This is a genomic window from Dyadobacter pollutisoli, assembly GCF_026625565.1.
Taxonomy (GTDB): Bacteria; Bacteroidota; Bacteroidia; order Cytophagales; family Spirosomataceae; genus Dyadobacter; species Dyadobacter pollutisoli.
In genome coordinates this window covers 3405117-3462787 of the sequence record NZ_CP112998.1, presented here as the reverse complement: position 1 = coordinate 3462787, position 57671 = coordinate 3405117, and the positions used below count along the sequence as shown (strand labels likewise).

At 44.9% G+C, this 57671-nt stretch carries 43 protein-coding genes and 1 tRNA gene (2 of these 44 cut by a window edge); 26 read left to right on the top strand and 18 right to left on the bottom strand.

Annotation, left to right across the window (positions count from 1 at the left end):
• A protein-coding gene (locus tag ON006_RS14080; protein WP_244820429.1) for a PQQ-dependent sugar dehydrogenase crosses the window boundary here: on the top strand, window positions 1–264 show its end. It extends 1020 nt beyond the left edge of the window; the window shows 264 of its 1284 coding nt (coding positions 1021–1284); the start codon falls outside the window, past its left edge; it ends in the stop codon at window positions 262–264.
• A 1-nt stretch (window position 265) separates the two neighbouring features.
• Here ON006_RS14080 and ON006_RS14075 read toward each other — a convergent pair whose 3' ends face one another.
• The 4 genes from ON006_RS14075 to ON006_RS14060 all read right to left on the bottom strand — a co-directional run bounded on the left by ON006_RS14075 (window position 266) and on the right by ON006_RS14060 (window position 5489).
• Window positions 266–1033, bottom strand: coding sequence for an SDR family NAD(P)-dependent oxidoreductase (locus tag ON006_RS14075; RefSeq protein ID WP_244820428.1), 768 nt, complete (start codon window positions 1031–1033; stop codon window positions 266–268).
• A gap of 97 nt (window positions 1034–1130) precedes the next feature.
• On the bottom strand, window positions 1131–2009 hold the full coding sequence (locus ON006_RS14070) for a cyclase family protein (RefSeq protein WP_244820427.1): 879 nt from the start codon (window positions 2007–2009) through the stop codon (window positions 1131–1133).
• A 129-nt stretch (window positions 2010–2138) separates the two neighbouring features.
• Complete coding sequence (locus ON006_RS14065; RefSeq protein WP_244820426.1) at window positions 2139–2924, bottom strand: 3-keto-disaccharide hydrolase; 786 nt, start codon at window positions 2922–2924, stop codon at window positions 2139–2141.
• 177 nt (window positions 2925–3101) lie between these two features.
• On the bottom strand, window positions 3102–5489 hold the full coding sequence (locus ON006_RS14060; RefSeq protein WP_374760210.1) for a S9 family peptidase: 2388 nt from the start codon (window positions 5487–5489) through the stop codon (window positions 3102–3104).
• Window positions 5490–5538: 49 nt separating this feature from the next.
• On the opposite strand from ON006_RS14060, the gene ON006_RS14055 reads away from it, so the two are divergent.
• The 3 genes from ON006_RS14055 (at window position 5539) to ON006_RS14045 (ending at window position 9730) form a co-directional block, all read left to right on the top strand.
• Window positions 5539–8064 carry a M1 family metallopeptidase gene (locus ON006_RS14055; protein WP_244820425.1) on the top strand — a complete coding sequence of 842 codons (2526 nt, stop codon included), beginning with the start codon at window positions 5539–5541 and terminating at the stop codon, window positions 8062–8064.
• A gap of 10 nt (window positions 8065–8074) precedes the next feature.
• Window positions 8075–8929: a helix-turn-helix domain-containing protein gene (locus ON006_RS14050; protein WP_244820424.1), complete on the top strand. Its 855-nt coding sequence runs from the start codon at window positions 8075–8077 to the stop codon at window positions 8927–8929.
• A gap of 111 nt (window positions 8930–9040) precedes the next feature.
• Window positions 9041–9730, top strand: a complete 690-nt coding sequence (locus ON006_RS14045) for a ferredoxin reductase domain-containing protein (RefSeq protein WP_244820423.1) — start codon at window positions 9041–9043, stop codon at window positions 9728–9730.
• On the opposite strand, the gene map is transcribed toward ON006_RS14045, so the two are convergent.
• The 3 genes from map to ON006_RS14030 form a co-directional block, all read right to left on the bottom strand.
• Window positions 9731–10495 carry a type I methionyl aminopeptidase gene (gene map / locus ON006_RS14040; protein WP_244820422.1) on the bottom strand — a complete coding sequence of 255 codons (765 nt, stop codon included), beginning with the start codon at window positions 10493–10495 and terminating at the stop codon, window positions 9731–9733.
• A gap of 141 nt (window positions 10496–10636) precedes the next feature.
• A complete protein-coding gene (locus ON006_RS14035; protein ID WP_244820421.1) occupies window positions 10637–11983 on the bottom strand; it encodes a DUF418 domain-containing protein in 1347 nt (448 codons plus the stop codon).
• A gap of 91 nt (window positions 11984–12074) precedes the next feature.
• The gene (locus ON006_RS14030) at window positions 12075–13055 is read right to left on the bottom strand and encodes a hypothetical protein (protein ID WP_244820420.1); all 981 of its coding nucleotides are present in this window, start codon (window positions 13053–13055) and stop codon (window positions 12075–12077) included.
• Between the two features lie 143 nt (window positions 13056–13198).
• Here ON006_RS14030 and ON006_RS14025 point away from each other — a divergent pair, with 143 nt between their 5' ends.
• Window positions 13199–13330: a hypothetical protein gene (locus ON006_RS14025; RefSeq protein ID WP_255772872.1), complete on the top strand. Its 132-nt coding sequence runs from the start codon at window positions 13199–13201 to the stop codon at window positions 13328–13330.
• On the opposite strand, the gene ON006_RS14020 is transcribed toward ON006_RS14025, so the two are convergent.
• From ON006_RS14020 to ON006_RS13995, 6 genes are all read right to left on the bottom strand, one after another.
• Window positions 13331–13972, bottom strand: coding sequence for an HAD family hydrolase (locus tag ON006_RS14020; protein WP_244820419.1), 642 nt, complete (start codon window positions 13970–13972; stop codon window positions 13331–13333).
• Between the two features lie 163 nt (window positions 13973–14135).
• The gene (locus ON006_RS14015) at window positions 14136–14366 is read right to left on the bottom strand and encodes a SymE family type I addiction module toxin (RefSeq protein ID WP_244820418.1); all 231 of its coding nucleotides are present in this window, start codon (window positions 14364–14366) and stop codon (window positions 14136–14138) included.
• Between the two features lie 410 nt (window positions 14367–14776).
• A complete protein-coding gene (locus tag ON006_RS14010; RefSeq protein ID WP_244820417.1) occupies window positions 14777–15301 on the bottom strand; it encodes an REP-associated tyrosine transposase in 525 nt (174 codons plus the stop codon).
• 253 nt (window positions 15302–15554) lie between these two features.
• Window positions 15555–16589, bottom strand: a complete 1035-nt coding sequence (locus ON006_RS14005) for an alpha/beta hydrolase (RefSeq protein WP_244820416.1) — start codon at window positions 16587–16589, stop codon at window positions 15555–15557.
• A 36-nt stretch (window positions 16590–16625) separates the two neighbouring features.
• A complete protein-coding gene (gene budA / locus ON006_RS14000; RefSeq protein ID WP_244820415.1) occupies window positions 16626–17465 on the bottom strand; it encodes an acetolactate decarboxylase in 840 nt (279 codons plus the stop codon).
• A gap of 23 nt (window positions 17466–17488) precedes the next feature.
• On the bottom strand, window positions 17489–18058 hold the full coding sequence (locus ON006_RS13995; protein ID WP_244820414.1) for a YdeI/OmpD-associated family protein: 570 nt from the start codon (window positions 18056–18058) through the stop codon (window positions 17489–17491).
• Between the two features lie 227 nt (window positions 18059–18285).
• Between ON006_RS13995 and ON006_RS13990 the strand changes: the two genes are divergently transcribed.
• The 8 genes from ON006_RS13990 (at window position 18286) to ON006_RS13955 (ending at window position 29948) form a co-directional block, all read left to right on the top strand.
• Entirely contained in the window at window positions 18286–19494 is a 1209-nt protein-coding gene (locus ON006_RS13990; protein ID WP_244820413.1) for a dipeptidase, read from the top strand.
• A 123-nt stretch (window positions 19495–19617) separates the two neighbouring features.
• Window positions 19618–21639, top strand: a complete 2022-nt coding sequence (gene glgB, locus ON006_RS13985; protein ID WP_244820412.1) for a 1,4-alpha-glucan branching protein GlgB — start codon at window positions 19618–19620, stop codon at window positions 21637–21639.
• 120 nt (window positions 21640–21759) lie between these two features.
• Window positions 21760–22443 (top strand): hypothetical protein, encoded by a 684-nt coding sequence (locus tag ON006_RS13980; protein ID WP_244820411.1) that lies wholly within the window; start codon window positions 21760–21762, stop codon window positions 22441–22443.
• Window positions 22444–22466: 23 nt separating this feature from the next.
• Window positions 22467–23138 (top strand): NUDIX hydrolase, encoded by a 672-nt coding sequence (locus tag ON006_RS13975; protein ID WP_244820410.1) that lies wholly within the window; start codon window positions 22467–22469, stop codon window positions 23136–23138.
• A gap of 91 nt (window positions 23139–23229) precedes the next feature.
• Window positions 23230–23301 (top strand) — tRNA-Arg (locus ON006_RS13970).
• Between the two features lie 685 nt (window positions 23302–23986).
• The gene (locus ON006_RS13965) at window positions 23987–26410 is read left to right on the top strand and encodes a M43 family zinc metalloprotease (protein ID WP_244820409.1); all 2424 of its coding nucleotides are present in this window, start codon (window positions 23987–23989) and stop codon (window positions 26408–26410) included.
• Window positions 26411–27882: 1472 nt separating this feature from the next.
• A complete protein-coding gene (locus ON006_RS13960; protein ID WP_244820408.1) occupies window positions 27883–28494 on the top strand; it encodes an RNA polymerase sigma factor in 612 nt (203 codons plus the stop codon).
• A gap of 17 nt (window positions 28495–28511) precedes the next feature.
• The gene (locus ON006_RS13955; protein WP_244820407.1) at window positions 28512–29948 is read left to right on the top strand and encodes a RagB/SusD family nutrient uptake outer membrane protein; all 1437 of its coding nucleotides are present in this window, start codon (window positions 28512–28514) and stop codon (window positions 29946–29948) included.
• A 403-nt stretch (window positions 29949–30351) separates the two neighbouring features.
• Here the strand turns inward: ON006_RS13955 and ON006_RS13950 are convergent, their stop codons facing one another.
• Window positions 30352–31953, bottom strand: coding sequence for a sulfatase-like hydrolase/transferase (locus tag ON006_RS13950; protein WP_244820406.1), 1602 nt, complete (start codon window positions 31951–31953; stop codon window positions 30352–30354).
• A gap of 597 nt (window positions 31954–32550) precedes the next feature.
• Between ON006_RS13950 and ON006_RS13945 the strand changes: the two genes are divergently transcribed.
• Window positions 32551–32961 carry a response regulator gene (locus ON006_RS13945; protein ID WP_244820405.1) on the top strand — a complete coding sequence of 137 codons (411 nt, stop codon included), beginning with the start codon at window positions 32551–32553 and terminating at the stop codon, window positions 32959–32961.
• 82 nt (window positions 32962–33043) lie between these two features.
• Here ON006_RS13945 and ON006_RS13940 read toward each other — a convergent pair whose 3' ends face one another.
• On the bottom strand, window positions 33044–33199 hold the full coding sequence (locus ON006_RS13940) for a hypothetical protein (protein ID WP_267609989.1): 156 nt from the start codon (window positions 33197–33199) through the stop codon (window positions 33044–33046).
• Between the two features lie 34 nt (window positions 33200–33233).
• On the opposite strand from ON006_RS13940, the gene ON006_RS13935 reads away from it, so the two are divergent.
• The 4 genes from ON006_RS13935 (at window position 33234) to ON006_RS13920 (ending at window position 39819) form a co-directional block, all read left to right on the top strand.
• Complete coding sequence (locus tag ON006_RS13935; protein ID WP_244820404.1) at window positions 33234–34223, top strand: phytanoyl-CoA dioxygenase family protein; 990 nt, start codon at window positions 33234–33236, stop codon at window positions 34221–34223.
• Window positions 34224–34629: 406 nt separating this feature from the next.
• Window positions 34630–35202, top strand: coding sequence for an RNA polymerase sigma-70 factor (locus tag ON006_RS13930; protein WP_244820403.1), 573 nt, complete (start codon window positions 34630–34632; stop codon window positions 35200–35202).
• 410 nt (window positions 35203–35612) lie between these two features.
• Window positions 35613–38807 carry a TonB-dependent receptor gene (locus tag ON006_RS13925; protein WP_244820402.1) on the top strand — a complete coding sequence of 1065 codons (3195 nt, stop codon included), beginning with the start codon at window positions 35613–35615 and terminating at the stop codon, window positions 38805–38807.
• Window positions 38808–38964: 157 nt separating this feature from the next.
• Window positions 38965–39819: a glycerophosphodiester phosphodiesterase gene (locus ON006_RS13920; RefSeq protein WP_244820401.1), complete on the top strand. Its 855-nt coding sequence runs from the start codon at window positions 38965–38967 to the stop codon at window positions 39817–39819.
• 166 nt (window positions 39820–39985) lie between these two features.
• On the opposite strand, the gene ON006_RS13915 is transcribed toward ON006_RS13920, so the two are convergent.
• Complete coding sequence (locus ON006_RS13915) at window positions 39986–40891, bottom strand: DUF6454 family protein (protein ID WP_267609988.1); 906 nt, start codon at window positions 40889–40891, stop codon at window positions 39986–39988.
• Between the two features lie 578 nt (window positions 40892–41469).
• Between ON006_RS13915 and ON006_RS13910 the strand changes: the two genes are divergently transcribed.
• The 3 genes from ON006_RS13910 to ON006_RS13900 all read left to right on the top strand — a co-directional run bounded on the left by ON006_RS13910 (window position 41470) and on the right by ON006_RS13900 (window position 50086).
• Window positions 41470–43422, top strand: a complete 1953-nt coding sequence (locus tag ON006_RS13910) for a glycoside hydrolase family 97 protein (protein WP_244820399.1) — start codon at window positions 41470–41472, stop codon at window positions 43420–43422.
• A 190-nt stretch (window positions 43423–43612) separates the two neighbouring features.
• On the top strand, window positions 43613–47821 hold the full coding sequence (locus tag ON006_RS13905) for a VPS10 domain-containing protein (RefSeq protein WP_244820398.1): 4209 nt from the start codon (window positions 43613–43615) through the stop codon (window positions 47819–47821).
• A gap of 72 nt (window positions 47822–47893) precedes the next feature.
• Window positions 47894–50086, top strand: coding sequence for a TonB-dependent receptor plug domain-containing protein (locus tag ON006_RS13900; RefSeq protein WP_244820397.1), 2193 nt, complete (start codon window positions 47894–47896; stop codon window positions 50084–50086).
• A 9-nt stretch (window positions 50087–50095) separates the two neighbouring features.
• Here ON006_RS13900 and ON006_RS13895 read toward each other — a convergent pair whose 3' ends face one another.
• Window positions 50096–50959, bottom strand: coding sequence for an AraC family transcriptional regulator (locus ON006_RS13895; RefSeq protein ID WP_244820396.1), 864 nt, complete (start codon window positions 50957–50959; stop codon window positions 50096–50098).
• A 169-nt stretch (window positions 50960–51128) separates the two neighbouring features.
• Here ON006_RS13895 and ON006_RS13890 point away from each other — a divergent pair, with 169 nt between their 5' ends.
• From ON006_RS13890 to ON006_RS13870, 5 genes are read left to right on the top strand one after another with little or no spacing between them, the layout of a single operon-like run.
• Window positions 51129–51962: a phytanoyl-CoA dioxygenase family protein gene (locus ON006_RS13890; RefSeq protein ID WP_244820395.1), complete on the top strand. Its 834-nt coding sequence runs from the start codon at window positions 51129–51131 to the stop codon at window positions 51960–51962.
• A 10-nt stretch (window positions 51963–51972) separates the two neighbouring features.
• The gene (locus ON006_RS13885) at window positions 51973–53067 is read left to right on the top strand and encodes a Gfo/Idh/MocA family protein (protein ID WP_244820394.1); all 1095 of its coding nucleotides are present in this window, start codon (window positions 51973–51975) and stop codon (window positions 53065–53067) included.
• A 19-nt stretch (window positions 53068–53086) separates the two neighbouring features.
• The gene (locus ON006_RS13880) at window positions 53087–53992 is read left to right on the top strand and encodes a sugar phosphate isomerase/epimerase family protein (protein WP_244820393.1); all 906 of its coding nucleotides are present in this window, start codon (window positions 53087–53089) and stop codon (window positions 53990–53992) included.
• Between the two features lie 37 nt (window positions 53993–54029).
• Complete coding sequence (locus ON006_RS13875; RefSeq protein ID WP_374760209.1) at window positions 54030–54929, top strand: sugar phosphate isomerase/epimerase family protein; 900 nt, start codon at window positions 54030–54032, stop codon at window positions 54927–54929.
• A gap of 46 nt (window positions 54930–54975) precedes the next feature.
• On the top strand, window positions 54976–57075 hold the full coding sequence (locus ON006_RS13870) for an outer membrane protein assembly factor BamB family protein (protein WP_267609987.1): 2100 nt from the start codon (window positions 54976–54978) through the stop codon (window positions 57073–57075).
• Between the two features lie 49 nt (window positions 57076–57124).
• On the opposite strand, the gene ON006_RS13865 is transcribed toward ON006_RS13870, so the two are convergent.
• A protein-coding gene (locus ON006_RS13865; RefSeq protein ID WP_244820391.1) for an AraC family transcriptional regulator crosses the window boundary here: on the bottom strand, window positions 57125–57671 show its 3' portion. It continues 335 nt past the right edge of the window; 547 of the gene's 882 nt are visible here — the last part of the coding sequence; its start codon lies off the right edge, out of view; the stop codon is at window positions 57125–57127.

Below are 57671 nucleotides of genomic sequence, written 5' to 3'. Positions count from 1 at the left end.
TATAAAAACGGCGCCTTCATTGCTTTTCACAATCAATCTACGTCTTTGAAAAAGGGGTACCTGGTCGCTTTTGTGCCTTTTGTGAATGGTAAGCCTGGTAAATGGGAGATTTTTGCGGATAATTTCGCAGGAGTTGACCTCGCAAATCCAAGCGGCCCGATCCAGCATCGCCCTTGCGGCCTGGCACAGGGACCCGACGGCGCGCTGTACGTTACAGACGATCTGAATGGTACTATTTTTAAAATTGACTACAAGAAAAAGTAGCTTACAGGCTCATTCCGCCATCTACAAATATATTTTGCCCGGTAATAAACCGTCCTGCTTCTGAACAGAGCAGGACGGCCATCGCGGCGCAATCCTGCGGATCGCCAAGTTGTCCTGATGGTGTTTCCAGCCGTTTTGAAATCCTTTCTTCCATTTCGGGGACATCCTGATCGATGCGGGGCGTATCAATTACACCAGGTGCCAGATTATTGACTGTAATTCCTTTATCTGCCAGTTGCATGGCCACATTTTGCACTATATTCAATACCGCCGATTTGGTCGCCGCGTAAACGATCATCGACGGATGTGGCTTCACTTGTTGCACGCTTCCGATCGTCAGTATTCTTCCCCAGCCGTTCGAAATCATTTCAGGGGCGAAATATTGCATAAGCAGTAACGTCGATTTGAAATTGGCATTCACCTGCACCTCAAAATCTTTTTCGTTTGTTTCCTGCCAGAGTTTTGGTATTTGCACCGATGCGTTCAGGACGACAATGTCAGGCATTTTCGCCTTTTTTTGAATTTGATCAAAAATGGATTTTGCGCTGCCGGCTTTAGAAAGATCAGCATTGACGATATAGGTTTTGACGCCTGACTTTTTGATCTCCTTCGCGACGGCTTCTGCTTCCGCGCGGTCTTTCCGATAGTGCAGGATAATGTCCGCTCCGTATTCCGCGAATGCAATGGCAATTCCTTTACCAATACCCTGGCTTGAACCGGTTACCAAAGCAGTTTTTCCTGCCAAACTGAATTTTTCTGAAAGTTTCATACAAGTTGAGCTTTGCCGCCAGAAAATATCAATCCCGTGCCAGCGAACCGACTGGCCGACACTGGATGATGAAATCCTCAGAAAATTTGAATGAAAACTAAGGTAATGTAGCAAACGCCCTGACCGGGAATGTTCCTACTCCCTTGAATTTGGGGGGCACGGCGCTGAAAAGGTAGTTGCTTTCCGGAAGCTGGTAGAGATTGCACAAGTGCTCAACGATAAGGATCTCGGCACCGAGCAGGATAGTGTGGACCGGCCTGCTATTTCCACGGGTATCGTCAATGTTATGGCTGTCGATACCCACCAGTTTCACGCCGCATTCCACCAGATATTCCGCTGCCTCCTTTGTCAAAAATGGATGATTTTCGAAGTAAGCATCTGTATTCCAGTTTTTAGACCAATCCGTCCGCACCAGGACCGCTTTGTTCCTTATTTCCAGGCCTTTAAAATAATCAGCGCCGATTTCCATTGCATTGGCAGCATCGATCGTAACGGCTTCCAGGTTTGCGAAAGCTTCCAGATTAACCTCCGAAAGGTCTTTTCCGTGCTCATACCGGTGAAAAGGGCAGTCAATGTAGGTTCCGGTATTACTTACCATTTCAATTTTCCCGATCTGAAATTCGGTACCTTCTTCATACTTTCCTCTCGAATTTTCCCTGCTCAGGAAATCGCAGATGATGGGTGCAGGAAGGCCTTTATAGGTAACGAGCCCATCGAAAATCGTATGGCTCAGGTCAATGAGTTTTTCAGGTGACGGAGCATCTGCAGGTGTGCGCTTGTGCTTTTCCTGAATGTAAAACTTGTTGAGAATATTGACTTTTCCCACCATCAACAGCCTCAGGTCCTGGACAATGTGATCCGCCAGTTCTTTGTCGGAAATGCTTTCCCCACTGATATCAAGCCGGAAATCCTGCCCCTGGATACCGCCGCCGTTGGTAAATTCAATTTCAAAATCAAATACAACTCTTTGTTCCATGTAACTGAATGATCTTTTTCCGGCAATTAAATCATATATATGGTTAATGTGCTAACCGGACGTCACATTTAAGCAAAAAAATACCCGCTCCAATTGCTCAGAACGGGTAATGCGTATGCTTTTTGTTTGCTAAAAGTCAGTATCAGGCTTTTCCAGTTCCATTTCCTTGATCCAGATGTTGCGGTAAAGTACATCGTGACCTTCGGATTGTAATTTCAAACCACCCGGCGTATCGGTAATGCCTTTTCCTCCATCATTACCGCCGTCGATACCGGAGTTCGGCCCGCCCCAAACCTGGCTGATCTTCTGGTTGGAATGCACTTTCTTTCCGTTAAAATAAAGGGTAACCATTGGTTGTTCCACTAGTTTTCCATCTTTAAATCGTGCTGCTCTGAACAGGATGTCGTACGAATTCCACTTACCGATGCCATTGTAAGCATAGTAAGGCGACTTGGACTCGTTGATCACCGCCGCCATTCCATGCGAAGTTGTGTCGCCGTCCAAAACCTGAATTTCATATCTGTTTTGCAGGTAAACACCACTGTTTCCACCTTCTTTGGTAATGAAGAACTCCACGTGCGCACGGAAATCCTTGAACTGTTTTTTCGTGACAATGTCCGCAGCACCATACAACCCGCCCGCGGAGGCCGGATCATTGCAATTGATCACGGTTCCCTTGTCAACAGGATCATTGACAACGGTCCATTTGATCGGTGGTTTGGCTTTAAAACGGGGGCCTTCCCAGTAGATCCATTTTTCATCCAGCATTTTGCGGCTGCCGTCCAGATAAACCTCGGCGCCTTTTGGGGCTTTGGTACCCACGCCAACCTGCGCTTGCGAAACGGAAACAAAAGCTACCGCAAACGCGGCCTGCATTAATACAAGTGGTTTTATTTTCCTGAAAAGTCTATTCATTTTAAGATAAGTAAAGGTCGTTTGGATCATGTCCGGTCACGCCGGTCAGGGATATAAGCAGCTGCTATTTTGTAATTACTCTTTTATGACCTTCTTTTTTGTTGAATTCTAATTCTTATTCATCATTTAATAAGGTCAATACTTTTTAAACTTTTCGAATCAAGCGCGAATATTTTGTCACAATTTCTCTTCAAAAAGCTTCAATATCCGCTTGTATTCATCTGTCCAGGAGGACGCTTCCACAAATGCGTGATCCTCCATGGGGTAGGATGCCAGCTCCCAATTGTTCTTGCCAAGCTCAATTAGCCGCTGCGAAAGACGCACCACATCCTGATAGTGCACATTCACGTCAACCATTCCGTGGCAAATGAGCAGATTGTTTTTCAACCCGGCGGTGTGGTAAATGGGGGAGCTTTTACGATAAGCGAGGCTGTCGGCTTGTGGCTCATTGAGAATATTAGCCGTGTAGCCCTGATTGTATGAAGCCCAATCGGTCACTGGCCGTAATGCTGCACCGGCCGTGAAAACGTCTGGCGTCGTGAATAGCCCCATTAATGTTATGAAGCCGCCATACGAGCCACCGTAAATACCTATTTTCTTCGGATTAATGCCATAGGTTTTGACCAGCCATTTCGCGCCGTCGGTATTGTCAGTCAGGTCTTTACCGCCCATGAACCGGTAAATTCCTGTCCGCCAGTCGCGGCCGTACCCCGAACTGGCGCGGTAATCCAGGTCCAAAACCGTGTAGCCTTTGTCGGTGAGGAGGTTATGGAACATGTATTCGCGAAAATACTGGCTCCACCATTTGTGTGCATTTTGAAGGTAACCAGCTCCATGCACAAAAATCACAGCTTTACCATTGGATTTTTTGGGTACGTAAACCCTTGCATAAATGTTTTGGCCGTCCGTCGCTTTAATGGTTACGACCTTTGCTTCGCGCCATTTGTAGGATAAAAATTCTTTGGTGACCGACTCGGTAATTCTTTGTGGTTCAGCTTTTTTGCCGGGCGCAGGGTTGTCCATGATGTATAACTCCCAGGGCGCGGTACTTTGTGAATAGCGAAGTGCAAACCGCGTTTCATCGGGGGATAAAGTAGCCTCGTACGCGCCCGCATGATGTGTGAGGCGTTCGCGCCCGCCGCCGCTCGCGGGCATACGATACAAATGCTGCTCGCCGGGGTGTACCTCATTGGTGATGATGTAGAATGTCTTTTTGTCCTTTGACAATACCACGTTCTGAACCTCAAATTTACCAGACGTCAGCGCAGTTTTCTTGCCAGTCGATACATTCAGGCTGTACAAATGCGAGTAACCCGATTCTTCGCTTTGGAAATAGACCGTCTGCTCGTCAAGCCAGCCGATTTCTCCTGCACTTTGGGGATAGCCGCCAATTCCAGGCCCGCCGATCCACGCCTCGTCGCGCTGCCTGTCCAGTAATTTTAGCGCTGCCGATTCCGGGTCAAATGTCATGATCCAGCGATCTTTACTATCCAGCGATCGAACTACTACCACTGCATTTTGGCCATTTTCAGACCAGAATGGGCCGTGCACGATGACTTCCCGCTCTTTGTTTTTCCAGGCTGTGTCCAGTTTGGGATAATCTTTCAAGTAATCTGGCTTGTCATGAATGCCGGGAATATCCTTCATACTTATTTGCCTGGTAGTGTCTTTTTTAATGTCGTACACCCAGAATTCATAGCTGGAAGCCGGTGCACCTACTTTTGTCCGGCCAGAAATGTCCTCGGTAAAGCCCGATTCTGTCACATAATTAGGTACAATGGTGGGTTTGGCTGTTTTATCAATTTGAGTGAGACGGTAGGTAATGAACTTCCCGTCCGGACTTACGTTCTGGTTGGAAACGTTTTTTTCGCCCAGGTAAATTTCTTTCGGATGTGCGGGTTTTTCAGATTCCGTGATCTTTTTGCCGGCATCTTTTTTGTCTTTTCTTTCCTTTAAAATATCAAACATCGAAAGCTGATCTTCTTTCAGGAATTTTTCCTGATCTCCCGGCTTTGTCTCCGATTTTTTGGTAGCTGTTTTGAAATCGGTCAGTTGGCTTAGGAGCCCGGTACCGAGCGAAAGACTGAACAGATTGTTGCCGCGTTCGAAAATGATGCTTATTTCGTTGCCGCTGAACGAGGGATTGCTTTCACGTTCGGCTGTATTGGTAAGCTGCCGCGTGGTAAAATTCTGGTACCCGATCAGCGCAATGTCACCATTCTTCTCGTACAACCTGAGGGTATGCAGCCGGTTGTAAATTCCGTTTCTGCCGGGCAATGTCTTACGGTCTGCGGGTGCTATTTTGCTGATTTTTTTGTCGGCAATGTTGTAGCCATAAAGTGAATCCGCCGCATTTTTATCAGGATTCCAATTGAAATAGATAGTTTTAGAATCATCAGACCAGGTAATGTCCGACGGTGATGTCCCGATCCACATTTTAGGGTCCCTCATTATTTTTTCAACACTCAGCGGAGCCAGCGTCTGGGCTTGGGAATAAGTAATGAGTAGGAGAAGTGTAAAAAATAAAGATCCCGAAATTTTTGTGAGCAAGCCTTTTATTGTCATTATTTCTTGGGTTATTTGGTTAGTTTGCCCATGTTTTTGAAATTCAAATATGCGGAAAATTTATTTATTGTTTGTAATTGTCTTAACAACATTAGGTTGTCAAAATTATCAAGCTCCACTTCCTGAAAAAGGTGTTTCGTTTGCATTGAATGAATACCGGAAGAAAACCATCGATAGCATTCACTACGAGATAGCACTCGACATTCCGGCGAAGAAAAGTGAGCAGGTCAATGGTAAGGAAACTATCACTTTTAATCTCCATTCGCTCGATTCTGCATTAGTATTGGACTTCAATTCGGAGAAATCTCACCTTTTGAAAGTGGAGAAAAAGAGCGAAAATATTCCTTACACATTTGAAAATGAACATATTATCATTTCGCCTGAGCATTTGGGAAAAGGTAAGAATGAGATCACGATTACATTCATTGCCGGTGATTTGTCCTTGAACCGAAGTGAGGAGTATTTATATACGCTCTTTGTCCCGGACCGGGCTTCCACTTGCTTTCCGTTGTTTGATCAGCCCAACCTGAAATCGACTTACAGTCTCACATTGAAAACCCCGGCAACCTGGGAAGCGGTGTCGAATGGAGCTTTGGAAGCTAAAACTTCGGAAAATGGCAAGAGTGTGTACCGCTTTGCAAAAACCAAACCGATCAGCTCGTATCTCTTCGCATTTGCAGCCGGGAAATTTTTTAAAGCAACAAAATCTTTGAATGGTCGCGAAATGACCATGTATTATCGCGAAACTGATACTTCGAAAGTGAACCGTAACCGGGATGAAGTGTTTGAGTTGCATTCTAAAGCGGTGACTTGGCTGGAAAATTATACCGGCATTGATTATCCGTTCGGGAAATTTGATTTTGTGCTGCTGCCTTCGTTTCAATATGGCGGAATGGAGCACCCTGGGTCAATATTTTACAACGAACCATCGCTGTTTTTGGACGAAAATGCATCGGTAAACAGGCGTATGGCGCGTGCCAGTGTGATTGCGCACGAGTCGGCGCATATGTGGTTTGGCGACCTGGTGACGATGGATTGGTTCAATGACGTGTGGCTGAAAGAGGTTTTCGCCAATTTTATGGCTGCCAAAATCGTTCATCCAAGTTTTCCTGAGATCAATCATGAGCTCCGTTTCCTACTCGCACATTACCCGAATGCGTATGAGGTAGACAGGACCGCAGGTACCAATCCGATATTACAGAAACTGGGGAACCTTAAAAATGCCGGCACATTATATGGCGCGATCATTTACATGAAAGCACCGATCGTGATGCGTCAGCTGGAAAGAAAAATAGGCGAAAAGCTGATGCAGCAAAGTTTGCAGGAGTACCTTAAAACGTACTCGTTCGGCAATGCCCGGTGGGACGACCTCATTGGAATCATTGATAAAAACACGCCGCAGAACATTACTGAATGGAGCAATGTGTGGGTGAAAACGCCTGATATGCCGGAATACGAAGTCAGTAAAGGGGTTGATAGCATTCAGATCTTGCAAAAAAAGGATTCGATATCGGGTAGGAACTGGGAGCAGCCACTCGTTTTCAAAACGGTCAAGAATGCGTCGGCCGAGTTAGTTTTCCCCAATTATGATGGTACCGGTTATGGGTATTTTAAAATGGATACGGCGGGTAAGGCTTACTTTATGAAGCATTACAATCTTAAAGATCCGCTGTTTTCGAATCCGGTTTTCAGAGGTGCCATGCTGGTCAATATTTGGGAAGGGCTGCTTCGTGGAGATGGTGCTGAGCCGGAACGATTTGTGAATGACCTGCTTATCACTTTACCCAAAGAGAACAACCCGCTGCTGATTGACTATTTGCTGGGTAACCTACAAACAACCTGGTGGACGTTTCTGAATGACAGACAACGTCAGCTATATCAGGACCGGGTGGAGAAAACCATGTGGGGCCTTCTGCTTGAAACCAAAGATAAAGGTGTGAAAACTTCCTATTTCCGTGCATTCAAAAGCCTGGCAGTGAGTGATGACGGGTGGAAAAAAATGGAGTCGCTTTGGAATGATAAGCTGGTGGTAAAAGACCTTGTTTTGTCGGAAGAAGATAAAATCTCATTGGCCTATGAACTGGCATTGAAAGGAAAAGGAAATGCTGACGCGATTCTTGCCGAACAATTGAAAAACACCAAAAACCCGGATCGTAAAGCCAGAATGCAGTTTGTAATCCCTGCATTGAGTCCCGAGGAAGGCAAACGCGACGCGTTTTTTGAATCATTAAAAAAGGAAGAGAAGAGGGAAAAAGAAGCCTGGGTACTCGATGCTCTGTCGTACCTGCACCATCCATTGAGAGCGAAAAGCGCGATTAAGTATCTGCGTCCTTCGCTGGACCTTTTGCAGGAAATTCAGCTCACCGGCGATATATTTTTCCCGACGCGCTGGCTGCACAACACATTTGCAGGGCATTCTTCTCCCGAGGCGGCCACCATTGCACATTCATTCTTGAAGGAAAATCCGGGGTACCCGTATTTTCTAAAAAACAAAGTGCTGCAAGCCACCGACTTGCTTGACCGCTCATTGAAACTGAAAAAAGACGGGGCAGATGTAATTTTGAGTAAACATTAATGCGTTTCAAATGCCTAAAAAGACTGACATTCCGCTGCATTATCTGAGCGACGACTCTGTAATGGGAATAGCTGTTCATAAGATCGAAAGGACGGATGATGCGATTGCGATGGATTTGGGCGTACACCGGGACAATCATGGCAATTTCTTTTTTCAGGAAAAGGGGTACAGTTGTTTAATGGTTGATTTTCGCGAAGTCAGGCTGCATGGATGCGGTGTTTTTTGCATTCTGCCGGGCCAGGTACATTATCTCACGGATACATTCGACGCCACAGGCTGGTTTTTGGCTACTGATATGACGGCGCTGGATGAGTGGCAACGTGCAGTCGTAGAGGAATACGCCCAGAATGGCATGCCCGTATGCATTACCGAGCAGCAATCTGAAACGCTTTCAAAGAGCTTGTCGTTGCTGAGCGACATTTCAAAATCATCTGAGGATCACAAGCAGATTATCCTGCAAAACATGCTCAAAGTTTGCCTGAGCGTATTCGCCTGTCTTTTCGAAAGCGAAATAAGAAAGAATCCATCGGGAAATTTAAGGCCTGCAATCATTACTTCGGAGTTTAGAAAATTACTTGCCGGGCAATATAAAACCGTAAAAAGTCCTGCCGCCTATGCCGCAGCGATGAACATTAGTCCTTCGTATCTCAATGAAGCGGTAAAGGAAACGACGGGCCAATCTGTCAGCCACTGGATACAAAATGAAGTGATAATGGAGTCGAAAAGGCTGCTTTACTATACCAATCTCAGTGTCAAGGAAATTTCATTTTCGCTGGGTTATGAAGATCATACCTATTTTTCAAGACTTTTCCGCAAGGTTACCGGCAAGTCACCGGGCCAGTTTCGTGATGAATACCGCGAATAGTCCAATCATTACCATTGATTCTCTATTTATCAGCTTCAAAAGCAATCGTTTTTTTGTAAAGTAAAAAATCGGCTGGAACGTCAGCCTTCAAAAACATCAACTTTACAAGAAATGAACATCATTAAACAAAAAGCAATCAGACTGTTTGAAACCGCAATGGCTAAAACCGGGACGGTACTGGCGATCCGGGCATGGGAACCTGCCACTTTTTTTGAAGTAGACGTCCATTTTCCTGATATGGATATGAGCGGCTGGAAACGTGTTCAACATATAAAAATCAGAGTCGCGCCAGGCGTGTACCGCGACTACACCCCCGCAGGCTGGGATGAGGATATCCGCACCTGTACATTATATATCAATGCAGAACAAAATGGCCCGGGGAGCCGCTGGATCAAGTCGCTCAGAGAAGGCGACAGCATTACTTATGTGGGAGTAGGGGCTACTTTTCACCGGCCTGCCGACTATGGCGAGATGGTGGTTTTTGGCGATATGAGCTGCATTGGGCACTATCTTGCATTGCAACAGCTGGCAGGAGGGAGAGGAATTACCGGCGCCATTACGATAGCCCAGGAAAGCCACCGGGAAGAATTTGCGGAATATTTCAGCTGGAAAATCCAGCCGGTGAGACAAAGAGATGTCGGCGGGCTACATTCGATCCTGAAATGGACGAAGGACAAGCCTCTGGCCAACTCCAATGTCTACATTTCAGGACATATTCCTACCTGCGTTCAGCTGCGGAAGGAATTGAAAAGGCGGGAAGATTCTCCGCTGGGGATTCTGGTTCAGGGATTTTGGTCCTGATCAGTTAAAAATTCCATTCATTTCGGTCAGGATCACCGGTTTTCCGTCGGTAACAATGATCGTATGTTCGTGTTGCGCGACGTAGCCTCCCCGGGTACCTACCAGTGTCCAGCCGTCTTCCGCTGTTCCGGCAATGGTAGAATGCGTAGAAATGAAGGTTTCGATAGCTACAACACTGTTTTTTCTGAAACGGGTCAGATTGGAGCGTTCGTAGTAGTTGGCGATTTCGTGTGGTTCCTCGTGCAGGCTTCTGCCGATTCCGTGGCCTGTCAGGTTTTTAATCACTTTATAACCGGATTTCTTGGCTTCCGTTTCGATCAGGCGACCGATGTCCGCAATCCTTACACCGCCTTTGATGCTGTTCAAAGCCTTTTGAAGAATTTTTTTTGAAGTATTTACCAGGTGCTGATGGTTGTGAATGTCCTCACCCAATACAAATGAGCCGCCATTGTCAGACCAGAATCCATTCAATTCGGCAGAGACGTCAATGTTAACCAGGTCGCCTTCTGCCAGTATTTTCTTGTCGGAAGGAACACCGTGTGCTACTTCATTATTGATGCTGATGCATGTCCAGCCGGGGAAACCGTATGTAAGTTTTGGGGCTGATTTGGCGCCGAGCTCATTCAATATTTTGCCTCCGAAGTCGTCCAATTCCTTGGCAGTCATACAGGGTTTGGCGTAATCTCTCATTTTTTGAAGCGTAGTAGCAACCGCTTTGCTCGCTTCCTGCATTCCGGTGAGCTCGGATTCTTTCGTAATTGACATATCGTTCTGTTTAAAAAAAGCGAATCCACGGGACAATCCGCAGATTCACTTCATAGTTCTGGTAACCACAGACACGAGTAGTTTGTTCATTAATTGCCTGCTCAGCCCTTCCGGACTACTTACTTGAACGGTCGGATAGGGTTAAATGCTCGGTTGCAGTACCGGTTTCTCCGCTTTTTTTGCAATTGGCTGAATGTTCCAGTAAGTCAGCGAACGCCAAATCCATTCAAACGGGCCCATCCGGAAATAATTGAGCCAGATATAGCTGAAAAGAACATTGACGAGCCAAATGCACGGAACGACGAGGTACAACTGGTAACGGTCCAGCTCATTGAAATAATTGAAACCGAAACCATAGAATATCAGTCCGCCTATCATGTTCTGGACCAGATAGTTACTAAATGCCATTTGGCCTACTTTCGCCCAAATATTGAAAATAAAGCGAAATGCACCTGATTTATAGCATATCATCAACGTCCCGAGGTGGCCGATCGTCAGAGACAGCCTGCGTATTTCGTAGGTAAACAATGCTGATTTTTCCGTGATTTTGATTATATCGAACTTTGCTTGGAGAGCAATATTTAATTTATAGTAGACTAATGGAAAGGCAATTGCATATCCAATGAGCGACATGAGGAAGTAAAATTTCATCGTTCTTTCACCGGTCAGGATTTGCAATTTGTAGAATGCAATTCCAATGATCATAAAGATCAGGCAGTCTAAAAAGGTCGATTGGTAAAACTCATTGGTTTCCAGAAAGGTGTTGACTTCGGCGTAATGTGAGAAGAGGGTGGCATAAGAGCCTTTTGTTTTTCTGACATCTGAGGTAACTGCTTTCTTCTTATTTTCAAGCTTTTGATTTTCCTGAAATCCTTTCCATTTGTCGACGATTTCTTTTTGGTCCAGGGTCATTTTTCCAGGGGGAAGTTGCTTTTTCAGAATTGCTTCGGCGGCGATTTTGTTCCTTAGCGGTCCGCCGCGCTGGTAACTCACCTTAATGGTGAACAATACCATTAAAATACCGGCGACAATGAGCAAGTACTTGGGTTTCATGCTACGGAAAGGGAAGAGGAATAGCCCGCAAATGGCATACGAATAGAGGATATCGCCAGGCCAGAGTATGATGTAGGCATCTATCAAACCAAAAACTAAAAGCCAGATTATTCGCCGGTAGTAGATTTCCGCCGCGCTGTCGATCATTACATTATTGGAGAGCCGGGTAGTCAGCAAAATCATTCCAGCCCCAAACATCATGGAAAATAATCCACGCATTGATCCTTCGAAAAACAAATTGACGATCCACCAGGCGTAATAATTGAGACCGCTGTATTCATTTCGAATGTTCAGATTGGAGACGGTTTCTTCCGGAAAAGCGAAATAGGGAATGTTCATGAGCAGAATCCCAAGCAGGGCAAAACCGCGGATTGCATCAAGAACATGGATACGTTCGGTTGACTGAACGGGCTGTATGAGCGAAGCTGATTCCATAAGATGAGGAGGTTGACAGTCAGTGTGTTGAATTTATAAAATTACACTGTCATACCAGGCGTCTTTTAGAAAAAGTAATTTAACGGTAAGATTAATTCACAAGGGGCGCACCTTTTTCCGCCCGTCTTTTTACAATTTGCAGGATATTGTTCTGAATGTCCTGCATAATCCATCTTGCCCACCAGCTTGCGTAGAAATTGAAATTAGTATTCAATTTGAAATGACTGTATAAATGCAGCCGATAGCGATTTTGGCCAAGTTTTTCCAGTTCATAAGTCCCCGTTAGCACATCAAAATACGCTCCCCCGATGACAATATGCTTGTCCATCGTTGTCGATGGGATTTCATAAGGATTGGCTTTGATGGAAAATACCATTTTTTGCAAATGAGCGTATTTCAAAACCGTTTCATGAAAGATCAGGCCATTGGTGAAAATTGCTTCCCGGGAAGCTCCCGGCCCTTCAAAGTTCAGCTCAGCTCTCACAGGTCTTGGGAACCCCAATGATCTTGTAAGCCAGCCCTTATCCTCGTTTTCCGGGATTTCGGAAACTCTTGTCACGTGTCGCCAAATCACAGAATCGGGTGCGGCAATGTCAATTGTTGTATTTGCGCGATAAGTACCGGGAATGGTACCGATCATATTTTCAATCGGCGAAAGTAAAAAGGGAAGCAAGGCAAAAACAAAAACATGGATATGATTCCGACGATTATGCCTTGCTTTCAGGTACCCTCCCAGTAAGCCGCCAAGAGACGCGGAGGCCATAAAAAAAGGCAAAATCATAACCCAGCATGCCCAGCCTTCTATCTGAAAAAATAATGTAATTACTACAAACGAAAAAAGTGGTATCCAGGGAATAAAAATCCGGTAGGGCAGCGAGGCGACATTTTGTTCATTGGAAAGATATACAGTGAATGCCCCAATGACCGCTGGCAAGCAAAATAGGAAGGAAATAGACATGACAGATAAAATGTCCGTCCAGGAATGCAGCCCGAAAATTGTTGTCAATGTCAATGCATAAATGACCGGGACACCTAGGGCGATAAGCGTTTTAGAAGGGCGTTTGAAATTCATAAAAATAGTGTGTTAAATTTTTAAATGCGGAAGGTTAGAAGGTGAAATAAATATTTATTGTGTCGAAAATAAACGATTTGATTTCATAATGGCAACGGAATGTCAGGCACTGTTTTTAGGAAAAAATACAAAAAACTAAACTCATGGAAAACACAGTTTTGGCCGCAGCCTATCTCAAAGAACTGGAAGTAGAATTGCTTCTACTAAATAGCGTCTCGAAAGGGTTCCTGAGACCTCCCATTTATGGGCCTTCCGCTGATGATAGCACCTTCTGACTAGCCGACAGGGCCGACCCGGTCGAATTGCTCTTTTTTCAAATCTTCCAGAATTTCCCTGGTTGATTCGAAACTGGTGTGCTGAAAAGCTCTTAGACCAAGCGTTTTGGCCATATTAGCGAACATGATCCTATCGTCGAAATATACACACTGGCTGGGTGTTGCCTGCGCGATGCCCATTGCCAGCTTGAAAATACTAGGGTCAGGCTTACGCATCCCTACTTCACAAGAGGAAATGAATGCGTCAAAACAAGTGTGCAGTTTGAACTTCTGAACACGGTAATCGTTCAGCTCCTTACCTTCATTATTGATTGAAATGATGCGGAAACCGCAATCTTTTTTCCACTCTTTCAGCCAAGCCAGCATTCCCGGCAACTCTACCGATTGCGAATACATAAATTCCTTGAAATCTTCCCGGACAAAATCTCTTGGGTGGTTAAATATCACGGTGTCAAGATATTGATCCAGGTTAACGCTCCCTATTTCGTACACATTGAAGATGAAATTGTGGAGCTGGTCCATTTCCTTATAATTGAGACCAAACTTCTCGGCCGCCAGAATCCGGGATTCATGGCCCCAGCCATTACTCAAAAGAACACCGCCGATGTCGAAGAAAAGGATTTTAAGGTCGCTGATTTGCATGATATATCGATTGAATTTTTGTGTTAACAGAAAGCCAATATAATGTATTATCAGTTTGGAAAAACTATTTTCCGAAGCCAATTTGAGAGTTAATGTCGTTGGAAGTGATTTCTAAAAAACGATATAAAGAGACCGTTTCGTTCATCTGAAACGGTCTCTTTATTTATTCCAGTGGTGTAATGATCAAAAGCTGCTGCATGGTGGTAATCTTTACCTGGCTTCCAGACTCAAAACCCAGGTTTCGCAGCCATTCTCCGGCAAGTTTGATCTCGGGGACGAATGTTTCTTTGTAGAAGCTACGTCTGACTTTGGGTTGGATTTTAAGGCTCCGTACATCCGGGCGTTTTGGTTTGGCGGGTTTCGGAATGGTTTTTAGTGTTTTAGTTGATCGCATAAATTTTAATGTTTAAAATGAAAACCCGACAGTGCTGCGACCAACCAAGACGACCTTGAAATGTTCAGGACTTGCACCTGCTCTCTGCCGGGTATATTGTGAAACAAGAATTTGTTGACATGCATGATGTCGAAATGGTAATCGCACTTGAAAATTAGGAAGGATATTGTCTTTTGTGCAGTCGTTTGAGTTGCGGATTCATCATCGGCAGGGATGGGTTAACTAACGGTTATGATTCCGTTTTTTTGCCGCAATTGCCACCCCAAACCGTAACCAAGCTGGTTCGAACGTCATGTTCGGACCAACTATTCTAAGGCCTCTGGCCGGATATGCGAGATAAACTGGACAGTATTGACCGGCCGGAGGCCTGCGAATAATCGGTACGAAGGTTTACCTTCGCACCAGCCTCGTCAGGAAAGTTTCAGTTCAGTATCAGGGTTGGCACTACTATAAATATAATGCTGCGGCTCACTGACAATCCCAGCTTTTACCGGATTGTTCCAAATATATCTTGTCCTTTGCAATATAAATCTCCTGGATTCGAGCCATATCGGGTGATTATGATGCTGCCAAAACTGAAATTCGCATTTCGGACTGGATCCTTTTGCAAAGTACCTGAACATATAAAGCAACCATTCTTTGCGGCTTTCTTGTGGATTTTCGTCAATTAATCTGATGATTTCCTTGGCGGTAAAACTTTTAAAATCTCTGATCACTTTCCCAACTTCACCATCCTTTGCTGAACAAATCAAATGCAAGTGATTGGACATAATACAGAATTCGTAAACTTCCAGACCTTTGTGTTCGATGCAGTAATTTAGGTTTTTGATAATTTCGTCGGCGTATTTTTTACGGGTGAATACGTCGATCCAGCCGACTACGGTCATGGTGACGAAGAAAAGGCCGTCTTTGTGAAATCTATATTTTTCGGACATAAGGTAGAGTTTCCTCTTTTGACGCTTGGTGTTTTGAGAAGTAACAGCTTTTGCGGGAATTTTTTTCGGCCGGAGGCCTTGGAATAGGAGGCACGAAGCGGGAGCTTCGCGCCAACTTCGCGCCAACTTTCGACGGGAGCTTCGCGCCAACTTTCGGAAACTTCAATCTCTCGTGATTACCTTATAGAATCAGTACACCGCATAAATCGCCTGGTGAAGATATTTTTCTGGAAGTTTTGCAGGATATGAGGCATTACTTAACAACCCGCTTCGCCCAGTTGAAAATAGTAGAATAAACCTCCTCCCTCACAGGTTTCTTCGAAAGGATCAGATCGTGCATGCCGCCCTGGACGGCTTGAATGCTGTATTGGCCGACGATATTTTGGGCTTGCAATGCTATTTCGGTGACATTCAACACGGCGTCGCCGGTGAACATGATGTCGCTCCATTTCTTTTCATCAATGGATTTGGCGGAATGCAGTACCAGCACGGGTTTGCTGATCTGTAATCCTTGTGAAACTTTTACTTGTCCCAAATGTACCGCCCTCATCCAACCAAAATTAACGGGTGGTGCAATGTGTGGCTTGTAGCCAAGGCTGTAAGACCATTCTCCGTGCGCGTCTTTGTGCAGACTTTCGCCATAAAGAGGGCTTAATCCTGCGTCGATCGAAGTTTCGGGATGCTTTTCGGCTCTTTTTACAATCAGAGGTAAGGCTGTTTTTTTTAAGCCGGATTTGACGGGCATATCAAAAAAAGGACTGTTGAGCAGCACCGCATCGAACAATTCCTTGCCGTTTCTGGCATCGGCATACAACGAAACAATCAGCCCGCCCAGTGAATGCCCGCTCAATAGCACTTTATCTGATCCTTCGCTTTTGATGATGGACAATGTGGTATCAATGTCCGCGAAATATTCAGACAAGTCCCTGACATTGTTGAATTTCTGGCTTGGCAGCCACGATCTGCCGTATTTCCGGAGATCTACCGCGTAAAAATTGTAACCTTCTTTGATGAACCGTTCCGCCATTTCCTCCTGAAAGAAATAGTCATTGAAGCCATGCACATATAATACAGCTTTGTTGCTTTTTTCGGGAGTGCTTTTCTTGATGATCGTACAGGTTACACTTCCTTCATAATCAGAAGGTTGAATGATGGTGGCCTGCTTGAAGCCTTTACCGAGCATGTCAGCGAAATAAGTGACCTGCGCCTGCGCTGCCAGGCCTGTCAGACAGGTCAGTATCAGACAAATAAAACGTCTTTTCATTGAATAAGCGCTGAGATTTTCCATAAAGATAGGATTTGCAGCGGCGTCATAACACGTCGTCTACTCAATTTTCCTGAGTTCAGCGCCGCGATCGGGTTTCAGGTTGACGTTACGGAACTCGTTATTGGTATTGTTCTCAATGGTAAAGCCTTTCGCAATGTCTACTTCAACGGTTACCGAACTTGTCGTAAAGCTGAATATATGTCCTCCGGCTTTCCTGTCATCGGCCAGATAATGCAAATGAAAGCCCGGTACATTGGTCCTGGCAAGATAGGGTGGCAGCAGAAACCCATCACAGATTCCTTTGGTGTTTGTCAGGTTAAATACGGCTTGATTGACTTTCAGATGGTCGGGCAGCGAAGTGTAGGGCGGCTTGGCTGGCCTCGCGGCGCGTGTGGTCATTGTTGTGAAATTTCCGGCTATCCGAAGCGCGTAAATGCCATTTGGGTTGAGAATCTTGGCGAGCTGTTCTTGTACCGCTTCGTAAGTCAGGTTTCCCTTCAAATGAATGATGGTATCCGCTTTGAAAAATTTGACGAAAGCTGCGGATGTACTGTCGGAGTCAGGTACTTCCTTTACAGAACCGTCATAACTGATCTTATAGACACGGCCCTGGTCCATCAGGAGCTCCCCGTCAACTTTGTTGAATGTGCCAATACCAAAATTACCTTTCTTTTTCAGCTGGGACATATTAAGGTCACCGTCAAACACACCAGCCATCAGCGCATCAATGATCGAATATTGGTACATAAAGTCTTCCTGGACGCTTATATGTTTTGCTGAACTGCCACCTGGCTGCTTTTGCGTCGATTTGCAGCCGCTAAAAATGACTGGTACCAATAAGAATATTAATGCGGAATTTTGGAATGGAAAGATTCGGGAGGTGAAAAATTTCATCATGTTTATTAAGGAGGATTGGTATGCTAGTAACTCAGTTGTTTTATTTTGGTACCGTTCTCGCTATCTCTGATTAATGTTTCGAGCCTGCTGATACGCGTTTCTTCTCTTTTTGCTGTCATGACAAGGTGAATAGCTGCTTTCTGATAGGATGGGGCTTGTTTTTGGAAAAATTCCCAGGCCTTTTCATTAGCTCTGAACTGCTTTTCAAATTCCTCGGAAAGTATTTCGGGTTCTTTTTCGTAAGAATAAATTTTCGATTTATGCTCTTTTCGTTTTGCATAGCTGGCCATCCCGGCCGGTTGCATCAAACCTTTTTCCGAAAGATCTTCTATTTTCTTGATATTGATAGCACTCCAGATGCTTCCCGGTTTACGCGGAGTAAAGCGAATGGTATAACTCTGATCGTCAATCGATTTACGAACGCCATCAATCCAGCCAAAACACAGCGCCTGATCTACTGACTCTGACCAACTCATGCTTGCTTTACCACTGCCCACTTTGTAGAACCCCACCAGCAATTCAGTTTCTTTTTGGTGATTTTCTGCCAGCCATTTGCGGAAATCGGCCTGATCTGCGAAGAAAGTAGGTGCCATTTTGGAATAGATAAAATTCGGGAATGATGGTTATTAAAGGTTGAAAGCGTAGAAATCTTGGTAAGAATAGTCAAAAAATAATGAAACCTTGTTTTCAATTGAACCATATAATGTATAATTAGGAGTAAAATAAGGAAAGAGGCGGTGCAGTTGATTTTTTAGAAAAAAAGGCTCAACTTAAAAACAGGTATTATTCCTTCAATCAATCACCAGTTATTCACTCTTCGATGAAAAAGCTTCTATTATTGTTATCGTTACCGCTCATGACGCTGGCGCAGACCGCGCCGGTGAAAATGTCTCCCAAGGCTGCCAAAATCCACGCCAAAGCACTCACCATCGACACCCATGCCGATGTACCTATTAATATGATGAAGCCGGGCTTCGACATTGCGGTGGAGCACGACTATGAAAACGACCGTTCACAGATTGATTTTCCACGGATGATCAAAGGCGGAATGGATGGAATGTTTTTTGCTGTGTATCTCGGCCAGGGGAAGCGTACCGACGAGGCCAATGCAGAAGCTAAGACAAAAGCACTGGCAATTTTCGAAAAAATCCATGAAGCAGTAAGGTTGAATCCGGGGACAGCTGGCATTGCCACAACTTCCAAGGATGCATACCGTTTGCAAAAAGAAGGCAAGAGAGTCGTATTTATAGGTATGGAAAACGGCTGGCCTGTCGGCAAGGACATTACCAACCTAAAACAATACTACGACTTGGGACTCAGGTATATTACATTGTCCCATTCGTCGAATAACGATATCTGCGATTCCTCTACCGATGGCGACGGGCCTGAATTCAATGGATTAAGTGCTTTTGGAGAAGAGGTAGTCAAGGAAATGAACCGGCTGGGCATTATGGTTGATATTTCGCATGTCTCAGATTCTACTTTTTATGACGTCATCAAACTAACGAAAGTACCTGTAATCGCTTCGCATTCGTCTTGCCGGGCTTTGTGCGACGTGCCAAGAAATATGACGGACGATATGATCAAGACCTTGGCCAAAAATGGTGGCGTGATCCAGATCAACTTTGTTCCGGGTTTTGTGAAAAAACCTTCACAGCCTCACGAAATGTCATTGAAGGCATTAAGGCTTAAAATCCGTCAGACTGACCTTTCCGACGCAGATAAAAAGGCTTTGCGTGATGAAATGAAGGCGATTAGTGAAAAATACAAGTCCGATATGCCGACGTTAAAAGAGGCTGTAGACCACATTGAACACGTCATAAAGCTGACCAGCGTGGATCATGTAGGTATTGGGATGGACTTGGATGGCGGAGGAGAAGTGATCGGTCTGCACGACGTGAGCCAGATAGGCGCTATCACCGAGGAACTGGTCCAAAGAGGTTATTCGGCCAAGGATATTGAGAAAATATGGGGGGGCAACATCATGCGCGTGCTGGACGCCGTAGAGAAGGGCGCAGGCTCCATTTGATTGATGCTATAAATCAGGCGATAAAGAAAATCGCCAAAAAAATATATACATTTTAAGAAATAGTTTAAAAAAATTGTAAATCTTACATGCTCTTACTGATTATCATTAATTGTGGATTAACAAATGGCTAAGTCAACTGGTAAAAAAAAAACAGACTCATCAACCGCTCCCGCTGACACGACTAAGGAACATGTTGGGAATGAGTCGTTGAATGCGGTAGAAACAATTAGCCGTTTTACAGATTTTGATATTCATCTTTTTCGTCAGGGGAAGCATTTCAAACTCTATGAAAAGCTGGGCTCCCATGTGATGGAAGTGAATGGTGTTGTAGGTACGTATTTCGCCGTGTGGGCTCCCAATGCGTCTTATATTTCGGTTATCGGAAATTTTAACGGCTGGAACCATGCCGGTCATTCACTGGCTCCTCGCTGGGACAGTTCCGGGATCTGGGAAGGCTGGATACCGAATATCGGCGTTGGGGAGGTTTATAAGTACTACATTGTTTCGCTGAACGGCCAGCACCTCGAAAAATCAGATCCATTTGCATTATGGTGCGAAGTTGCCCCGCGAACCGCGTCCATTGTTTGGGATACATGGTTTGAATGGCAGGATTCTGACTGGATGAAGACCAGAAAAGAGAAAAACAAGCTGAACGCTCCGATCTCCGTGTACGAAGTGCACCTCGGGTCATGGCAGCGCGACCCCAATGATCCTGAAAGATTTCTTACCTATAAAGAAATAGCGGTCACACTTGTTCCTTATGTGAAGGAGATGGGTTTTACACACGTAGAACTTATGCCGGTGATGGAGCATCCTTATCCGCCTTCATGGGGTTATCAGATCACGGGGTACTTCTCCTGCGCATCCCGTATGGGTACGCCACAGGAACTGATGTACCTGATCGATCAGCTCCACCAGGCCGGAATCGGCGTTTATATTGACTGGGTACCTTCCCATTTTCCGGGCGATACGCACGGTTTGTTCCGATTCGACGGTACTGCTTTATATGAGCACGAAGATCCAAGAAAAGGATATCACCCGGACTGGAAAAGCTATATCTTCAATTATGGCAGGAACGAGGTCCGCTCATTTTTGATCAGCAATGCTATTTTTTGGATGGACCGGTACCATACCGACGGGCTGAGAGTGGATGCAGTGGCTTCGATGTTATATCTTGATTATTCAAGAAAGCACGGAGAATGGATACCGAATGAATTTGGAGGAAGGGAAAACCTTGAAGCGATTTCCTTGCTTAAAGAAATGAACATTGCGGCCTACACCGAGTTTCCTGACATTCAAACCATTGCGGAAGAATCGACTGCATTCCCGGGAGTTTCCAGGCCCGTTTTTGTGGGAGGGCTGGGTTTTGGCATGAAATGGATGATGGGCTGGATGAACGATACGCTGAAATATTTTGAAAAGGATTCAGCATTCCGGAAATGGCACCAGGATCAGCTGACATTCAGTCTGGTGTATGCTTTTTCAGAAAACTTTATGCTCCCGCTTTCTCATGATGAGGTAGTATATGGCAAAAAGTCGCTGATCAATAAAATGCCTGGCGATGAGTGGCAAAAGTTTGCTAACCTGAGGCTGATGTTTACCTACATGTTTACGCATCCGGGAACGAAGCTGATATTCATGGGGGGAGAGTTCGGTCAGACGTCAGAATGGAATTTTCAGCAGAGCCTGGACTGGCATCTTCTCGAAACTCCTGGGCACAAAGGCATGAAAGAATGTGTGAAAGCATTAAATCATTTGTACAGAACTGAACCTGCCATGTACGAGTTTTCATTCGCACATGAAGGCTTCGAATGGATTGACACGCAGGACCGTGAAAACTCGGTGCTCGTTTTTGCAAGAAAAGGAACAATGCAGGATCAGAACCTGGTTATTGTGCTGAATCTTACACCTGTTCCAAGAAAAAGTTATCGTGTTGGTGTACTTTCGGAAGGCAACTGGCAGGAGATCTTTAATTCCGACGCAGAGCAGTTTTACGGAAGCGGCATCATTAACTACGAGCCAGTGATCTCAGAAGGCCAGCAGTGGCATGGCAAAAGTCATTCAGTACTGCTCGATCTGCCTCCGATGGGCGCGGTTGTATTGAAGAAGATAGCTGAGAAAAGTAGTAAGCGCTTAAAAAGCTAAAAAACGGATGTAGATAGCCGTTTACTTAAATTGTAACCATTCTTAGGGCAGAGAATCTGATCTCTGCCTTATTTTTTTGCACATTTTTTTACCTTTGCCCATCACATCATTTAGAATCAAATGAAAAGCATCCGATTAATAGTACTTTTTATTTTTTTAAGTTCGGCCACAGCATTCTCCCAGAGTCTTTCACGCGTTAATTCCGGTATTGATCTTGGTCTGGGTTACCAGGACAAGGAGTGGGTGCCATCTGTGATGTACCATCAGGAATTAAATCTTAACAATTTCTCATGGTTCCGTATCGGCTGGGGTGTGCGCACGTGGGGATATTATGCAGGCAAGACCAATTTATTGCCTCAAAACAATGCGCTTTCAAATGATACTTTAAAATTCGGGCGCATCACAGCTAACGGACTGAGTTTTCTGGTGGGGGCCAACATCAGACTTTGGAAAATCGACATTGGTGCCAATACAGACCTTCTGGGTTTTGCTTTCGGTGTCAAAAGACGGGGACTATATTCCAAACCCACATTTTATGAAGGCCAGGGCGCCCCATTTTACAATGCCTATGTGGAGAGCAAGCCGACGATGTTTAATGTACTTCCTTTGGTGATGGAGAAGCAGAGCGGCCAGTCGGAATTGTTTCTTCGTTTCTGGATAACAGACCGCGTAGGGGTGAAATTAGGCTATGTACATGGCCGGATGACCTACATGACGGAATCGAAACTGGATAATGGGCAGAAACATTTTTCCAAGACTTACGGCGTTCCTTATGCCGGTCTCAGCTTTCCATTATATAACTAGAAATCTGTACGCATCGAATTATTATGAGTGAAAAGCTGGTTGATTCCCATAAATACAACCTTTGGAAAGGTAATCTGGAAAAGAACGGGCTGGAAATCCACGGCATCGAAGAACTGTATAGCCGCCGTAATGGTCATGGGGAGATACTATTTTCCCTGCTTTACACCGACGCGACTACGCCGGAAGGCAACAAGATACCGCCGATTTGTTTTTTAAAAGGGGAGGTAGTGAGCGTGCTGATATGTTTCATCGATTCCGTAACCCGCGAAAAATATCTGTTGCTTGTTCAGCAGAGGAGAATTTGTGACGGTTCCATGACTTACGAACATCCCGCCGGGATGCTGGACAGCGAAAGTGACGCAGCGGCAGTAGCAGCTCGTGAAGTCTTCGAAGAGACCGGAATTGCAGTAGAAGTGTCGCAACTGATCAAAATCAATAAAGATCCTTTTTTCCCATCGACCGGGACGAGCGACGAGGCCATGTATATGTTCTACTGCGAGCTGGAACTGACGTCAGACGAGATAAACGGATATCATAATAATGTGCAGGGCCTTATTTCGGATCACGAATATATCAATACTTATGTCGTCCCTTTTGCGGAAGGACATCGCCTGATAACCAACGTCAACGGAGTTCTGCTGGATTATTTATATCTGAAAGATGTGGGAGACTGGGAATTATTGAAGAAACTGTAAGTGAAAAACGGCGAAAAAAATCCAAAATTTTTCACCTCGGCTGCTCTAAATTCAAAATAGCGGCTATATTTGCACCCCGTTACCGAAACAAGCGCCCGTAGTTCAATGGATAGAATTGTGGTTTCCGGTACCACCGATAGGGGTTCGAATCCCTTCGGGCGCACCCTAAGGGACAAGTCCAAATTAAATGGATTTGTCCCATTTTTTTTACCTTGTAACGATTGGAAATCTGATAGATAAGATTGATCCCTTCATTGATACAAGGAGTTCGAACTGTGTTTCCGTCAAACACCAAATTTTCGGGAAAGATCGAACCTGCTAGCTGCTTTTTTTCTTCCAAATCTCCTGATTTATAGAAGCTTACTAAGTGTTCAAGTCTCGTAAGGGTTTTATGAAGCAAGTTGGTTGTTTCGCCGTGATCGGACGAAAAATTGTTGAACCTTCAATACTACATGGAAACAATGCGGTAAGCCGGTTGATGTCGAAAGTATTTTGTCAAGAATTGTCGTATGAGTACGTAGTGTAAGATAGCACTTTTATAAGAATTTGCGTTTTCCGTTGCGGTTGGCAAGCCTCTCAGCCGATTTATGTATGGGCTGAAAATATGCTATAATTGAAAGAGAGATATCCAGAACAATCGGAGGAATTTCCAGAGATAGGTCCAACGAGCTTACATTTAGGAAGAAGCAGCCAAGTATAAGCAGGCTTTGCGCCATGATCAGAAGGTTTATTGGAATCTAGTGCCTTTTTTTACTTTTGAATTTAAGAATTGAATGAAACTAATTCTGCTGATTTGTGCTGTTTTTGCATGTACAACAAGTTTTTGCCAAGTAGCCAACGAGCCTGTTGTGAATTCGCAAAACCATTTGGGCTTTTGCGGCTACAAACCAGATTCGGTACTAGAGAATCAGATCCGGCAGCTGATAAGACAACGTTTGGCGCAGAAGCAAAACGAGATTAACCTTCGCACAGAAGCTGAATTATACAAAATTCCAGTGGTTGTCCATGTGATTGAACCCAGCACTGCGTCTTCGTTAATCACTGACGCAGGGATTAATAGCATTCTCGCCAACCTCAATGATGCCTATCGTGGTCGCGGATATTATTTTGGAAGCCCAGACGTACAAATTGAATTTGAACTGGCCAAGTATGGCCCGGATTGTTCCTCCTATCCAGCGGGTGCAATTACCCGCTTTGATGCTTCCGGAAATGCTACTTATGTTTCCAAAGGTGTTTTTAACCAGGGTGTTTCCTGGGGACAGGTACAAAGCTGGGTTACCTGGGACAAGGACCTTTACCTTAACATCTGGATTGTCAATCGTCTGGACAACGGAGCTTCGGGTGTCGGAGGACCGGGTGAGGGACTAATCGGTGATGCACAGGACATGCAGGAAGTCCACGATCAAGTAGCACCACACGAAGTGGGTCATTATCTTGGAATTGGGCACCCTTTCCCGTCCTTGAGTGACTGCGGTTGTGGCGATGGAGATGGTCTTGCCGATACACCTCCGTTAACCTCGTATGGGATCGGAAGTGCTTGTGACCACAACTGGTGGTGTTCGGATGCCTCCATGGCGTTGACAAACCCTTGCACCAATGCCCCCTATGGAACGATTCAGAAGAATATTATGAACTACCTCGGTGTGGGGTGCGCTCAATTATTTACAAACGACCAGCTAAATGCCATGCGTGCTACGCTGGAAACATATCATGAGACCTTGCTTACTTCACCAGTGCTAGGGCCGGTTGCTCCGATGGCTACTGCGATTATTTCTGGACCCGACCAGTACTGCACATTAGATGGTTTCCCTACCACAAGGGTCACTTGTATTTGTAGCGAAGTCGCTTCGATAACCCGCAACGGCTCGACAATCAATGAGTCTGGCCTGGGCACGAAGCCATTGCCGAGTGCGGGTAATTCTACTGTCTGGGATTATACGCTCAAGTGCGCAAATGGTTTGACAGCGTCGAAATCAATTACTTTCTATAATCCTGGCATCAAAAATGTAGTGACTACTTGCTCATCAGAAAGCACCTGGCAGGTTCAGTTTGAAAATCCCGGAAAGTATATCGTAACCTCATCAGCCGGCTCTGTTGTGGGCAATACAATCACCGGTATTCCAAATACCGAGGCGCCCACGGTTACGGTGACGGATGCGGAGGGTTGTGGCAATTCGATTACGCTGGCCATTCCTTGTTGCGCTCAGAAGGTGGCCGCCACAGCGCAATGCTCACCAACTGCTCCGAACGGTTTGAGTGCGTATTTTGGCCTTACAAACTTTACGTTTGGGTCTATCAATAAGAATTCGGGCAACTCCCAGGAAGATGGGGCCAACTATGTGGATCGCAGTTGTACCGACATTGCGGTGATGAACTCAGGCAACCTGTATCCCGTTTCAGTTCGCGGAAATTATGTTAACGTCCATCGTGTGAAGGTTTATATCGACTACAACAATGACGGAATTTTCACTACGGACCTAGCCAACAACGAGCTTGCCTTCCAAGGCACGACAGCCGGGGGAGATGCCAATTTCGCATCGGGTAATATCATGTTACCTTCGACGGCGGTGCGCAATATCCCGTTGCGCGTCCGGGTGCTGGCCGACCCTGCTTCAACATCGGACGCATGTACGATTATCGGGTACAATACAGGGCGGGCGTTGGTCAATTTTGGTGCGGGACAAATAGAGGATTTTTCTATCACCATACAAAACCCTTTGCCGGTTACCCTGATTAGTTTCGAAGGTACGGCCGATGCTGAGGGCAATAAATTGACATGGGAAACCGCCCAGGAAGAGCAAAATAAGGGGTTTGAAATCGAGCGGAGCCCAGATGGGCACTACTTTGAAACCAAAGGGTTTGTCGCTGGCAACAACACGACCTCAATAAAATCGCAGTACTCGTTCCGCGATGCGGATGTGCAAACGCACTTGCGCTATTTCTACCGGTTGAAACAGCTGGATTTTGACGGGGGATTTGTGTTTTCCAGAATCATAGATGTGGCAAATAGTAATGATCTGGCGCCTGTCTACGTGTTTCCCAACCCAATTGTCGGTCAGGAGTTCCACGTTGCTATCTCCCGCCCAGCCGATCATGACCTTTTCCTTATATCACTGAACGGAACGCAAATTCCTATTGATAAAGAACTATCTGACAGCCCTGCGGGGTGGACTGTCGCAGGTAAAGGTGGGATATTACCCGGACTGTACACCATAAAAATCCAAAATAAGTTCAATAGGAAAATTCAGTATTTGAAAGTAGTGGCCCGTTGATTGCACTTTTCAGTAGATTCTTCTTGCTTGAAGTTAACGTTGTCCAAGCAAATCAAGAGATTACGTAATCGGATCCCAACATAGCGCAGCGGGAAATGTGAATGAATGAAAAGCGAGCTTGGCAGGCTAAGGTGATATTTCTTAATAGCCAAGTTCAACGATGAAGTGTCCGGCTTTCTGTCGTTGATTATTGAAGACGGACGACGGTTAGGACTAATAGTTCCTGCTGATATGCACAGCATACCATTCGGACCAGTACATTGAAAATGATCTGTATTTGTATCACGGATTTCATAATTTATAAAATGTAATTGAAAGATATGTCTGGATGATATGATTTTTCGGAGAATCTAGATTTTCTATTGCGGTGGGCTGGCGCCTAAACCGATTATAATGTAGCTCGCTGGTTATTATTGCGAGGCAATGGAAAGCAGGCAAGCTCTAAAACTGAAAGAACATTTTTTGAAGATAGAATAACGTTGAGTATTTGCATATGCCCCTCGGGAATCCTGAGGGGTATTGTTTTTACAAAGAGAAATTACCGATCTTAGAATAAGCCAGGTATGCGACCATTTGTCGCAGGCATTAAATCGACGCTTACTTTTCTAAGGGATTTTGTTGTCCAGCGGCCTTGTGGCAATTGCCGTTACTATTAATTGATATATGAATTTATTAAGAATTAATGGGTTATAATAGTTAAACAGTATAATTTTTGGAAGAATTTGAATTTTCTGTTGCGGTTTACAGGCATCTCAATCGATTTATTTATGAATGTGCAAAACGAACCCATGTAGATGAGCAAGATTAATTCAGGTCTTTCAAAGCTATTTCGATGTTACAAGCTGCGGAAGTGTAGAGGGTGACCTACGTGGCGGGGAATTTCGGCCGTGTGAAAAGTGACGTATATAGAAAAGGGTCAGGTTTTCTCTCGGGAAGGACAAAAACCATAAATCCAGTGATCACTATTTCATAATCAGGGGCGGGCGATGTAGCTGACACTCAATTTTACCGCGTTATTGATATAAATTTCTAAAACAGACCGAACTGCCGGCGATGAGCCGGCAGCTCATTCACTAACGACTGCTTCACTGGCACACGCCCCATGATCGCCCAACAAACACGGGATTTGTTGTTCATTTTTTAAGCGTTTAAACGGTATCGCCAACAGAGACTTACAGGATCCTCAGAAAACTGTGGTCTGTTAACAATTCAATAATCGTAGAAAGTACAAAAAGGGGTAGGTGTTTCACTTACCTTTTTTTATTATTTTGGCGGTATTCGAGTATGATCTTCAATCCGAAATATTTTATTTGCCCGGCAACGCACTTCGTCCGGAATTAAGGTTGACGCGTCCGTATGTGGCGAGAGAAGGCAGACGGATATAAATAGTAAAAAATCACATTTATTCTAAAAATAGTTTTGCTTTAAAGAATTACCCTTTACCTTGTAAATTAAATCTGGAAACATGTTTTTTGAAGAAGTATAGCGACATCTCCAACTCGGAACATCTTTACGATGAACTTTGGACCCGGTTTCTGGCCGGTGATGAGGCAGCCTTTGAGGAAATTTATCAAGTCCATGTTGACAATTTGTATAGTTATGGCGTGCATATCGTTGCCAACACCTGGTTGGTCCAGGAAGCCATACAGGATCTTTTCGCAGATTTATGGCGAAGTCGGAATACCCTTTCGGATACTACATCCATCAAATATTATCTTTTCAGGGCATTGCGCAGGAGGCTGCATCGGATGATAAGGTCCGAACAAACTTTTACAGAAATTTCTGTGGATGACAAATCCCACAAAACGCCTCAAACCAATTCCTTTGAGACTGATCTTATTGCACAGGAAAATCAGTTTGAGCAAATCCGTAGGCTCCGGGATTCAATGGCTAAGCTCCCGCCCAGACGGGATGCCAATACGAACCTTGTACAGTATGGGGCCGGTACCGGAACTGACGAAGCCGCTCCTACGGACATGGAAACTTCCAGATATTTGTTAGGTACGGCGACTTATGGCTGGCTGGAAAATTATGATCGATCTGATGTTTCGGAGGGATGGGCTGTAAAACTTACGGCAGCATAAGGAGCATTAATCAGATCTTGTCAAAAATTGACCAGGCAACCTTCGACGAAACCAGTAAGAAATGGATAAAAGGGCAAGCCTTATTTTTCAGGGCCTGGGCTTATCAGTCCTTAGTCAAGGATGTGGGTGGTATGCCTCTGATTCTGGAACCTCAACCAGTTGGTGATTTGTCCTCTATTCAAAAGCCCCGTAATAAAACTTCGGAATGCGTGGCGCAAATACTGAAAGACTTGGATGATGCTATCGCAATATTGCCTGATGGTTGGAGTGGCAGAGACGCGGGGCGTATAGACAAAGGTGCTGCGTTGGCTTTTAAAGGACGGGTATTGCTGTTTTATGCGAGCCCCTTGTTTAACGGCTTAAACGGCATTGCTACCTGGCAAAAAGCTTACGAGGCAAATCTGGCAGCAAAGACTTATTTAGATTCAAAGGGGAAAGGTTTGTATCCTGTTTTTGGCAAAATATGGGAAGATGAAATGAACAAAGAGATAATCATGGTAAGACGATTTAACTATCCGGAATCTGCTTATCCGGCCCCGGGTTTTATTCCATTGTTTGCATCTGCGGATGATTGGGAGTCCGATTGTCCTTCATGGGAGCTACTCAAAGCATTTCCTATGAAAGATGGTTCCAAATTTGCTCCCGCCTCGGCGTCCGATTATGAAAAGTACTTTCTGAATCGCGATGATAGATTTTACGCTACTGTTTTATACAACGGGGCTCCGGTAATGTGGGGCGACAAATGGAAAAAACAGAATGTGTATAACTGGTCCTTTTTACAATTTGGCCAAATTGATGCAAGCAACAACGCCTTTGATAAAAGCAATGGGAAATATAAAAATGATCTTAATCAGTCATGGTCAGGACTGACCGAGTTCTCGCCCAATTGTACGTATAGAGCAAAGGGTGTAGATAGATCCGCGCCGGACGCCCTTCATTCGGCCACGGATTGGCCTGAAATACGATACGCTGAGGTATTGTTAAATCTTGCGGAAGCTGCTTTTGAATCGGGTAAAGCTTCTGAGGCGTTAAATTATTTGATACCAATACGGCAACGGGCAGGCATAAGCCAGGGTGTGGGAAATTATGGTATCAATACAACTGATTTGAGACAGGCTATTCGTGATGAAAGATTTGTGGAGTTTGCATTCGAAAATAAACGCTGGGACGATCTTCGCCGGTGGAAAGCATTTGATTATTTGAGATCGTTGGGAAAAAGACATGGATTTGCCATCATTTTGAAACCTGGTGAGTCGTTGCCTGGAAAATTGGATGATATTAACAAGCCAGCCGTATACACCAAATTTGCTTGCAATGTTGTCAATGGTGATAAAGCAACCATTGGTATCCAGGATAAACAATATTTGTTTGGACTGCCGTACCGCATTTTACAGCGTAACCCCAAACTACAACAAAATAATACTTGGGGTGGTAACTTCGATCCATTTCAATAAACGCCGCTTTGTATATTTAAAAGAGGAATTGAAAAATTCCTCTTTTCTGGAAGTTGTGGAAAAGCTGGGAGACGAGTTTATTTGAATAATGGCTTTTCGGAGGGTTGGCGGCATTCACATACTCTACAGAATCAAGTCTTGCCGCATACGACATGGTAGCAAAATGCAATTGATAATTTTGAGTTTTTTCGCTGTGAACAGCACAGATACTTTAAAAAGTATTTGTGCTGTTGAATGTATCAAGCGGGCGGCTCCTACAGCATTCACTAATTTGAAGCGCTTAAAATTAAACTTATGTTTATCCGCGTCGTTATCCGCGTTTTTAGGCAAGGTTAGGTGCAAATGACTACATATAAACTATTGACAATAGACTTTTAGTCAAAATCTTCCATCGCAATCTCGCTTACAGTTTCACTGGCCTGAGTTCTCTTTCATCTGAAAACCAGCCATTGTTTAAATCTCCGTCACATTTCTGGGTAAGTTTCATTGTTAGCTCTTTCACCTTATCAGGATATCGGGCGGAGAGGTCGTTTTGTTCTTTGTAGTCTTTTGGAAGATAATATAGTTGAAAAATTTTCTTTGGCGCATAGTACCTCAGTTTCCATCCGTCGTCGGTTACAAGTGCAGGGCCCATAAAAGAGGCAAAAGCAATAGATTCATGCCGCTTTTCCTGGCTGGTACCATTTTTTTCCAGGACTGCTAAATAAGACACGCCGTCTTTTGTGTCTTTCAGCGGTACATGGAGCATATCGGCCATAGTTGCTAAAAAATCATAGTTGGTGACTAATTTATCTGACACAAAACCTTTTTTGAATTTTTTGGGCCAATACACGAACAAAGGCACTTTCACACCACCATTCCAATTACTTCTTTTTAAGCCAGCCATACCGTGATTTCCGTCAAAAATATCAAACCCAACTTCGCTGTAGTACTTGTTGGTAATATCATTAAAGGCTTCTCCGGTTTTTACATTACGATACGGCTTTACGACTCTTTTTTTGAAAGTTGTGTACAGTTCATGACCATTGTCGGAGGTAAAAATGATGATTGTTTTTTCAGCGATGTCCAGTTGTTCCAGCTCATTTCGAATAACTCCCAAATCGTCATCTAATCTTTTTACCATGGAAGCGTAAGCTTTCTCAATATTTGTCAGCTCGTTCTGAAAAATAAGTTCGGGATGAATGCTGGGTACGGCTACAGGGCCATGCGGAAGTTGCGTAGGATGATACAGAAAGAAAGGCCGGTCCTTGTTTGTCCTGATAAAACCTAATATTTTTTGCAAAAAAAGATCCTGTGAATACACTTGCTTTCCGTTCATGTCCCATCTGTCTTTTTCCTGCAAAGAATCTGATCCGCTCTCGCCCGTTTTTCCAGCATCAGGAAGTGAGTTACCTGGTATCGTTAAACGTTTGCCGTTTTCATGCAAAAACATCGGATAAAAACCATGGCACTGTGTGTGGTCGTAATATCCATAATGATAATCCCAACCATGATGGTCCAGTTGTTTGGCGGCCGTGGTAAATCCGTAGTCTAACTTCCCAACCTGACCTGTTATATAGCCAGCTTCTTTAAATACCTGGGGTAAATACTGCACATCGGGTTCCTTCCCAATCGCCTTATTTACCGCCTGTTGCATTTGTTGGTCCGAAACCTTACCCGAAACCGTTTCTTTGTAAGCTCCCGACTCTGTCAGGATATATTTGCCTTTGCGGCAGTCGCTATATCCAGTCAATAGGGTCGCGCGTGAAGGGGCACAATACCCGCTTGAGTACGAGTTTTCAAAAACGACACCTGCCTTTGCGAGCGCGTCAATATTAGGGGTTGTAAAATACTTCTGCCCATAATAGGAAAGCATGCCTGCACCCATATCATCGGCCATTATAAAAATCACGTTGGGTTTTTCATTTTTTGCAGGCTCTTTGTATTGTGCAGATACTGAAATGAACCCAAAAATCCCTAGAATAAACAGAAAACACTTTTTGAAATAACTTTTTTGGACTAACATGATTTTATAAGCATTCAGAAACCGGCGAGGAAAAATACCCGAAGGGTGATCGCGCAATTTATCATTTAGCTTTCATAAACTTATAGGGCTTTATAAAACTATTTCATATCAATTAAGGCAGCCAGTTTATTGAAATTTGTGGGATTAAATGGTGATTAGTTTGCATTGATAATCAGTCAGGTCGCGCGTCAATTATATATGAAGAGGCACTTTTTACTGCTAGCCGTGATAATCGGAGCCAGGCGCTGGTCATGCTGAATGATCCGACAAGACCTGGACATGTCAGTAGCTGCACTTGGACAATTACGGCATTCTACCATCTTGAATGCAAGTTAGAATAAGGAATTGTATTGCTTAATCCACAGGTCAGCGATTTGTGGGTTTTTAATTAACATTCGACTTTTGTGTAGTATTAATTCTGTACTGAATATAATTTATTTACACATGAATTCAATTTGTTTGGTGAAAGTCTGGATTTTTTCGTAGTGTCGCATTGATGGAAGCGGATAAATTTGGCTTGGGTAAAAGTGCTATTTTCCGGAAGTGGTGAGTAGAACTGATTTCAGATGGAATCCCCATTAACGCCAGGTCAATGACATGATGAACGTAATAATTGTTGACGAACATGGGTTATTTCGCACAGGCACCCGCATTACACTTAAGAGCCGGTTCGACAACGTTGCTACGCTCGAAACCGATTCGATTTATGATCTGGAGAGGATCATGCAGGTGAATATTTTTGATATAGTTATTATTGGCCTGTCAGAAGAGCATTCTAAGATAGACCGGGGCGCTCTGAAAAAAATCATGAAAACGCACCCCCTGGTATCTTTCATTGTGTGTGGTGGAATTCCTGATTACAAGCTGGGCCGATCTCTCATGCGCATGGGCGTGAAAGGTTATCTTACGAAGCAGGGCTGTCCTGAGGAGCTTGTTGCATGTGTGCGTGCTGTTCTGGCAGGACAGTCTTTTTTGAATGACCAAGTAAGTTCGCCATTACAGGATTAGAAAGTGATTAAGGCCGGAATAGCCTCGGGTAACAGGGATGGCAGTCAGGAAATATCACGGTAAGTTTTCCAAGAGGGGACACCTATACTGCTGCAATACCTGTAAATCTGCGCGGCGAGGTAACCGGAAAGGCAATCGCGGTCAAAGGCGGGCAATTGAGTTTCCCGCTTGGGGCGTACGCACCTGCCAGTTTCATTCTTAACAGGTAATAGTGGAAATATTCATAAAATAGACTCATTTAAGTTTTGTCATATTTCTCAAAAGGAACGTTTATGCAAACTCAAAATAATGGAATATCGCTGGATCTTGCAGATTATGGGCAACCCATCTGCAATCTTTTCGTGCAACCCAAAACTGCGAAAGAATGGGAACAGTATATGCTCACCGAACAGCAGATCGCCGATTTCGAAAGAGATGGTTTTGTTCGTGGTATTGAGGTAATGTCCGATGAGCAAGTCGATATTCTCAACGAAGAGCTGGTAAAGTTGCAGTCTCTGACCGACGATGAGCGGGAGCTGTTTTATCACTACGAAAGCAATGAATCCGAAGACCCGGACCGGGTGCTTTTCCATGCGATCGGCGGGTGGCGCATTACACCGGGTTTCCATGATTTATTCTGGTCGCCGGCATATCGGATGGCGGCCTATCAGTTGCTCGGGCAGTCATTTCGGTTATTTCATGACCAACTGTTTTGCAAACCAGCCAGGCACGGCGGTGTGGTAGCCTGGCACCAGGACTATTCATATTGGACGTTTACCAAACCAATGCATCACCTTACCTGCTGGATCGGCCTGGATGACGCAAATAAAGAAAATGGTTGCCTGTATTTTGTTCCAGGTAGCCATCAATGGGGTTTACTGCCCATCACCGGGCTTACCGGCGGAATGGAAGCGGTAAGGGAAATACTAAATGAGGAGCAAAATGCCAGTTTCGATAATCGTGTCGCCAATGAATTAAAACGGGGATATGCCAGCTTTCACCACCCGCTTACAATGCATGGCTCCTATGAAAACGTATCCGATCGTTCCAGGAGAGCGGTTGTGCTTAATGCGATGAGTTTTCAAACCTTGGGGAACACCGCAGGTTATGAAAGGCTTGATGCGTTGAAAGACTTTCCCGCAATGGACCAGGACAAAGTTCTTGACGGTAATTTCTTTCCGTTATTATTTGATGGGGACAAGGAATTGGAAGCATTGGCGGAAAGAGTCCCAAAAGTTAATCAGGCAATGTTGTACCATAATCAGATCTTGAAACAAGTTTAAAAGCAAAAAGCACATCAGGTTTGGGCTTTGATAGCCAGAAATGAAACTCTTTTTTGGGCTTGCTCCCTATTGACAACCTGTCAATTCCGGGACTTTTGGCTATTCGTATATTGAATAGCGTTAGTTTTTTTTGTGGCCCTGTTGTAATACTTTGACTTGCTGTTGCATTCGCCTGTTGAATGTAGCCTTCCTGAGTCGATGTGGAGCTGCTATGTAACCAATTTATCTTATATGCATCATTTTTTTGATGACAAAATGAGAAATGTTATTCAAAATAACATATAAAATTGCTTAAATATCGGAGGTGGGAATTGAAAATATACCGGAAATTTGTTCTGTCATATTCAGAAAATGATTGCAGTTGGTTTGTCTGCTTTGTTTTAAAAGTGTCTGTTTTATAAGCCATATGCGAGTTTCATACGAGCCCCCTTTATTTGACGATCAATTGGCAGCAAGCCTGCTTCGGGACGACGAAAAAGCATTTAGTGAGATATATAACCGTTACTGGCAACGGCTATACGTTTTTGCGTTGAGTAAGCTCAATGACGAAACGGGCGCCGAAGAGACTATCCAGACGGTTTTTGTAGATCTATGGCAAAAACGCAGGCGCAATCAAATTGACAACCTATCATCGTACCTCTACAAAGCGGTGAAAAACAAGTGTATAGACCACATTAGACAACGATTGGTAAAAGACCGGCACGAAGAGTTCTTGCTCAACACTTTTGTAGACGAAGACATGGGCACCGAAGAATTGCTCGCCTTGCAGGAATTGAAAGCGGTGATCGATCTGTCTATGAAGCAGCTTCCTGAAAAAACCCGGGAAATATTTAAACTCAGCCGGCTAGACGGCTTATCCGTACGGGAAGTGTCGCTCGCACTTTCCGTTCCCCAACGCACTGTGGAATATCACCTGGCACATGCTTTGAAAGTGATGCGTGGTTGTCTGAGGGATTTTATAGTTTTTGGAGGCAATTGAAAAATATGACCCGATGAAATGATTTTTAGGGGAATCCACAATTTCTATTGCGGTTCGCAGGCACCGGAACCGATTTGTATGTAGAGAATCTAGGTAAGCCATCTCCCGCAGCGAGATTGATCTGGGTTTTAAAGCTACTGCGGCACTACCACTTTGGGAAGTGCACGGAGGAAAGAATGCCTATTGTAGATGAGGCATGGACGAGAGGTCCAACTACCGGCTCAACCCTGAGCTTGGAAATACTAACTGCTTGATTATGTGATATAAATTAGACTGGAAACAGGAAGCATAGGGGAATAACATGCTTGTTCGTTTGTTCATACATTCATAATAATTTGGTAACATTATACGAATTACATTTGCAGAAAAATACAATTTCTTCAAAAGAATCCCCACGCAACCCACAGACAATGAAAACGGTAACTTTACTAGTAGCACTTATTTTTTGTGCATTTTCACTGCATGCCCAAAATAATTTGGGAGCCTTCACCGGAAGGGTGCTCGACGGCACCAATTCCAAAGCCGAGCCGCTGGTAGCGGTATCGATTACTTTCAAGAACGAGTCAACGGGTTTTCAAACCCATACCGTGACCAACAATGATGGTTTTTTTAAAATAGAAGATCTTCCCCTGGGTGGTCCTTATTCCGTGTTGGTTACTTATGTAGGGTTTGGCTCCAAACTACTGAAGGGATACACCCTGAATCAGGGAGACAATATCATCATTCCGGATGTGTTGCTTTCGGGTTCAGAGACTAAACTGGATGAAATTGTGGTCAAGGGCTTTTCTTATACCTCCGCACGACAACGCATTGGTGTTGCAACGAAAATAAGCGGTGAGGCTTTAAACAGAATACCGACCACTTCAAGGAATTATCAAGACCTTGCAAAGTTATCGCCATTAACACTAGGTACCAATATTGCCGGTGCCCGCAGTAATGGAAGAGGCCTTACTATTGATGGTGTTTCTAACCGTATGAACATGTTTGGATCGACTCCGGAAGGTGCTTTCCCTGTGTCAATGGAAGCAATCAGAGAATTTGAGGTCGCCACAAACACTTATAATGTTGCCGATGGACGTGGTGGAGCAGGATCAATCAAGGCGATCACTAAATCTGGCAACAACCAATTTCATGCCGACGCATGGAGCTATTACACCGGAGGAAGTCTTGCAGGCGTTCAGGTAAATCACGTGAATGATGTTTGGAGCAAAGGTAAAAAAGGTGAATACACCAACACGCAATACGGATTGAGTTTAAGCGGTCCGATTATTAAAAATAAGATACACTTTTTTGCTACTTATGATCGATATATCCAGGAGCAGCCATGGCAGACATGGAATTTTGCAACTGCTGGTGTAGATCAGGCAGACGCAGAAAATACCTTAGGAATTACTAAGGATAACCTGGACAAAATTGTTAATCAGTTAGAAACGAACTTTGGCGTTCCAAAAGTGCAGCAATATGGCAGCATGAAAATTAAGAGGACGACCGATAATGCACTCGCCAGATTTGATTTTAATCTAAGTGAAGTAAACCATTTAACGTTCAAAGCGAATTACCATGTTTATGTACAACCAGACAAAGCTCCTGGCGGCGGTCTTTTTAGTACGCAATATAAAGGCAGACAAAGAGATGCGAGTTTCTTGCTTAACCTAACATCAAGATTTAGTTCTGGGTTAAAGAACGATTTGAAACTATCCTATTCCGATCTTAAAAGAACAGGTAACAATGTCTATCCAAGAGTTCCGGTCGGTGTTGTAAAAGTAAAATCTACTTTGCCTAACGGTGCATCAAAAGAGGTGAATGTAGTATTTGGAAATCAATATTGGGCGCCTGAAACCATTGGATCGAATGATATTCAGTTAATTGACAATTTAACTTTTACAAAAGGGAAAATAAATTGGTTGGTTGGAACCGATCTTCAGTACAACCATATTAGTGATTTGTTAACACACAATCAGCAAGGTGAATTTGTATACTATTCACTTGACAACCTGATTAAAAATAAGCCTAACGAATTTAACAGAAAGGTCCCGATGACCGCAAGCGCCGGGAAGTACGTACATCCGGAAATCCTGACCACAGGATTTTATGGCCAAGGTACATGGAATGCTGGCAAGGAGCTTGAAATGACAGTAGGATTGCGCTACGACCTTACTTATTTGCCTCAAAAACCTAAGGCAGATGCTTTGTTGCTAAGCGAATTAGGCCTTAAAAGTGATGTAGCCCCGTTAGATTGGAATAATCTTCAGCCCAGATTTAATTTGAACTGGGATGTTAACGGCAAAGGAACTGATCAATTGAAGTTTGGCGCCGGCTTTTTCGCAAGTGAATTTACGACCCAGGCTTTATCATTCGCATTGATCAACAACGCGGGTAACTATAAATCTGTTTCTGTCAGAGCGGGTGATCCTAATATGCCAGAAGCCAACTGGCCAGCCTATTACCAGGACTTTTCTAATACACCCGGATATGAAAACTGGATTAAACCCAGTGGAATTAATGTAGATAACATTCCGAATGCGGTTCATTTGCTGGATAAAAATCTGCAAACACCCATGACGTTTAAAATGAATTTGAACTATACCAAGTTTATTACTAACAGATTTTATTTATCCGGTGGTTTGTATTTGAACAGGACCACTAACCAATATATGTTAGAAAATAAAAACCTTTCTGATGCTCCTAAGTTTAATGTAGCAGAAGAAAAAAATAGGGGTGTGTATGTGGCTCCTGGTTTGGTAAATAGCAATGGACTTGCCGATTATAAAAACGCCCGGAAGTCTGCTCGATTTAATGAAGTGTTGATGTTTACGAATGCAAATTGGGCACAACTTAGCTACTTTGCTGTGATTGAAGGCGCTTACAAGATACTGGACGGAGAAATTAGAGGATCATACACTTATGGCCACTCAAAAGGAGGTGTTCGTTACAATTCGGGTAACCCACAGGATATGTTCTTTACCACTACTTCTTACGGCAGCTATAAGTCGAATGCCAAGAATTGGAACGATGATGACGACCTGAGACATAAAGTAGTAGTGTCATTATTAACACCAACCTACAAAGGATTTAGTTTGAGTGCAAACCTTATTCTTAGCCAGTGGGATCACTTCTATTCAAACCTCAACAGGGACCAGAATGGTGACAACACTTCTTATAGTGCTAATGAGGACATGTCGTTTATTTTTGACCCGGCTACTGCACCAGATGCAATTAAAAACGACCTGCAATATGTGTGGGATAATACTTCTAAATATTACAGAGATTATCTGAATAAATACAAAGGTGATTTTGGTGGATTTAACGGAGGCTTACAGCCTTGGAGAAAGCAATTCGACATTAGCGCAATAAAAGACATTAAAATTGCGAAGACCAATAAATTGTCGTTAAGGGTTGACATCTTCAACGTATTGAATTTAATCAATTACAAATGGGGTGGATATGATTTTGTAAGTAACACGCGCCTTTATCAAGTAACCGGCTTTAACGCAGCTACTCAAAAGTATACTTATAGTGTTGACAAAACGGCTGGTAATCTAAGATATACAGTTGACGCTAATAAATTGTATCGTATCCAGTTTGGATTAAAGTATTCATTGTAGTAAGTAGACTGATTTTATATTTTCTGCCTGGTCCGTTTTTTGATCCCAAGGGGGGGTAATTTTGCCCTCCCTTGGATAGTATACCAGAAGAAAATTATATTCAATTCCTTAGCCCACTAATATTCAAGGGATAGGCCAACAAATAAATTTAAATTCAATGAAAAAGTATTTTTTTATTTTCGCAATGATGATGATAGCTGTGATGCAGGCAAAAGCATTGACTAGCAACGTATCAAATGCAGATAGTAGTGCAGAAACTACAAAAGACAATGCAATCAAACCCAAGTTTAAGAATTATAAATTAATTGCACATAGGGGAGGAATTTGTGAAGACATATATGAAGAATATGACCCCAGATCAATTCAGGCGGCAATTGATAGCGGATATTATATGTTAGAAATTGACGTCAGAGCCACAAAGGATAGCATACTCGTTGTCAATCATTACGATGAATTAAAAATTACTTATGGGCTTGATAAGAATATATCATCCATGACCCTTGCAGAATTTAAAAAGATAAAAGCTATAAAAGGAGGGTACAACCCTTTGACACTGGAAGAAGTTTTGAAAATGATGAAAAAGAGGGATGTAAAAATCATGGTCGACCTTAAACTGGAAGTAACACCATGGTATAACAAAAAAATTAACGATATCCTTAAAAAATATGACATGCTGGAAGATGCTGTATTTCTTAGAAACGACGTGATCAATTTATACGAAGCGGGTAAATTTGGTTTCAGAATGAGTGAAATGGACAAAATCAAGCAGATGGTTAAAGATGGTAAGAACGTTGCCAACAAGTATTATCTGTTCGATAACGGAAACAAGATCAATGCGGATGCAGCAAGATGGTGTCAAAAAAACAACATATTGGTTTGTCCATCAGTTAATTTCGGACACTACACACTGGAAGATCCCACCAAAGGGGCGAAACGGGATATTGAGTACTTAATCAAATGTGGTGTTACCATGTTCCAGATCGATTCTGATTTTGATGCTTTCTTTGAGTAGTCCTCTGGCGGGACGCTTTTGAGGATTCATTTCTGTAAATTGTGTAATTCTTCCTGTAAAACGTATAAAGCCCTGCAATCACACGATTAGCAGGGTTTATGCTTTTAGGGTTCAAAGTCTGCTTGTTTTAAAAGCCTCTCTTTGGTACCTGATTCGGTGAGTAATGCTATAATTCAATATCATAAATAAATAAAACTGCCTTTTCCTCATCATCAGGTACAAAATATGCTCTCAGACCCTTATCTGTAACCTCAACGGCGGCAGGATTATTGCACATCATCTCTCCGGTTGGAGACCATAGCGTTACAGGAATTTGTCGAACCGGGCGAAAATCGTTCAGATTAAAAATCTCCCAACTTCCAATATGAAATTCAGTTACATCATTTTTATATACCATTTTTCCCGAACCAAGCATTAAACCGTCGCCAAGGTATTTGCAATCCTGATAATCAGTATGGAAAGAAGGATTTTCTTTGGCCAATTTTTCTGGTGCAAGATTTCGATTATTTACTTTCCGGTTCTTATCAAGTTTCCAGGTATAAAACTTCCTGGCGCCCCAATTCGCGCCAGTCAGCGTATTATTTTGAAGATTATGAACGATTGCGCCAATGGATTCTTTGATACGAACCACCTCTGTCAGCTCCATTGTCTCTACTTTGAGTTTGTAGATAATGGAAGAACTATTAGGCCGATACTCTGTCACTGGAATCCAGATATATGTTCCATCATAATCAATGCCTCCCGGATGATAAATATCTCCTGAACCCACTAATAGATCTGCCAATAAATTTCCGTCTTTGTCAAACTTAAAAATATGCCCCTTTCCGATACCAGTATCTCTATCCAGACCATTTATAGGTTGCTCATATCGCTCTGTCTTTTTAATTACTTCTACCGAACTCATATAAAAATAATCGCCAATTTTGATCATTCCTTGTGTATGATGTGCATCAAATTTTAAAGAGATAGCAGCTGTTTTATTCCATTTACTACTGACATTTAACTTCAATAGTCGCTGATGAATCAACAAGTTTGAGGAAGACTTCTGAGCATATCCAATACTTGTCATCATACTTAGACCTATTAGAGTTAATGCAAAAAACTTTACCTGATTAAACATAAATATCAAATTTTAATTGAATAGGGGTTAAAATGATCATTTTGACTTCAAATGTATATTTTTTAAGTGGTAATAGTTTATAAAGATACAAGACCATTTGTTACAACAAACATATCAAGTTGTTAAAAAATACATCGAACAATATCAAAAGATTGAGCTCTAAAAACTTGTGGAGATTATTGTGGTTCTAGTGGGCATGAATGAAACGATTTTATTGACTTGCTCCTTGTCGACAATGGGTCAATTTCTGAATGTGAATTATTTGTGTATTGAATATCGCTAATATGAATTTTTAAAGAATTTGTTTTTTTGTTGCGGAAGGTGAAGGTCTGAAACGACTTATATCAAGGGTCAATGTCCCAGAATGAGAAAACTCGATTAAAGCATATTCGCTACCGATTTAGTTAAGTGGTGTTTCTTAAATCTGAAAGTCTTTGATTTTCCGGTTTTGTCTGACCAGGTGGATTGTGAATGTCATCACCGATCAAATTTGTTTCGATATGATTTATAGGCGTGTAATATTGTTGGCCATGTTTTTGTGTATTGGGCTGTCCCTTTTTGCACAAACCAAAGTAACACTTAAGTCTCCCGACGGCACGCTGGTTTACGAACTGAGGTTTGTTGCCCAGAAGCCGCTATACCGGGTGATTTACAAGGGGAAAGTACTTGTTGACGATTCGGGGTTAAGCCTGGACTTTAAAGATGGTGACCGTTTCGGGGCCGGTTTGAAAATACTAAGGCCAGTATTCAGCACTGTGGACGACACATATGAACTGCCCGTTGGAAAGGCTAAAACGGTCCGTGACGTCCATCGGCAAGCATTGATCCCCTTGGTTGAGTCGGGTGAAAAGGCGAGAAGGGTAAACCTCATTGTGCGCGCGTTTGATGATGGCTTAGCGATGCGTTATGAATTTCCCACGCAGGAAAACTGGAAGGAGTACTCTTTAATTGATGAAAATACCTGGTTCAATGTTGCTGGTAACCCCAGAATTATCAGTCTGCATTTCGACAACTATGTGAGCAGTCATGAAGGGTTATACCAGAAGTTTTTGCTAAGCGAATTGCCTGAAAAAAAGCTGATGGACATGCCCGCCTTAATCGAATTTCCCGGAAAAATATACATGGCCATTACGGAAGCTAGTTTGCGGGACTATGCGGGAATGTACCTGACCAAGGTCAATGGCAGGCTCAAAAGCCAACTTTCACCCCTTCCAGGGCAGCAGGATGTGAAAGTGAAAGCAGTACTGCCGCACAGGACGCCGTGGCGGGTTATGCTCGTCAGCGACAGGATCGGTGCGCTGATTGAGTCGAACATGCTCACAAGCCTGAATGAACCCACCGAAATAAAAGATCTGAGCTGGCTCAAACCCGGAAAAACGTCTTTCCATTGGTGGAATGGTGATGTAGTACCTGACACCACGTTCTCACCCGGGGTAAATTTTGAAACTAATAAGTATTATATCGATTTCTGTGCCCGGAACAACATCGAATACCATTCAGTGATCGGTTACGGCGGTGTTCCCTGGTACCCGACCAACGGACCCGGTTTTGGGGATCCAGGTACTTATTCTGACGTCACGAAAACAATACCATCGCTGGACATGCAGCAGATCTGTGACTATGCCAAGCAAAAGGGCGTAGGTATACACGTATGGGTGCATTGGCGTGCGCTATACCCGCAACTGGAAGCCGCTTTTTCTCAGTTTGAAAAATGGGGTATCAAAGGAATGATGGTCGATTTTATGGATAGGGACGATCAGGAAATGGTGAAAATCCAGGAGGAGATTCTTAGCCGGGCTGCAGCACATAAGCTCTTTATTCAATTCCATGGCTCGTTTAAGCCAACCGGGCTCAGCAGGACCTACCCCAATGAATTTACGCGGGAAGGGACATTGAATTACGAGAACAACAAATGGCTGGAGGCCGGCATCAGTCCAGAACATGACCTGGACATAGCCTTTACACGATTGCTGGCAGGGGCCAGCGATTATCACCTGGGTGGTTTCCGGGCTGTAAAACCGGAACAGTTCAAAACACATTATGTTCGCCCATTTATGATCGGCACCCGTTGTCACATGCTGGCAATGTACGTGGTGTTGGAAAGTTACCTGCAAATGCTTGCTGATTTTCCCGCAGCATATGAAGGGCAGCCCGGCTTTGATTTTCTGCGGAAAATCCCGACAACGTGGGACGAAACCAGGGTTTTGAATGCAGAATTGGGCGAAACCATTACGATAGCACGACGAAGGGGTAAGGAATGGTACGTAGGAACATTGAACAACAGCAAGGCCAGGAGCTTAAAGATCAAGCTGGATTTTTTGAGCGAGGGTAACCACATGGCCGAAGTTTATTCGGATGCAGCTGATGCAGTTGAAAACCCCAATAATTTAACAAGGAAAACCCAGCAGGTGAAGAATGGGGAAACATTGGAGGTTCACCTCGCTTCCGGAGGAGGACAAGTTCTGCGGATCGTCGGGATGTAACTTACTTGTCCAGGCCTGTTAAAATAACAGATAAAGTCGAAAGAATATCAGAGGCGCAACGCCGAAACATATCTGAGATTTGTCCTATTCAAATTTTTAGAAAAAATCTGCAGTATGAGTGCCGGTGCGAATCGGCAGTGTAAACATGCTGTGTTGAAAAGTATCAAATTTTACTGTAAATCAATGTGGTATGAGGAACTATTTACGTTTGTCTTTTCTATGTTTAATGTGTTTTACAGCCTATGGCCAAGGGGCGAATTCTCCGATATGTCCTTTACCCCTGGAAGACGCTGCGCCTTCCTGGGCGGCATTGATGTACAAGGCACAAGATCAGATTAATGTATATGAGATTGATGCGGCATTGGAAAACTATTACAGCGCCAGGCCGTTTGTGAAGGATAACTATTTTCGGGCCTATAAAAGGTGGAGAAGGGCGGTGGCATCCTTTGTGAAGGAAGATGGCCGGGTAGATTTTGAGAGGATGGCCGCTTCCGAGTCGCAACAGATCAATCCCGCGGCCCGGAGCAAGGGTAACAACCGGGTCGGCGCGGCCACGTGGACCGTGATTGGGCCAATGAATACATTTGAAGCAGAGGGTAGTTCAGATCTCGGGAAAGAGGTGCCCTGGCAGGTCAATATTTACGCTTTTGATGTTGCCCCAAGTAATGAGTCTATTCTTTATGCCGGGACTGAAACCGGTGGGATCTTTAAAACGATCGACAAGGGACAGAGCTGGACTTTTGTATCGAAAGATTTGGCCAGGAGCTCAATTCAGGGTATTTCTGTCAGTGGGTCGGACCCGAATTTGGTTTTGGTCTGCAAAGGATCGGTCCTTCTCAAAAGTAGCGATGGTGGTGTAACCTGGACACAGCTCCGTTCGTTTGCCGGGCTGGATGTCAATGAGGTCAAATTCAATCCTTCGAACTCCAATATTATTTATGTCGCAACATCTGATGGCCTCTACCGGTCGATAGATCAGGGAGTCAACTGGGCACGGGTGCTCTCTGCAACGGTCTATGACATTGATTTTCACCCCAATGATGCTGATGGTGTTTATGTATGTGTACAGGAAACTGTTTCAAAAAACCTGCAATTCCATAAATCGGCCGATGGCGGCGCTTCGTTCACACCAGTGACCACCGGGCTCGACGGGTTTGTGTGCTCTGGCGCGAGGCTGTCGGCGAGCCGGTCGAATGCCAATGTGCTCTATATCGTCTCGCTCAATGGCACCGCTGGCGGACAGCCGTACCTGTTTAAAAGTACGGATGGTGGTGCCAGTTGGAGTACGGTTGCCACGGGTAGCAGCACAAATTGGGGGATGAACAATGGCCAGGGCTACTATGACCTGGATATCGAGGTTTCCCCTTCCGATGCAAATATTGTTTTTACTGGCACGACCACCTTGTTCAAGTCCACCGACGGAGGTGTTACTCATACAGCAATAGGAGGGTACGCCGGGCCATTTCGCATTCACCCGGATGTACAATGCATCAAAATCCGCGGAAACTATACCTGGGTTGCCACGGACGGTGGGTTTACCTATTCGACAGACTATTTTACTGATCAGGCCAATGCACATTCCAGTAACAGCGGGATCTTTGCTTCTGATTTTTGGGGCTTTGACCAGGGTTGGAACGAAGACCTGATGGTTGGCGGAAGGTACCATAATGGTAATACTGCATTGTACCAAAATTATCCGGTAGGAAAAAGTGTTCGTTTGGGCGGAGCTGAAGAGGCTACCGGGGTGGTCATTCAGCCTGCAGACAAGCTGGCTGCTTTCAAAGACGTAGGGCCCAGGACAATCCCTGGTTCGATCGGTGGGCAGTCCGTCCGGGGCCCAGCTTTTTCTATGTATCCCAACCAGGAAGGTTACGGGGCCTACAACGGCGAGGTAGTTTATCACCCGCAGTATTTCAACACGATTTTCCTGACGAGGGATAACCAGCTGTGGAAAAGCGTTGATGCGGGAGGGTCGTATACTGCGCTTTATGATTTTGCCGAAAAAACATGGCGGGTGGAAATTCCAAGAAGCAATCCCGCAGTGATCTACGTGAGTACCAATGGTGGCATATATAAAAGCAGCGATAATGGTACCACCTTTGCAAAGTTATCATTGCCAAAGACCTACCAATATTACCGCACGGACCTGGCGGTAAACCCTGAGAATGAAAATGAACTGGTCATCCTGGTTTCAAATGATATTTATAAAACCATGGACTCGGGCGGGAGCTGGACAAAACTCACCACTGCTACGCTGGCAGGGAGGACGTTCAATTCCCTGGTCTGGCATCCAGGCACCAATGGAGGGCTTTACCTAACCGGTGTGCAGCCAGGTGCCAGTGTTTATTACCGCGATAATGACATGGCGGATTGGACCAACTACAGCGATGGTTTACCGTTCGGGTTTAACCCGGGATTCACCAGGCCTTTTTTCAAAAAAGGAAAGCTGCGGCTGGCCGGCAATTTGGGGATCTGGGAAGCACCGTTGATCACCAGCGCACCACCTATCGCCGGTCCGTGGGTCAGGCAGCAGTCTGTGAGGACTTGCGAGGGGCCTATCCAGTTTAATAGCTACTCGGTGGCCGATGATAAAGACCTTACTTATCAATGGTCTTTCCCCACCGGTTCTCCTTCATCTGCAACTGTGCGCGATCCTGAGGTACTATTTACAACGGCAGGGGAACATACGGCAACACTCACCGTTTCCAACGCCTATGGCTCGGATACCAAAACGATCAAGATTATGGCCAGGCAAACGGCCTGTGAGCCCGATACGCTCGCAGGAAAATCACTGGACCTGACCGATCCTGACAGTTATGTGTCTATTTCTCCAATGCCTTCGCTGGGCAGTGCCAACAATACCATAACGTTTATGGCCTGGGTTAAACCCAAGGGAATCCAGAAAGACTACTCAGGGATCATCGTTCAGGACGACAGCCGCAGCGGCCTTTTCTTTAATGAAGGGAATAATTCGTTGGGGTATATGTGGAATAATCACGGTTATTGGGAGAGATCCGGGCTTGTGCTGCCTGCCGACAAGTGGTCGCATGTTGCCATGGTCGTCAACGGTACCGAATGTATTCTTTACGTCAATGGGGTTTCTCACCGTTTTACCAATTCGGGCTCGTATGCCAAAATTGATTTTACAACCAGATCATGGGACCTGGGTACAGACCGTAAGAACACCGGCGTAGGAAGCAGAAACGCCAATTTAGAGATTGAAGAGGTAAGGTTTTACAATGCTGTGCTCAGCCGCGACCAGATCAGGGAAAAAATGCACATTATCCCCCGGGATGTGACGCAGGAGCAGGCGCTGATTAGCTATTACCAATTTAACCAGTACGATCCCGAATCAAGGACATTGGTCCCCACTTTCGGTGAGGGGAAATCCATCAGCGTATCGCCCGGCTTATTCATAAACTCAACCGCGCCGATAGCAACGGGCACTTCGTTCCGCATCAGCAGTGTAAACACAGCAGGAATGTTTGACTTTACGGGAACCGGCCTGAAACTTGACTTTTCTGCCGGACAACCTTATCCGGATGGTGAACTGCTGGTAAGCAGGCTCGACGGCTATCCCAATGTACTGCCTGGCACAGGAAATTATTATAAACAATACTGGGTGGTACGCAACTATGGCGTGAACCAAACCTTCGGCCCATTGAACCAAATGAAATTCTCCGGTAAGGGCCTCGGGGAACAGGAGGCCAGTGGTTTGACTCTCTTTAAGCGGGGCTCCAACGAAGACCTCGGTAATTGGGAAAGCATTTGCACGGCAGCTTCTTCCGATGCGGACACGATCAACTTCGGCTCAGGCTGTAACATTACCAGTTTCAGTCAGTTTGTGATCAAAAGCCAGAACCCCTTACCCCTTCGGCTTATTAGCTTCGAGGCTGTTTCGACAGTGAAAAATGAAGTGTTACTGAATTGGCATGTTTCAGAAGACAATGAAAGCGCCAGCTATGAACTGATGAAAAGTCATGACGGTATCAACTGGAATGAGACCATTTACAAAACGCTTTCTGAAAGTGGCGACCGCAGCCGTTATCAATTTGTTGACCGTAAAGTACCTGCGGGCTGGGTTTATTACCGGCTTAGGCTGGTTGGGAATAACAAGTCGCCGTTCTATTCAAGGATCGTTGCCGTATTTGTCAGGGATTCCGGCGCACAATTCAATGTATACCCGGTACCGGTGAGCAGCAAGGCGCCTCTGACGATAGAATCCAACCTGGGGACGCCTGTGATTTTTACACTTTTCGACCAGACTGGAAAGGAGATTTACAAAGGGGAGTTTGTACAGAAAAAAGAGTTGCCAACCAATAAGCTATCCGCTGGTATTTACATCGTACTGATCAAAAGCAAGGATTATATGGAGTTTAAAAGGGTAGTGGTGCAGTAAACTCCGCAAATACATACCGCAGGGGGTTTAATAAATCTATTGTCTAGTTTCTGAGCCAAAATATTTTTTTATATGAAGTGTTTTTACATGGCTGCCGTCAGCTGTTTTTTCACGCAGGTTGTCAATGGTCAATCGCCAGTTTTGGACAGCGTGCAGCTTGATCAGGTGGTTGTCGTTGCAAACAAATTTGGAGAATCCAGGAGCAAGCTTCCTTACCAGGTGACCAAAATCAGCCAAAACGACCTGATTGTTACAGCTAGCCCCAATACGGCCGAGGCGCTGGTAAAATCGGGGCAGGTATTTTATCAAAAAAGCCAGGGTGGAGGAGGTAGCCCGGTGTTGCGTGGCTTTGAGGCAAACCGCATCCAGCTGGTGATGGACGGGGTAAGGATGAACAACGCCATCTACCGCGGTGGGCATTTACAAAATGTGCTTCGTACCGACCAGAGCGTACTCTCCGACATCGAGGTGCTCTTTGGGCCGGCGTCGGTTTTGTATGGTAGCGACGCAATGGGCGGGGTTATTAGCTTCTGGACGAGGGAACCCGAGCTGTTTTCGCCGGAAAGTTCCAGATTGAAAGTGGCTGCATTCAGCCGTTATGCATCCGGCAGCAATGAATATACGCAGCACGTCTCCGCCAATTTAGGATTTAAGAAAATAGCGCTGCTGACAGGCGTCACGTATTCTGATTTTGGCGATATCCGGCAGGGCCACAACAGGCGGCAGGAGTACCCTGATTTTGGTAAAAAATCGTTTTTTGTGACAAGAAAAGAGGGCAAGGATATTGTTGAGCTCAACAAGAAGGAGAATGTTCAGGTAGGATCGGGATACAAGCAACTGGATATCCTGCAAAAGCTTACTTATCGTCCGTCTGCCAATGTTACTCATGGATTGAATTTTCAACGTTCTACCTCAGGCAATGTCAACCGCTACGACCGTTTAACGCAGGGTACCGTGGAGAAACCGGGCTATGCTGAATGGTCCTATGGACCGGAAAAGCGGATGCTGGCGTCTTACAAACTGCATCTGACCAATCACGGAGGCAATGACCAGCTGAGTGTCACGACGGCTTATCAAAAGCTGGAAGAAAGCAGGAATACCCGTAAATTCAACAATAAAAACCTGATCAGCCAAATAGAGGATGTGACGGCCCTGAGCGTAAACATTGACGCCCAGAAGACGCTGAAAAACCATGTGCTGTATGCAGGAGCAGAAGCCATCGCCAATGGCGTGCGATCGACGGCGCAGTCAAGGGACATCGAAAAGCAGACTGTTTCGGCGGCAGCCACACGTTACCCCGACGGCCGGAACCGGATGTACTGGCTGGCAGCCTATGCAACCGACCGTTGGACAGTTGGTAATAAGCTGGTCGTCGATGCAGGCCTTCGCTATTCTTATGTCGGATTGCAGGCGCATTTTCGGGACAAAACCTATTTTCCGTTTCCCTATGAAAAAGTTGTCCAGCGCAATGGTTCACTTACCGGACAGCTGGGGCTGGTGTGGTCGGCTGCGGCTGCGACCAGGGTCCGGGTTGCAACCGCAACTGGGTTCAGGGCACCTAATTTAGATGATGTGGGCAAAGTTTTTGAATCTGCCCCAGGGACATTGATCGTGCCTAATCCGGATCTCAAACCTGAATATTTGACCAACGTCGAAATTTCCGTTGAGCAGGGTATAACGGATAAATTATCTTTTGAAATCAGGGTTTTCAATTCCTGGCTGAGAAATGCAATTACCGTTTCGCCTGGCACATTCGAAGGAAAATCCCAGATTATGTACCAGGACGTGCTGAGCCAGGTGCTTTCAACCCAGAATAAGCAGCGTGCGGCCATTCGGGGTGCGAATCTGACGTTACGGTTCAGGCCGTTGCCCAGTGTGCTGGTTAGCAGTGTATTGAATTATACTTACGGCCGGATACTGGCAGTGAATGATAGGTCCCCACTGGACCATATTCCTCCCTTGTTTGGCTGTACCAGCGTGGAATATCAGCACAAAAGCCTACGGCTAGCGGTTTTTTCTGAATATAACGGATGGAAAAGGATCAAGGATTACCGACTGGGGACCGAGGATAATGAATTGTATGCAACCCCGGACGGCATGCCATCATGGTGGACGCTCAATTTCGCTGGTTCGGTCAGGCTACCCCGTCAGCTGTCAGCCCAGTTGGCATTCGAAAACATCCTGGATCGCAACTATCGCGTATTTGCAAGCGGCATCAGCGCAGTGGGAAGGAATGTGAAAGTGACTTTGCGGAAGAGTTTCTAGGGTGTCATCTCAATTGCTTTTTTGAATATATCTCCGATTGCTCCTTCTGTATTTCATAGGGGACATAAGCATAATCGTTTTGAAATGCTTGCTGAAATTGGACCAGTTATGAAACCCACTTTCATAGCAAATCTCAGTAACCGACATTTCCGTGCCGGCAAGCAGCTTGCAGGAGTGTGAAATCCGTATTTCCGTCAAAAATTGAATGTAGTTTTTCTTTGTGTTCTTTTTGAAATAGTGACTGAATGCGGACACACTTTGATTGGTCAGGCTGGCGACATCCTCCAAGAGAATCTTTTTTTGAAAATTCTGCATCGTGTATTCGTAAACTTTGTGAATCCGGTCCTGGTCTTGCTTGGAGAAACTGATGATAGAGGTCTGCGTCAGATAAGTCACCTGATCAGATACGCTGATTTGGTGCAGGCAGTTGATGAGTGCGGCAAGTTGCGTAAAGCCGGAAAGGGACTCGATCATGCGGAGGGTATTCCCAATAGTTTCTCTTAATTCCCCTTTCAGCGCGATACCGTGAGAAGCTTGCTTTAATGTGTTTTTGATGGGCTGCATTTCGGGCAGATTTAGAAAATTTTCCCCGAAAATCTCTTCCCTGAACTGGACCACCACCGCGCTACCGACCATTTCCACATCCTTTTTTCTAAACCAGTGAGGCAGGTTCTTACCCAGCAGAAATACGTCCCCCGCGTGGTACTCGCCTATATGGTCGCCGATGAATGCAGAGCCATTCCCCGCAATTTCAATAAGCAGCTCATATTCCTCGTGCTGATGCCAGGGCGTTTCAAAGTAGGGCGTAGTGTAAGTACGGGCCACAAAGGAAGAGCTACTGTCAACGGGTAACTTCTGAATGAGGGGCTTCATCTGATATGTTTCAATTTTTCTGTTACAATTAAGAAAAACGTTTCAAAATAACATACAAAATAGCGAAGATATTGATGTCAGACATCTGAAATGTAATGGAATTTTGTGATATCCATATTTCAAGAAAGTTCAGTCTTAAACCGAGGTCTCTCATCATATTTATCAAACCATGAAAACAGAACTTAGCATTGCCGAAAAATCAGATTTTGAAAGGGACGGCTTTTTGATCAAACGTATTTTTTTTAGCCAGCAGGAAATAGATCTGCTCTACAGCCTGGCTACCGACGATAGTGTAACCAGCCATGCATTCGATCTGAAAGACACAAACGGCAACTTAACCAAGCTCACGCTTTGGTTTACCCCCGGGGACGATTCCTTCGGACTTATGTCGCGCTCGGAGCGGATGGTGGGCGCTGTCCGCACGTTACTGGACGGAGACGGTGAGGTTTGCCATTTCCACTCCAAGGTCATGCAAAAGGAACCTAAAAAAGGAGGTGCCTGGGAATGGCACCAGGACTACGGTTACTGGTATAAAAATGGCTTTCTATATCCCGAGGCAATGATTTCCGTCATGGTTGCGCTGACTGACGCTACGGTCGAAAACGGGTGTCTGCAGGTGCTCAAAGGCACCCACAAAATGCAGCGTTTTGAACATTCATTTGTAGGGGAACAACAAGGGGCCGATCCGGATTTTGTAGCAGAGGCCGAAAAAATCAGCGACCTGGTTTATGTTGAATTGAAGGCTGGCGATACACTTTTCTTCCACAGCAATATTCTGCACCGTTCAGACGCTAATTTGTCTGATAAGGCCCGTTGGTCGGTGATTTCCGCATATAACTTATCTTCCAATAAACCTTTCAGAGAGAAGAACACGTCCTGTATCGAACCTGTGAAAGTAGTCGCCGACAGCGCTCTACTGGAGAGCGGCAAGCAAGTAGTAAGCAAGGTCGATTTTTTAAGCAAAGATGCAGAAATCACTTTGAAGGATTTAAATCGCCCGTAACCGGTCATTAATGGAAATTGAACTTAAATACCTTCCCGATCTTCCCGAAAATAAGTCGATAGGCATTGGGTGTGTAGGCGCCGGGTTTATTATGGCGGACTGTCAGCTTGTAGCCTATCGGAATGCAGGCTTCAATCCGGTTGCGATCACATCGCGTACGTGGGCCAACAGTATGAAAATAGCTGAAAGGCATAAGATCCCGAAAGTATACAGCTCGTACGAACAGATGTTTGGAAATCCTCAGGTGCAGGTGATTGATATTGCCGTCCCGCCCAATGAGCAGCTTGCTGTCGTCAGGGAGGCTGTGAAGCATCGGAATATCAGGGGCATCCTTGCCCAAAAGCCACTTGCTATGAACTATTCCGATGCACTGGAAATTGTCAAAATCTGTGAAGACGCAGGTGTAGTGCTCAGCGTTAACCAGAACATGCGCTATGATCAGTCGGTGAGGGCATGCAAGGATCTGCTGAATAAGGGATTATTGGGTAAGCCTGTATTTGCCTCGATTGATATGAGGGCAATCCCGCACTGGGCGGACTGGCAGGCGGCTTTGGGTTGGCTTACCTTGCGTATGATGAGCATCCACCATCTGGATACATTCAGATACTGGTTTGGCGACCCGAAAAGTGTTTATTGCAGTGTAGCCCAGGACCCGCGGACGATTTCAAAATTTGCACATGAGGATGGTATCGCGCTTTACATTCTGGAATACGAAAATGGCATGCGGGCATCATCGTGGGATGATGTGTGGACGGGCCCGGCCCGTGAGGGTGCCGAAGAGGATACTTATATCAATTACCGGGTAGAAGGCCTCGACGGGCTTGCCAAAGGAAGTATAGGCTGGCCGTACTATCCTGTGCGCACTTCAAGCACGCTGGATTATGCGTGCAAAGGCGCTGAAGGTTGGCAGCGCCCTCGCTGGAATGAAGTGTGGTTTCCGGATGCTTTTGCCGGGCCAATGGCCCAATTGCTTGTAGCGCTGGAGCAAAATACTGAGCCGGAGATCAGTGCGAGGGACAATCTCAAAACAATGGCACTTGTAGATGCCTGTTATGTTTCGGCAAGGCAGCATCGGCCCGTGGATATTGCAGAAATATATTCTTAAAAATAGTCTAATTGATCTTATGATTCAGGTTGGAATTTTTACCGGTTATTTCCCCTATGACCTGGCGCAAACCGCAGCCAGGATCCGGGGGTTAGATTTTAATACAGTTCAACTGGATGTGTCCTTTAAGGATATGGACCTGTCGACCAATGCAATAGATTCGGCCAAGGCCAAAAAAATCCGTGAGACTTTCAGAAGCAACAATTTGCCGATCAGCTGCATTTCCGCGTACACCAATCTGGTGCATCCCGTGCCGGCAATCCGCAAGGTAAACCTGGATCACCTCAGACAGATTATACGCTATGCCAATGAGATGGGCTCGCCTTATGTGATCAGCGAAACAGGGACATTTAATTCGGACAGTGACTGGGTACATGATCCCAAAAATAAAACAGAAGATGGCTATGCCGAGTGCAGGGATGTGATCGGGGATATTGTTGCATTTGCGCGCCAGTATGGTGTGACATTTTGCGTGGAAACGTATGTAAACAATGTGATCGGCTCTGTTGAAGAAACCCTCCGGTTATTTGCAGACATTAATCATCCCAATTTAGGGCTGCTGATGGACCCTACCAATTATTTTGAAGAGCATAACATTGGGGCCATAGACCTGACAATAAACCGGATGTTTGATGCCTTGTCGGATAAAATCAAGATTGCGCATGCCAAGGACGTCAAGCTGGCAGCAGCGTCTGTGGGGGTTACAATGGCCGATATCGATGGCGACGAGGCACATGCGCTCAGAGGGGTAGGTATGATCGAACTGCCGGCACCTGGGTTGGGCGCATTGAATTACGACTTGTACCTCAGCAGACTGGCCAGCAGGCATCCGAACATTCCGATTATCATCGAGCATCTGGAGGAAAGCGATGTGCCAAGGGCAAAGCAATTTATTGACGGAAAACTGCTTGTAAATGGATTGTAACACATTGAAACAAAGTCGTCGTCAATTTCTGAATTCGATGGCTGTTTCAGCAGGCACTATCGTATTGACGGAGCCAGGTACGCCTAAACCCGGTCTCCGCTCCTTTCCTATTTCTTGCAATCAATATTCGTGGATCACATTCTATGAAAGAGCAGGGAAAGACTGGGGAAAAGACCTCGATGCGTCACTGGAAGCATTTGCTTCATCGGGTATCAAAGCCTACGAGCCTGCTTTTAACAATCCAAAGGAAGTATGGGATTTATTGCCACTGCTGATCAGGCATGGCTTGGAAATGCCCTCTGTGTATGTTAGCTCGGTTCTTCATCGCTCGGGAGAGGCAGCCAAATCAATCAGTGATGTCCTGGCAATTGCTAAGGTGGCCAAGTCGGCCGGGACCCGAATTATAGCCACCAATCCGAATCCTATTCAATGGGGCAGTGGGAAAAATAAATCGGACGAAGAACTGACCGAGCAGGCCAGAAACTTGGACCTGCTTGGAGCAGAACTTAAAAAGCAGGGGATGACCCTGGCCTATCACATGCATGATGTGGAGATGCGGGCGGCTGCACGTGAATTTCATCATATGATGCTATCAACCGATCCGAAGCACGTGTCACTTTGCCTGGATGTGCACTGGGCGTACCGAGGTTCAGGTAACTCGCAGGTTGCGCTTTTCGATATCGTAAAACTATATGGAAAGAGGATTATAGAATTGCATTTGAGGCAATCCAAAGACGGGATCTGGCAGGAGACATTCCAAGAAGGCGACATCAGCTATGGTAGACTGGCTGCTACGTTACATGCGTTAAATGTAAAACCACTGCTGGTACTTGAACAGTGCCTGGAAAAGGATTCCCCGATTACCATGAATGCTGTGCAAGCACATCAGCAGGATCTTGCTTATTGTCGGAGCGTTTTCGGATCCCAGTACCATTGAACCAAAATGAATTATGTTATTTTTTAAGAAAACAAATATTGCATTTTTGATTGCCTTAGTGGTATTTCTGGTCGTCCAGACCGGGTACCTGTATCTTTCAAAAAACCGAGAGAAAAAAGAGGATTGGCCTGCGTTTGGGCACGATGAATCCAATAACAAATATTCTGCGCTGGACCAGGTCAATACAAAAAATGTAGCAAACCTTCAGCTGGCCTGGAAGGCTGAGGACGATGCGGAAGACCGCGCGTCGGTGCTCTTTAACCCGCTTATCGTCAATGGGATAATGTACGCCTTTATGCCATCGGAGAAATTAGCGGCTATTGACGCCTCTACCGGCAAGAAAATATGGGAGTTTAAGCCAGACAGCACGGTGGTCAGCACCTGGACGCGTGGTATTACGTTCCACCACGACAAGGGCCAGGGCGCTGATGTTTTACTGTTCGTTTATGGGTCGACACTTTATTCGGTACGGGCAGCAGACGGAAAGCTCAATGAAGCATTTGGAATGAAGGGCAGGGTTGACTTCTATACCGGACTGTCGGTGGAGCCGTCCAAGCGTCAGGCCGTCCATGTGACGGTGAATGCACCCGGCGTCATTTATGGGGATCTATTTATAGTGGGATGTAAAGTACCAGACGAATTACCTTCGACCTCTGGGGATATTAGGGCATTTAATGCCAATACCGGTAAGCTTGAATGGGTATTTCATACGATTCCCCAAAAGGGAGAATTCGGCTCGGAAACCTGGCCTGCTGATGCGCGAAAAAAGAACGGCGGAGCTAACTGCTGGGGTGGAATGGCATTGGATAAAAAGAGAGGGATCGTTTATGTGCCAACCGCTTCTCCGTCTTTTGACTTCTACGGCGCCGACCGGGAGGGGCAAAATCTGTTTGCAAATTGTCTTTTGGCATTGAATGCAAAGACCGGTAAGCGGATCTGGCACTTTCAAACGACTCACCATGATTTGTGGGACCGCGATAACGGATCACCACCTAATTTGTTGACGGTAAAGCATCATGGAAAAGATATTGATGCCGTCGCGCTGGCGACCAAGCTGGGTTATGTTTTTGTTTTTAACCGGGAAACAGGAGAGCCCTTGTTCCCAATTAAAGAAGTCCCGGTTCCGACAAAGAGCGATATGCCCGGTGAGAAGCCCTGGCCAACACAGCCATTTCCACAGAAGCCCGGACCGTTTGCCAGACAGGGATTTAAGGAGGAATATATCACCGATCAGACGCCGGAATTAAACAAATATTTCAAAGATCAGATCAAGTCGAATCGTTATCAGACCGGAATTTATGATCCGCCCAACTTAACCGGTTCCATTATATTGCCGACAGCGCACGGCGGTTCGAATTGGGGAGGGGCTTCACTGAACCCCCAAACCGGTGTTATGTTTATCAACTCCAATGATTTGCCGTGGTTCCTGAAATTGACCGAGATCAAGGGACTGGACATTCACAATGATCTGAGCGGAAAGGAATTGTTTGGAATGTATTGCAGCGGCTGTCATGGTGCAGATAAGAAAGGGACAAATTATGGTCCCAATATAGCCCGGAAAATAGGGCGGCTGTCGGTAGAAAAGCTGGACTTGTTCATTAAAAAAGGTGCAGAGCCGATGCCGTCTTTTAAGCATTTACCGCAGGCACAAATCGATGCGATTGTTTCCTACCTGAAAGGCAAGCCCGTTAGTTCTGAAGGACAGACTGAACAAGCTCACAAGGAACCGTATGGTTTTTCAGGATATGATTTTTATAAGGATACCAGCGACAATTTCGCCATTAAACCTCCATATGGCACTTTGAATGCAATTGATCTTAACAAAGGAGAAATACTCTGGCAGGTGCCACTCGGGGAAGACGAGAAATTGGCCAAAATGGGTATCAAAAACTCGGGCATTTTTAACCGCGGTGGTGGGATCGCCACGGCCGGAGGGCTTGTGTTTATTGCAGCCACTGTGGATGGTAAGTTCCGCGCGTTCGAGCAGAAAACCGGAAAAATACTTTGGAGCGTCGAGCTGCCGGGTAATGGGTGCTCCATTCCTTCGACCTATGCGGTAAACGGTAAGCAATATGTCACAATAGGGGTGAGCGCAAACCCGGCAAAAAACTTTAAAGGCGGGTATTTGACTTTTGCATTGAAGTAATAGAAAGACCGGCCTGAATGAACAGGAAGCGTAGTCTTTCGGGGCCGGTCTAGCTTATGATATTCTGCTGCTTGTAGCTATTTATTTTTTCAAGATATGTTCCCGGGGCCATATTCAGGACTTTCTTGAAATGCTTGTAAAATGTGGAGGGGCTGCTGTACCCAATCGTGTAACATACTTCCTCAATGGTTTTGGAGCTGTCTTCCATCAGCAGCGCACAGGCCTTGTCTATTCTGACTTCGTTCAGGTAGTGATAATAACTTTTTCCAGTCCATTTTTTGAAATACCGGCAAAATGATGTCTCTGTGAAATTGATCACCGCAGCAATCTGTGGCAGGGTGATCGCCTCCCGGTAATGTTGCTCAGTATAATCGAAAACGACCCTGATTTTATCCTCGTTGCTATCCAGTACCGGCACCAGTTTGGGGCGGGACTGGTTAAGCGTTTGGTATTTTCGCTGCCCGAGCAGGCCCGACAGGATCCGTACCAGCACGATTACGGCATTCATTCCCTCCGTATCTTTTAGTTTTAAAATCTGCGGGACCAACCCCTCGGTTTGATTTCTCCACAAAGTTCCCTGGCTGCACAAATAGGCA

Coding starts and splice junctions, on each gene's coding strand:
- ON006_RS14075 (WP_244820428.1), bottom strand. CDS start 1,033: ATGAAACTTTCAGAAAAATTCAGTTTGGCAGGAAAAACTGCTTTGGTA.
- ON006_RS14070 (WP_244820427.1), bottom strand. CDS start 2,009: ATGGAACAAAGAGTTGTATTTGATTTTGAAATTGAATTTACCAACGGC.
- ON006_RS14065 (WP_244820426.1), bottom strand. CDS start 2,924: ATGAATAGACTTTTCAGGAAAATAAAACCACTTGTATTAATGCAGGCC.
- ON006_RS14060 (WP_374760210.1), bottom strand. CDS start 5,489: ATGACAATAAAAGGCTTGCTCACAAAAATTTCGGGATCTTTATTTTTT.
- ON006_RS14055 (WP_244820425.1), top strand. CDS start 5,539: ATGCGGAAAATTTATTTATTGTTTGTAATTGTCTTAACAACATTAGGT.
- ON006_RS14050 (WP_244820424.1), top strand. CDS start 8,075: ATGCCTAAAAAGACTGACATTCCGCTGCATTATCTGAGCGACGACTCT.
- ON006_RS14045 (WP_244820423.1), top strand. CDS start 9,041: ATGAACATCATTAAACAAAAAGCAATCAGACTGTTTGAAACCGCAATG.
- map (WP_244820422.1), bottom strand. CDS start 10,495: ATGTCAATTACGAAAGAATCCGAGCTCACCGGAATGCAGGAAGCGAGC.
- ON006_RS14035 (WP_244820421.1), bottom strand. CDS start 11,983: ATGGAATCAGCTTCGCTCATACAGCCCGTTCAGTCAACCGAACGTATC.
- ON006_RS14030 (WP_244820420.1), bottom strand. CDS start 13,055: ATGAATTTCAAACGCCCTTCTAAAACGCTTATCGCCCTAGGTGTCCCG.
- ON006_RS14025 (WP_255772872.1), top strand. CDS start 13,199: ATGGAAAACACAGTTTTGGCCGCAGCCTATCTCAAAGAACTGGAAGTA.
- ON006_RS14020 (WP_244820419.1), bottom strand. CDS start 13,972: ATGCAAATCAGCGACCTTAAAATCCTTTTCTTCGACATCGGCGGTGTT.
- ON006_RS14015 (WP_244820418.1), bottom strand. CDS start 14,366: ATGCGATCAACTAAAACACTAAAAACCATTCCGAAACCCGCCAAACCA.
- ON006_RS14010 (WP_244820417.1), bottom strand. CDS start 15,301: ATGTCCGAAAAATATAGATTTCACAAAGACGGCCTTTTCTTCGTCACC.
- ON006_RS14005 (WP_244820416.1), bottom strand. CDS start 16,589: ATGGAAAATCTCAGCGCTTATTCAATGAAAAGACGTTTTATTTGTCTG.
- budA (WP_244820415.1), bottom strand. CDS start 17,465: ATGATGAAATTTTTCACCTCCCGAATCTTTCCATTCCAAAATTCCGCA.
- ON006_RS13995 (WP_244820414.1), bottom strand. CDS start 18,058: ATGGCACCTACTTTCTTCGCAGATCAGGCCGATTTCCGCAAATGGCTG.
- ON006_RS13990 (WP_244820413.1), top strand. CDS start 18,286: ATGAAAAAGCTTCTATTATTGTTATCGTTACCGCTCATGACGCTGGCG.
- glgB (WP_244820412.1), top strand. CDS start 19,618: ATGGCTAAGTCAACTGGTAAAAAAAAAACAGACTCATCAACCGCTCCC.
- ON006_RS13980 (WP_244820411.1), top strand. CDS start 21,760: ATGAAAAGCATCCGATTAATAGTACTTTTTATTTTTTTAAGTTCGGCC.
- ON006_RS13975 (WP_244820410.1), top strand. CDS start 22,467: ATGAGTGAAAAGCTGGTTGATTCCCATAAATACAACCTTTGGAAAGGT.
- ON006_RS13950 (WP_244820406.1), bottom strand. CDS start 31,953: ATGTTAGTCCAAAAAAGTTATTTCAAAAAGTGTTTTCTGTTTATTCTA.
- ON006_RS13945 (WP_244820405.1), top strand. CDS start 32,551: ATGATGAACGTAATAATTGTTGACGAACATGGGTTATTTCGCACAGGC.
- ON006_RS13940 (WP_267609989.1), bottom strand. CDS start 33,199: ATGAGTCTATTTTATGAATATTTCCACTATTACCTGTTAAGAATGAAA.
- ON006_RS13935 (WP_244820404.1), top strand. CDS start 33,234: ATGCAAACTCAAAATAATGGAATATCGCTGGATCTTGCAGATTATGGG.
- ON006_RS13930 (WP_244820403.1), top strand. CDS start 34,630: ATGCGAGTTTCATACGAGCCCCCTTTATTTGACGATCAATTGGCAGCA.
- ON006_RS13925 (WP_244820402.1), top strand. CDS start 35,613: ATGAAAACGGTAACTTTACTAGTAGCACTTATTTTTTGTGCATTTTCA.
- ON006_RS13920 (WP_244820401.1), top strand. CDS start 38,965: ATGAAAAAGTATTTTTTTATTTTCGCAATGATGATGATAGCTGTGATG.
- ON006_RS13915 (WP_267609988.1), bottom strand. CDS start 40,891: ATGATGACAAGTATTGGATATGCTCAGAAGTCTTCCTCAAACTTGTTG.
- ON006_RS13910 (WP_244820399.1), top strand. CDS start 41,470: ATGTTTTTGTGTATTGGGCTGTCCCTTTTTGCACAAACCAAAGTAACA.
- ON006_RS13905 (WP_244820398.1), top strand. CDS start 43,613: ATGAGGAACTATTTACGTTTGTCTTTTCTATGTTTAATGTGTTTTACA.
- ON006_RS13900 (WP_244820397.1), top strand. CDS start 47,894: ATGAAGTGTTTTTACATGGCTGCCGTCAGCTGTTTTTTCACGCAGGTT.
- ON006_RS13895 (WP_244820396.1), bottom strand. CDS start 50,959: ATGAAGCCCCTCATTCAGAAGTTACCCGTTGACAGTAGCTCTTCCTTT.
- ON006_RS13890 (WP_244820395.1), top strand. CDS start 51,129: ATGAAAACAGAACTTAGCATTGCCGAAAAATCAGATTTTGAAAGGGAC.
- ON006_RS13885 (WP_244820394.1), top strand. CDS start 51,973: ATGGAAATTGAACTTAAATACCTTCCCGATCTTCCCGAAAATAAGTCG.
- ON006_RS13880 (WP_244820393.1), top strand. CDS start 53,087: ATGATTCAGGTTGGAATTTTTACCGGTTATTTCCCCTATGACCTGGCG.
- ON006_RS13875 (WP_374760209.1), top strand. CDS start 54,030: ATGGCTGTTTCAGCAGGCACTATCGTATTGACGGAGCCAGGTACGCCT.